Annotated in this window: 45 protein-coding genes, 1 tRNA gene and 2 pseudogenes (2 of these 48 only partly in view); 18 read left to right on the forward strand and 30 right to left on the reverse strand. The window is 69.0% G+C overall.

What is annotated here, in order from left to right; translation table 11 throughout:
- Together OWM54_RS33235 and OWM54_RS43290 are read right to left on the reverse strand one after the other, a co-directional pair.
- Positions 1–1,059 carry the 5' portion of a hypothetical protein gene (locus tag OWM54_RS33235; protein WP_267700072.1) on the reverse strand. Its footprint begins 738 nt before the window's first position, so only the first 1,059 of its 1,797 coding nucleotides appear in the window; the start codon lies at positions 1,057–1,059; its stop codon lies beyond the left edge, outside the window.
- Positions 1,060–1,222: 163 nt separating this feature from the next.
- A complete protein-coding gene (locus tag OWM54_RS43290; protein WP_305070633.1) occupies positions 1,223–2,464 on the reverse strand; it encodes an RHS repeat domain-containing protein in 1,242 nt (413 codons plus the stop codon).
- 223 nt (positions 2,465–2,687) lie between these two features.
- On the opposite strand from OWM54_RS43290, the gene OWM54_RS33250 reads away from it, so the two are divergent.
- Entirely contained in the window at positions 2,688–3,479 is a 792-nt protein-coding gene (locus tag OWM54_RS33250; RefSeq protein ID WP_267700073.1) for a hypothetical protein, read from the forward strand.
- An 897-nt stretch (positions 3,480–4,376) separates the two neighbouring features.
- Here OWM54_RS33250 and OWM54_RS43450 read toward each other — a convergent pair.
- The 3 genes and pseudogenes from OWM54_RS43450 to OWM54_RS33265 all read right to left on the reverse strand — a co-directional run.
- Positions 4,377–4,565: pseudogene (locus OWM54_RS43450) on the reverse strand (DUF6531 domain-containing protein); the annotation flags it as partial.
- A 170-nt stretch (positions 4,566–4,735) separates the two neighbouring features.
- A complete protein-coding gene (locus tag OWM54_RS33260; protein ID WP_267700075.1) occupies positions 4,736–6,193 on the reverse strand; it encodes an FG-GAP repeat domain-containing protein in 1,458 nt (485 codons plus the stop codon).
- Positions 6,194–6,425: 232 nt separating this feature from the next.
- Positions 6,426–8,549: an FG-GAP repeat domain-containing protein gene (locus OWM54_RS33265; protein WP_267700076.1), complete on the reverse strand. Its 2,124-nt coding sequence runs from the start codon at positions 8,547–8,549 to the stop codon at positions 6,426–6,428.
- A 507-nt stretch (positions 8,550–9,056) separates the two neighbouring features.
- On the opposite strand from OWM54_RS33265, the gene OWM54_RS33270 reads away from it, so the two are divergent.
- Positions 9,057–10,175, forward strand: a complete 1,119-nt coding sequence (locus OWM54_RS33270; protein WP_223745418.1) for a serine hydrolase domain-containing protein — start codon at positions 9,057–9,059, stop codon at positions 10,173–10,175.
- A gap of 4 nt (positions 10,176–10,179) precedes the next feature.
- On the opposite strand, the gene OWM54_RS33275 is transcribed toward OWM54_RS33270, so the two are convergent.
- The 4 genes from OWM54_RS33275 to OWM54_RS33290 form a co-directional block, all read right to left on the reverse strand.
- Entirely contained in the window at positions 10,180–10,839 is a 660-nt protein-coding gene (locus tag OWM54_RS33275; protein ID WP_267700077.1) for a pentapeptide repeat-containing protein, read from the reverse strand.
- Positions 10,840–11,223: 384 nt separating this feature from the next.
- Positions 11,224–15,096 carry a G8 domain-containing protein gene (locus OWM54_RS33280; RefSeq protein ID WP_267700078.1) on the reverse strand — a complete coding sequence of 1,291 codons (3,873 nt, stop codon included), beginning with the start codon at positions 15,094–15,096 and terminating at the stop codon, positions 11,224–11,226.
- Positions 15,097–15,200: 104 nt separating this feature from the next.
- The gene (locus OWM54_RS33285) at positions 15,201–16,712 is read right to left on the reverse strand and encodes an ankyrin repeat domain-containing protein (protein ID WP_267700079.1); all 1,512 of its coding nucleotides are present in this window, start codon (positions 16,710–16,712) and stop codon (positions 15,201–15,203) included.
- Entirely contained in the window at positions 16,709–17,323 is a 615-nt protein-coding gene (locus OWM54_RS33290) for a hypothetical protein (RefSeq protein ID WP_267700080.1), read from the reverse strand. Before OWM54_RS33290 ends, OWM54_RS33285 begins: the two co-directional genes overlap by 4 nt.
- Positions 17,324–17,462: 139 nt before the next feature.
- On the opposite strand from OWM54_RS33290, the gene OWM54_RS33295 reads away from it, so the two are divergent.
- The gene (locus tag OWM54_RS33295; protein ID WP_223745423.1) at positions 17,463–18,014 is read left to right on the forward strand and encodes a hypothetical protein; all 552 of its coding nucleotides are present in this window, start codon (positions 17,463–17,465) and stop codon (positions 18,012–18,014) included.
- Positions 18,015–18,232: 218 nt separating this feature from the next.
- Here OWM54_RS33295 and OWM54_RS33300 read toward each other — a convergent pair whose 3' ends face one another.
- Positions 18,233–18,682 (reverse strand): hypothetical protein, encoded by a 450-nt coding sequence (locus OWM54_RS33300; RefSeq protein WP_267700081.1) that lies wholly within the window; start codon positions 18,680–18,682, stop codon positions 18,233–18,235.
- Positions 18,683–18,702: 20 nt separating this feature from the next.
- Between OWM54_RS33300 and OWM54_RS33305 the strand changes: the two genes are divergently transcribed.
- On the forward strand, positions 18,703–19,425 hold the full coding sequence (locus tag OWM54_RS33305; protein WP_267701186.1) for a class I SAM-dependent methyltransferase: 723 nt from the start codon (positions 18,703–18,705) through the stop codon (positions 19,423–19,425).
- Positions 19,426–19,433: 8 nt separating this feature from the next.
- Here the strand turns inward: OWM54_RS33305 and OWM54_RS33310 are convergent, their stop codons facing one another.
- Positions 19,434–22,082, reverse strand: a complete 2,649-nt coding sequence (locus OWM54_RS33310; RefSeq protein ID WP_267700082.1) for a glycosyltransferase — start codon at positions 22,080–22,082, stop codon at positions 19,434–19,436.
- A 515-nt stretch (positions 22,083–22,597) separates the two neighbouring features.
- Entirely contained in the window at positions 22,598–22,708 is a 111-nt protein-coding gene (locus tag OWM54_RS33315; RefSeq protein ID WP_223781977.1) for an SDR family NAD(P)-dependent oxidoreductase, read from the reverse strand.
- Between the two features lie 309 nt (positions 22,709–23,017).
- On the opposite strand from OWM54_RS33315, the pseudogene OWM54_RS43295 reads away from it, so the two are divergent.
- From OWM54_RS43295 to OWM54_RS33325, 3 genes and pseudogenes are all read left to right on the forward strand, one after another.
- Positions 23,018–23,344 (forward strand): annotated as a pseudogene (locus tag OWM54_RS43295) (cupin domain-containing protein); the annotation flags it as partial.
- A gap of 74 nt (positions 23,345–23,418) precedes the next feature.
- Complete coding sequence (locus OWM54_RS43300; RefSeq protein ID WP_324289160.1) at positions 23,419–23,751, forward strand: AraC family transcriptional regulator; 333 nt, start codon at positions 23,419–23,421, stop codon at positions 23,749–23,751.
- 248 nt (positions 23,752–23,999) lie between these two features.
- Positions 24,000–25,202 (forward strand): M57 family metalloprotease, encoded by a 1,203-nt coding sequence (locus OWM54_RS33325; RefSeq protein WP_267700083.1) that lies wholly within the window; start codon positions 24,000–24,002, stop codon positions 25,200–25,202.
- 50 nt (positions 25,203–25,252) lie between these two features.
- On the opposite strand, the gene OWM54_RS33330 is transcribed toward OWM54_RS33325, so the two are convergent.
- Together OWM54_RS33330 and OWM54_RS33335 are read right to left on the reverse strand one after the other, a co-directional pair.
- Positions 25,253–25,549 (reverse strand): hypothetical protein, encoded by a 297-nt coding sequence (locus OWM54_RS33330; protein ID WP_267700084.1) that lies wholly within the window; start codon positions 25,547–25,549, stop codon positions 25,253–25,255.
- 49 nt (positions 25,550–25,598) lie between these two features.
- A complete protein-coding gene (locus OWM54_RS33335; protein WP_267700085.1) occupies positions 25,599–26,531 on the reverse strand; it encodes an AraC family transcriptional regulator in 933 nt (310 codons plus the stop codon).
- Positions 26,532–26,676: 145 nt separating this feature from the next.
- Here OWM54_RS33335 and OWM54_RS33340 point away from each other — a divergent pair, with 145 nt between their 5' ends.
- On the forward strand, positions 26,677–27,093 hold the full coding sequence (locus OWM54_RS33340; RefSeq protein WP_267700086.1) for a DUF4267 domain-containing protein: 417 nt from the start codon (positions 26,677–26,679) through the stop codon (positions 27,091–27,093).
- A 25-nt stretch (positions 27,094–27,118) separates the two neighbouring features.
- On the opposite strand, the gene OWM54_RS33345 is transcribed toward OWM54_RS33340, so the two are convergent.
- Positions 27,119–30,019, reverse strand: a complete 2,901-nt coding sequence (locus tag OWM54_RS33345) for a PQQ-dependent sugar dehydrogenase (protein WP_267700087.1) — start codon at positions 30,017–30,019, stop codon at positions 27,119–27,121.
- A 402-nt stretch (positions 30,020–30,421) separates the two neighbouring features.
- Here OWM54_RS33345 and OWM54_RS33350 point away from each other — a divergent pair, with 402 nt between their 5' ends.
- Entirely contained in the window at positions 30,422–31,201 is a 780-nt protein-coding gene (locus OWM54_RS33350; protein WP_267700088.1) for a DNA/RNA non-specific endonuclease, read from the forward strand.
- A gap of 27 nt (positions 31,202–31,228) precedes the next feature.
- Here the strand turns inward: OWM54_RS33350 and OWM54_RS33355 are convergent, their stop codons facing one another.
- Together OWM54_RS33355 and OWM54_RS33360 are read right to left on the reverse strand one after the other, a co-directional pair.
- Positions 31,229–31,819, reverse strand: coding sequence for a hypothetical protein (locus OWM54_RS33355; protein WP_267700089.1), 591 nt, complete (start codon positions 31,817–31,819; stop codon positions 31,229–31,231).
- 125 nt (positions 31,820–31,944) lie between these two features.
- Positions 31,945–33,636: an LVIVD repeat-containing protein gene (locus OWM54_RS33360; RefSeq protein WP_267700090.1), complete on the reverse strand. Its 1,692-nt coding sequence runs from the start codon at positions 33,634–33,636 to the stop codon at positions 31,945–31,947.
- Between the two features lie 444 nt (positions 33,637–34,080).
- Between OWM54_RS33360 and OWM54_RS33365 the strand changes: the two genes are divergently transcribed.
- Entirely contained in the window at positions 34,081–35,223 is a 1,143-nt protein-coding gene (locus OWM54_RS33365) for a hypothetical protein (RefSeq protein ID WP_267700091.1), read from the forward strand.
- An 86-nt stretch (positions 35,224–35,309) separates the two neighbouring features.
- The gene (locus tag OWM54_RS33370) at positions 35,310–35,936 is read left to right on the forward strand and encodes a DUF2306 domain-containing protein (protein WP_267700092.1); all 627 of its coding nucleotides are present in this window, start codon (positions 35,310–35,312) and stop codon (positions 35,934–35,936) included.
- Between the two features lie 22 nt (positions 35,937–35,958).
- On the opposite strand, the gene OWM54_RS33375 is transcribed toward OWM54_RS33370, so the two are convergent.
- Positions 35,959–37,230 carry a hypothetical protein gene (locus OWM54_RS33375; protein ID WP_267700094.1) on the reverse strand — a complete coding sequence of 424 codons (1,272 nt, stop codon included), beginning with the start codon at positions 37,228–37,230 and terminating at the stop codon, positions 35,959–35,961.
- Positions 37,231–37,493: 263 nt separating this feature from the next.
- Positions 37,494–37,853, reverse strand: a complete 360-nt coding sequence (locus OWM54_RS33380) for a hypothetical protein (protein ID WP_223781985.1) — start codon at positions 37,851–37,853, stop codon at positions 37,494–37,496.
- Between the two features lie 299 nt (positions 37,854–38,152).
- Between OWM54_RS33380 and OWM54_RS33385 the strand changes: the two genes are divergently transcribed.
- Positions 38,153–38,638: a carboxymuconolactone decarboxylase family protein gene (locus tag OWM54_RS33385; RefSeq protein WP_223781986.1), complete on the forward strand. Its 486-nt coding sequence runs from the start codon at positions 38,153–38,155 to the stop codon at positions 38,636–38,638.
- Here OWM54_RS33385 and sigJ read toward each other — a convergent pair.
- Positions 38,626–39,522 carry an RNA polymerase sigma factor SigJ gene (gene sigJ / locus OWM54_RS33390; protein ID WP_267700096.1) on the reverse strand — a complete coding sequence of 299 codons (897 nt, stop codon included), beginning with the start codon at positions 39,520–39,522 and terminating at the stop codon, positions 38,626–38,628. The genes OWM54_RS33385 and sigJ overlap by 13 nt on opposite strands.
- Before the next feature lie 109 nt (positions 39,523–39,631).
- On the reverse strand, positions 39,632–40,669 hold the full coding sequence (locus OWM54_RS33395) for a hypothetical protein (protein ID WP_267700098.1): 1,038 nt from the start codon (positions 40,667–40,669) through the stop codon (positions 39,632–39,634).
- A gap of 206 nt (positions 40,670–40,875) precedes the next feature.
- On the opposite strand from OWM54_RS33395, the gene OWM54_RS33400 reads away from it, so the two are divergent.
- Positions 40,876–41,082, forward strand: coding sequence for a hypothetical protein (locus tag OWM54_RS33400; RefSeq protein WP_267700099.1), 207 nt, complete (start codon positions 40,876–40,878; stop codon positions 41,080–41,082).
- 369 nt (positions 41,083–41,451) lie between these two features.
- Entirely contained in the window at positions 41,452–42,048 is a 597-nt protein-coding gene (locus tag OWM54_RS33405; protein WP_267700100.1) for an RCC1 domain-containing protein, read from the forward strand.
- Between the two features lie 95 nt (positions 42,049–42,143).
- Here OWM54_RS33405 and OWM54_RS33410 read toward each other — a convergent pair whose 3' ends face one another.
- Positions 42,144–44,243, reverse strand: a complete 2,100-nt coding sequence (locus OWM54_RS33410) for a M3 family metallopeptidase (protein ID WP_267700101.1) — start codon at positions 44,241–44,243, stop codon at positions 42,144–42,146.
- Positions 44,244–44,307: 64 nt separating this feature from the next.
- Here OWM54_RS33410 and OWM54_RS33415 point away from each other — a divergent pair, with 64 nt between their 5' ends.
- Complete coding sequence (locus OWM54_RS33415) at positions 44,308–44,796, forward strand: Lrp/AsnC family transcriptional regulator (protein ID WP_223781992.1); 489 nt, start codon at positions 44,308–44,310, stop codon at positions 44,794–44,796.
- A gap of 29 nt (positions 44,797–44,825) precedes the next feature.
- Here OWM54_RS33415 and OWM54_RS33420 read toward each other — a convergent pair.
- The 6 genes from OWM54_RS33420 to rpsU all read right to left on the reverse strand — a co-directional run bounded on the left by OWM54_RS33420 (position 44,826) and on the right by rpsU (position 50,555).
- Positions 44,826–44,898, reverse strand: a tRNA-Ile gene (locus tag OWM54_RS33420).
- 76 nt (positions 44,899–44,974) lie between these two features.
- The gene (locus OWM54_RS33425; protein WP_267700102.1) at positions 44,975–45,349 is read right to left on the reverse strand and encodes an MGMT family protein; all 375 of its coding nucleotides are present in this window, start codon (positions 45,347–45,349) and stop codon (positions 44,975–44,977) included.
- A gap of 91 nt (positions 45,350–45,440) precedes the next feature.
- Complete coding sequence (gene rpoD / locus OWM54_RS33430) at positions 45,441–47,567, reverse strand: RNA polymerase sigma factor RpoD (protein ID WP_141325686.1); 2,127 nt, start codon at positions 47,565–47,567, stop codon at positions 45,441–45,443.
- 92 nt (positions 47,568–47,659) lie between these two features.
- A complete protein-coding gene (dnaG, locus tag OWM54_RS33435) occupies positions 47,660–49,471 on the reverse strand; it encodes a DNA primase (protein WP_267700103.1) in 1,812 nt (603 codons plus the stop codon).
- Positions 49,472–49,804: 333 nt separating this feature from the next.
- Complete coding sequence (locus tag OWM54_RS33440) at positions 49,805–50,263, reverse strand: GatB/YqeY domain-containing protein (RefSeq protein ID WP_141332843.1); 459 nt, start codon at positions 50,261–50,263, stop codon at positions 49,805–49,807.
- A gap of 97 nt (positions 50,264–50,360) precedes the next feature.
- Positions 50,361–50,555, reverse strand: coding sequence for a 30S ribosomal protein S21 (gene rpsU, locus OWM54_RS33445; protein ID WP_002614080.1), 195 nt, complete (start codon positions 50,553–50,555; stop codon positions 50,361–50,363).
- Positions 50,556–50,707: 152 nt separating this feature from the next.
- Here rpsU and OWM54_RS33450 point away from each other — a divergent pair, with 152 nt between their 5' ends.
- Positions 50,708–52,276, forward strand: coding sequence for a HEAT repeat domain-containing protein (locus tag OWM54_RS33450; RefSeq protein WP_420715389.1), 1,569 nt, complete (start codon positions 50,708–50,710; stop codon positions 52,274–52,276).
- Positions 52,277–52,410: 134 nt separating this feature from the next.
- Here the strand turns inward: OWM54_RS33450 and OWM54_RS33455 are convergent, their stop codons facing one another.
- Both OWM54_RS33455 and OWM54_RS33460 read right to left on the reverse strand, forming a co-directional pair.
- Positions 52,411–53,322 (reverse strand): GGDEF domain-containing protein, encoded by a 912-nt coding sequence (locus OWM54_RS33455; protein WP_046715247.1) that lies wholly within the window; start codon positions 53,320–53,322, stop codon positions 52,411–52,413.
- 72 nt (positions 53,323–53,394) lie between these two features.
- Complete coding sequence (locus OWM54_RS33460; RefSeq protein WP_223745455.1) at positions 53,395–54,456, reverse strand: asparaginase; 1,062 nt, start codon at positions 54,454–54,456, stop codon at positions 53,395–53,397.
- Between the two features lie 53 nt (positions 54,457–54,509).
- Here OWM54_RS33460 and OWM54_RS33465 point away from each other — a divergent pair, with 53 nt between their 5' ends.
- On the forward strand, positions 54,510–55,517 hold the full coding sequence (locus tag OWM54_RS33465) for a DsbA family protein (RefSeq protein WP_267700105.1): 1,008 nt from the start codon (positions 54,510–54,512) through the stop codon (positions 55,515–55,517).
- Between the two features lie 8 nt (positions 55,518–55,525).
- A protein-coding gene (locus OWM54_RS33470) for a DUF4388 domain-containing protein (RefSeq protein ID WP_223745456.1) crosses the window boundary here: on the forward strand, positions 55,526–56,754 show its 5' portion. The gene runs 115 nt beyond the window's last position; the window shows 1,229 of its 1,344 coding nt (coding positions 1–1,229); it begins with the start codon at positions 55,526–55,528; its stop codon lies beyond the right edge, outside the window.

Genomic DNA, 56,754 nt, shown 5'->3' on the forward strand with positions numbered 1-56,754 from the left:
ACCGAGGAACCCGGCGAAGAGCGGAGACCAGCCCACCGGTTCCCAGAAGGCGCGGAGCGTGGCGGGCTCCTTGTCGCCCAGCTCCACGTCCCTGCGAGACGACGCGAAGTCCTTCAGCCGGGTGGCGAGCAGTTGGTGCAACCCGGTCGCCTCCTGACGGATGGTCAGGGCCTCCTCAGAGACGGCAGGGGCCTTCGCGGGGCGCTTGCTCCGAGGGGCCCGTGTGGAGGGCGCGGGTGCTTCAGGTGGGGGGCCCGCCCAGGGGTCCTTGTTCGGAGCAACCTTCTGCCGGACACGAGCCTTGTGGGCCTTGAGCCATTCCAGCATCTGGGGGCCGTGTTGCGCCTCCACGAGCACGCTGAGCGTGGGGGAGGGGGGATGCCGGGATATCCAGACATGCATCCCGTCGATGATGCCGAAGGCATGATGGCGCGGCGCTTCCCGCGGGGACGACTGGGAGGTGAAGGCTCGCAGTCCTGGCAGGGTGGGGTGCTCGGGCTCCAGCTCCTTGCCTCCGTCTGTCATGAAGGTGAAGCCGGAGCCGGGAGGGCCCAGGGTGGGGAGCTGCTCCGTGGGCACCGAGAGGGCGAAGTCGACGTAGTGGGCGAACGAGCGGAAGACGAAGTTCGTCAAGGCCTGGGGAGGCGGCGGCTTGCCGTGGAGGTGGCGTGGGTCGTGGCCCAATCCCCAGACGCCATCGCCCAGCTCCCAGAGGCCGGTGAAGAGCGGTGCGAAGGGGGCGGGTCCTTTCAACGGGGGACCGGGCAGCACCAGGGCCCTGCGCAGCGACATCACCCTCAGGATGGTGGCATGGACCACGGCATCCACATAGCTGGGGCACGACATCACCGGCGTGGGTGACTCCGGTCGCACTTCGAAGACAGGAGGGTCTTCGGCGTCGGAGGTCTCGTCCGCATAGGCGAGGGCCGAGGTGAAGGCATAGACGATGCGAAGCTTGCGGGGCAGCCTGCTCCAGGGCGGCCCCTCGTCGGCCTTCAATCCCCAACTGGCGCGGGTCCGGGCGTTGTCGAACCAGCGCTCGAACACGGGCCGGGCCACGGCGAGGCCTGCTTCCCGCTCCGGCCGTATGGACACGGGCACAGTGCCGCCGCCTCCGGTGGCGGTGCTCCAACCCGTGGCCTCCCAGAGGGCCTTCACGCGCGCGGGCGCGTCTGCTTCCAGGACGCAGGGCGCGCGGGTGCTTTGGTGGAGCGGACAGACCTCATCCAGCCATCGTGAGAAGGCTTCGGCGCTGGCTTTCGGAATGCCTGTTTCCGGTCGCCGGATTGATGACATAGCGCTGCCCCTGGCCGAGCAGGTCCGGCGCGCCGGAGCCGGAGGTCGCGGCGGGACTCCATTGGAAGGGACCACCGGTCGTGTAGAGACCAAGGACATCCATCCACTCGACGGGACTGGGGACGTAGGCGTAGTCGTTGAATCCTCCCAGCACCCCGATGGGGTCCGGGCTGATGTATCGGCCGAGGACGGGGTCGTAATAGCGCGCGAAGTTGTAATAGAGACCGGATTCGGCGTCGTAGCTCTGCCCCGGGAAGCCGGGGGCTCCATCGAAGGTCTCCTCCAGGGGCTCGCCCCAGCTTCCGCGGCGGGCGCTCCAGGCGAGGCTGCCGTCCTCGGTCACCCACTCGCTCGTGCTGCCCAAGGCATCGTGCAGGGCGTAGAACGTGGCGGTGTCATCCGCCCTCAACAACGGGGTCGCCTGCTCGGGATGGGTGAGGAAGGTCACCCGCTGCTGGCTCGGGGTGACTTCGTGGAGCAGCCGGGCGTCATCCCAGACATAGCGGTGGGTTCCTCGGGGCCCATGCTTCGCGACCCGCCGTCCCATGGCGTCGTAGTCGTAGCTCCAGCGTTCACCATCGGGTCGGACGACGCCGCGCAACTGCCCCAGCGCGTTCCACTCATAGGTCCAGGTCGCGGTGCCTTCCGCTGAGTCCTGGTCGACGTGCTTGCGCGCGAGCCGGCCCTGCGCGTCGTATTCGTAGCGGAGGTGTTCTCCGGGCCTGCTCAAGTGGAGCGTGCGGTTGCCCTGGGCGGTGAGCCGCTCCTCCACCTGGGCGCCCTGGGCGTGCAGCTCCGCCAGGTCCAGGGTGTCCGGCCCCAGGGAGCCCCGCACCAGCATCGACTCGGGGTCCTTCAGCCGCGCCGAGGGGAGTCGCGCGGTGTGGCGTCGATTGCCGCCCGCGTCGTACTCGAAGAGCTCCGCGAGGCCCTGCGTGGGGATGGCGGCCTGCAGGCGGCCCAGCAGGTCGTGCACGAAGCGGGCGGAGCCCCGCATCGAGTCCTCGACGAAGTCCAGGTGGCCGCTGGGGCCATAGTGGTACTTGCGGTGCACGCTGGCAGGGGCGCTGGGGCTCGCGGTGGTCCTCCCGGGGCGACGGGCTCCGCTGTTCGGGGCGACGTACCATTGCTCCAGGACACGCCCCCCCGGCGTCGTGGCGCTGCTCATAGGCGCCTCCTCCGGGCAGCTCCCGTCGGACCTCCCGCCCTCGCGCGTCGTGATGGAACCGCAGGGTGTTGTGGGCCTGTTGGACGGAGGTGCAGCGTCCGCCAGGGCTCCAGTCGAACCTCGCCTGGGCCCCCAGGTCGGACTCCAGCCGGATGCGTCGACCCGTGGCGTCGAAGGTGCTGCGGACCGTTTGCCCCGCCTGAATCTCAGCGGTCACCCGGCCATGGAGGTCCCGCTCGAAGTGAAGCTCGGCTTCGTCGGTCCGGATGCAGATGGGCAGGCAGTTGGCGTCGTACGTGTAGACGGTCTCCGCCCCGTCCGGCATCCGGCGCTTCACGAGGTTGTGCCAGCTGTCATAGCCATACTCGACGCGGCTGCCCGTGGTGTCCTCCACCGCGACGAGGTTGCCCGCGGCATCGAACTCATACTTCATGACGGTGCCGTCCCAGTGGCGGCGCTCGATGGGGCGGCCCAGCACGTCGTAGAACCACTGGAGCTGGTTTCCACGGGGGTCGGTGATGGAGAGAAGCCGACCCGGCTCCGTGTCCCATTCGAAGTGCAGCCGGGTCCCGTCCGCCTGGACCGCTTCGATGACCTGGCCGCAGGCGTTGTAGCGTCGTCGGGCGGTCCTGCCGGTGGCGTCTCGGCTGAGCGTCTGCCGTCCTCCCGCGTCGTACTCGAAGTGGACGACCTGGCCGTTCGGGTCCTCGAAGGACTCGACATTCCCGGCTCGGTCATAGGTGGTCCGCGAGGTGCCACCCGAAGGGTCCCTCAGGCGCGTGAGGCGCCCATACCCGTCATGCTCCGCGGACCAGGCGTGACCATCCGGGTCGAGGGTCTGCTGGAGATTGCCGTGGGAATCCCAGAGGTGCTGGGTCATCGCGCCGAGCGGGTTGATGATGCGCACCAGCTCGCACGAGGCGTTGTATTCGTAGTGCCATTCATGACCCAGCGGGTTGATGGAGTGCACCAGGCATCCCCACGCGTCATGGGCATAGCGCCAGGACTTGCCTGAGTGGTCCGTGAACTTCACCGGGCGGTGCCGGTCATCGTATTCGATACACAGCTCGCGCCCGTCCGGATAGGAGGCGGCGCAGGGATGCCCCGCTTCGTCATAACGCAGGGTGCTGCGGTTCCCATGGACGTCCGTGATGGCCACCAGTCGCCCGAGGTCATCGAAGGTATAGGCGGCGCGGGTGCCCAGCGGCGTGAGCAGGCTCGTCACCTGGCCGGCCTCGTTGTACTCGTAGCGGGTCCGCTCGCCGTGGCTGTCCGAGACGTCGGTGACTCTGCGGGCCGGGGCGTAACTCAGCAGCCGCTCCTCGAAGCGGTCCGTGCCGGAGGCCTGGATGCAGCGCCCCTCGGCGTCGTGGCGGAAGGTATAGACGGCGCCCGTGGCCTTGGCCTCCGAGAGCATCCGGTGGTGGGCGTCATAGCCGTAGTCCGCCACCACGCCGATGCGGTCGGTCACCTGGATGAGATTGCCGCGGGCGTCGTAGGTGTAGCGCGCGACGAGCTCCTTGGGCGGCCCCTCGAACCAGACCGCCACGAGGCGGCCCTGCGGGGTGGATTCGAGGCGGAGCGCGCGACCCGAGCGTGCATGGATGACCCGCTTGAGCGGGCCCGTGGAGCTGTACTCGAAGCGCAATCGGGCCTGGGGACTGAGCCCCAGGGACTCCAATCGGTAGCGCGTGGACTTGGGGCGGCGCCTGAAGTGCAAGACCCACTGGGGATGCGGGCCGCCGTAGTGCTGGAGCTCCAGGTCGTCTCGGGTGCCCCGCAGCTCCATCTGATGCGCAGGGCTGAGCAGCTTGCCACAGGTGTCGAAGCTGCCTTTCGAGTCCTCGAGCGGGTGTTCGACCCCCTGCGGGTCGAGATAGGCGAACCCCTCCAATGTCTGACGGAGCTCGTGTTGGAAGCCATGGCGCCACCCGGGTCCCAGCGGCGCCTCGGCGCTCTGGGTGATGAGCGCGGTGCTATAGAACCGCTCGAAGACGAGCGGAAGCGTGCCTGGGATGGCGAAGTCGAGCCAGGTGTTGAAGAGAACCCCTGACGCGACGTCCACAGGGTGTCCGACCGAGACGCGTCCACTGGCGCTCATGGGGCCTCGCGCAGGTTCGACTGCCTTTGCGGGTGACTATTCTTCCTTTCCCTTGTCGTTGTCCAGGCGGCCCCCTGCCTGGGACTGTCGAGATGAGTCTTTCGCCGGAGGGGCAACAAGCCGAAGCCGGGGCCCGCATGGGCCCCGGCTCCAGGTGTCCCGCGTCTGGTTCAGTAGTTGGCCCAGGGGTTGGAAATCACGTACATGCGCATGTCGCGGTGGGCGCAGAACGTGCGGCGCGCGACCAGGTGCTTGGGCTGCCCGGCGACGGCGCGGACCAGCAGGTAGCTGGCGTTGCTGCCGCCATTGTTCGCGAGCGGCCAGTCACCGATGAAGGGCGCGGCCGGGGTGAAGTTGTGGTTGGACCAGTTCCAGGAGAAGCCGCTGCCGGCCCAGTCCTCGGTGATGGCCCAGGAGGCCGTCGGCCCCCCCTGGATGAAGAACCACTCGTCCCGTCCATCCACGGAGTCGAGGTTGCCCGTCAGGAGCGCGTCCTGGGGGCCCTGCGGATAGCCCACGCCACCGATGTGGTTGGCGCCGTACGTGCTCCAGCCCCACGCGAATTCGCCGTTGACGTAGTGGAAGGTCGTCGCCCAGCTGGCGAGCCCCAGCAGCTCCTCCTTTCCGTCACCGTTGGTGTCGCCGCCGTTGCGCAGGTGGTGGCGGTAGCCGTACATGCCATGCGCCGTGTTGCCCTGGGTGCTCCAGAGCCAATCCCAGCCCGTGCCCGCCGCGTTGAGGCGGAAGAGGGTGATCCACCCGCTCGCGCTCACGCCGACAAGCTCATCCTTCTGGGCGGGAGCCGCCAGGTCGAAGTTGCCGGAGACGAGGTAACCGCCCCCGTTGGAGTGGGCGAAGAGCTGGTCGGACGTGCTGCCGTAGCTGCTCCAGCCCCAGTTCCAGGTGCCGTTGTCGAAGTGGAACAGCGTGACCCAGGAGGCGACTCCCAGGGCCTCGTCCTTGCCGTCCCCGTCGAAGTCACCGATGACCAGGTTGTTGCGATAGTCGTAGATGCCGCCGCCCGCGCTGGGGGAGCCGTTGTTGCTCCAGCCCCACTGCCAGTCGCCGTTGCGGTAGTGGAACATCGTCATCCATCCATTGGTGTCCACGCCGAGCAGGTCCTCGGTGCCGTCGCCATCGAAGTCACCGACATAGTGCTTCGCATAGGCGGCGACGCCGCCCTGGCTCGTCGCCGTCCAGACCTTGTTCCAGCCGGGGCTCTGGCCGTTGACGGCGACCGTGGTGGTGCTCTGGTCGATGAGCTGGCCCATGATGTTCTGGATGGAGAGCGTCACCGTGACGCTCTGGCCCGGCGCGAGTCCGGAGGGGATGATGCCGCTCAGGGACACGGTCGCCGAGCCGGAGATGGGCTGGAAGGCGCCCACGGCGATGCCATTCCAGGAGGCCTGGAGGTTCTGCACGGTGAAGGCGCCGGACTGTGACAGGGTCATCCGGTACATCCCCGTCGCGAGCCCGGACGAGGTGCCGCTGTAGTTCACGAAGTTCTGGCCGGAGTTCGCCAGCGTTCCCGCGCAGAACGTCACCACCGCGGCGTGGGAGACCGTGGGCAGCACGAGCGCGAGCACGAGCGTGCACAGCCTGAGCAGGGGAGGGGCGGACCTTTGCATGAAGAGCCTCGAGGGGAAGTCCCGCGCGGGGTTGCGCGGGGCTCGCGACACGAAGCACTCCATGTGCCATGGGACGTGGACTCGGATTGCGGAACGAGGGGCGCCCCGTGCTGTCACCTCCGGGGACACACGACCCTCGGCCGCTGTGGCGAGGCCCGCTACACGAAGGCGGATGACACACGCCGCCGCACGGCGGGGTGGACGTTCGAGTCCACCACGCCAGGCAGGAGGATTACTGCTGCCCGGCTCGGCCCATGGGCAGCTCGCCCGGACGCACGCCGGGTCGGCTCACCACGCTCGTGAGCCCGGTTCTCGAGGACGTGACGGTGTAGTCACCCCCCGCCGCGGGAGTGCTCGTGCGAGGCCGGTAGACCGCGAAGTCCGTCTTCCCATCGCCGTCGTAGTCGCCCGTGACGGGGACGTCACCGACCCCTCCGAGGAACTTCACATGGGATGTCCCCGTGGAACTGTGGATGACGGTGAAGTAGCCCCCTCCGTCATTCGCCGGCCAGCGTGGGGTGTAGACCGCCAGGTCGCTGAACCCGTCGCCGTCGTAGTCGCCCACGATGGGGAGGTCCCCCACCTGTCCCAGGACGTCCCAGTCCCATACATTGGCCTGGCTCCTGCGCACGGTGAACCAGCCTCCCCAGCCCCAACTGGTCTTGGCCTTGTACATGGCGAAGTCATCCCGGCCGTCATGGTCGAAGTCACCGACGACGGGCGTGTCGTCGGGCTCACCGATGAGGAACGTCTGGTTCGAGCCCCCTGTCTGGCTCGATCTCCAGACGAAATGGCCGTACATCAGCTGGGACGTTTCGGGGTCCGTCTGCGGGGTTGCGAGTCGTTCGTACACCGCGAAGTCCGTGATGCCATCCCCATCATAATCGGCGGCGACCGGGATGGCGCCGGGCTTTCCCAGATCGAACCAACTCCAGTGTTGGCCCTGGCTCATCCAGACCGTGAAGAACCCGTCCGTGGTGCCCACCCCCGGGGTGTAGACGGCGTAGTCCGTGATGCCATCCCCGTCGTAGTCACCCGTGAGGGAGACATCTCCAGGAATGCTCCCCGCGAAGCGCATGAGGCGTGGCAGCGAGCTGGCCTGGACTGTGAGCATTCCCACCTGGGGCGGGGCGGGGGACGGCCAGTGCCACGTGAAGTCAGACGTCCCGTCCCCGTCGAAGTCATCCTTGCGCTGCTTCTGAGGAAGGTCCGTATAGACATGGACCTCCCAGGGACCGAAGGTGTCCGTCCATCCGCCCAGGGTGGAGTTGAAGGGGATGGGACTGCGGTTCTCGAAAAGCGGACGGGCCGGCCTCGCGCTGGACCAGTTGACCGGGCGGATGTTGCCGGTGACGGTGGAGGGGGTGCGGTTGGTGACGATGAGGATGTTCCGCTGCCCGACCTTGCGCTGCATGCCCAACAGCCCGGAGGAGGAGAGCACCAGGTCCGGTCGGCTGTCGGAGATCAGTGCGGGCTCCAGGAAACGAAGCTGGGCGGCGACCTTCTTGATGTCCCACCAGAGTTGGGAGTCCTGCTCGATTGCGTCCGTGCCCCACCAGAAGATGCCGCGAGCCCCCTGGATGATGGAGGAGTAGGCCATATAACGGGTCTCCGTATAGTTAGGGCGCCGCCCCTTCATTCCTTCGGGCTCGGTCATCCAAGGGCAACACTCCGCGTACCCCTGGCCCTGGAGCACCATCAGGATGGGGCCCGTGGGGGTATAAGGCGCCGCGAAGTCGTCGTCATGGAGCGCTCGCATGGCCGCGGTGCTCTCCGCGGGATGGTTCAGGGGCGCCAGGGGAAATGGCAACGTTGTGTTGTCGGCGAGGAGGGTGATGGGATAGCGATCCTGCCCCCAGGCGTTCGCTGCGGCCCGCCATTGCCGGTACTGCGTGGGGGAAAAGCCTGGCACGTCATTCCAGGGAATGACGCCCGCGTCGGCGTTGTTGGCGGCGATCTCCGTGTAATACACAGGGTGGGCGGGGTCCCTGGCATTGACGAAGGCGCGAAAGCTCTCGGCCTCAACGAGAGTCGGAATCCGCGCACGATTCTCCGCGGTCTTAAGCCAGTCCACGCCTCCGTCAACCCGCTCGAACTGGCCTCCACCCTCCTTGTTCCACCCCATTTCATCCATGGAGTCGTAGCCAAGGAGCGCTGACTTGCTCTTCAGTTCCTGGATCTTGAGGTCCAGAGCGCTCCCGATGTGATGTTGGGCGACCTTCTCCCGCACCCAGTGCAATTCACCCTTCGGCGTCCCCCGGGCCTCCCAGTTCCACGCCTTGGCGAGCACGTGCATGCCGTGCTGCTCAAGCTTGTCCAGGTCCGTCGGCGTCAAGTCGTGGATTTCGTGAATCATGGTGTTGAATCCCACGCGCCCGAACTCTCCCTGTGCAAAATCTGACTTGTTGATGTTGGGAGGCTCTCCTGCGTCGGGGCCAGCGTCCGCGGCGGCCTTGCGTGGGTAGTCGAAGGCACCAATCACGAAGAAGCGTTTGCCTTCGTGGATCCAGAAAGGCCCTTCAGGAGGAGCTCCCGGCGGGTCATCTGGGTCGGTGGTGTCGCAGATGGGCCGAGGATCGACGGGGCCGCACATGGGATCCGCGGAGGAGAGCTGAGGGGCGACAATGCATATCGCGGCGACACAGCTCGCCAGCAGCAACCGGCGCGTGCGAGAGCGTTCGAGTGAGTTGGTGGGCATGATGAAGTTTTACGCCAGATGCTTCGCGGGCGGGACCGCACTTCAATGATTGGTCTTGCGCCCACGCCCGCTGTGACATTCTTTCCCTGGAGTGACACCGCCGGTACGGAACGGTGTTCCTTGGGCATGAACCTCCACTTCTGGAGTACGGCAGTCCCCCGCTCGATGCAGACGCTCCCTCTCCTCGCGATGCTCTCGCTGGCCGGCGCATTCACGGCGTGCAATGACGACGAGGAGCCCTCGACGCTGCACGCGGACCTCCAGGCCCTGATGGAGGACTCCGTCACCCATGGGCTGACTCCTGGCATTGCGTTGGCCGTCGCCTCCGACGAGGGGTCGACCTGGTCGGGCGCCGCCGGTGTCAGTGACGCCCCGGGCCAGCAGCCCATGTCCGCGCAGCACCGCTTTCGCGCGGGCAGCATCATGAAGACCTTCGTCGCCACCGCGGTGCTCCAGTCCGTCGAGCAGGGCAAGCTCACCCTGGAGGACACGCTGACGCAGCACCTGCCCGCGAGCGTGACGGCGCGCATCGCGAACGCCTCCTCCATCACCGTGGCCATGCTGCTCGCGCACCGCTCGGGCATCCCCGAGTGGGTCACCGAAGAGACGAACCTGGCCATCGTCATGGACCCGGAGCACGTCTGGTCGCTCGAGGAGATTCTCGGCATCTCCGGCGCGCAGTCCCCGGCGTTCCCTCCCGGCTCCCAATATGGCTACTCCAACACGAACTACGTGCTCCTCGGCGAAATCCTCTCCGCCGTGGAGGGCCGCGGCTGGCGCGAGGTCGTCCGCGAGCGGGTCATCGAGCGCGCGGGCCTTTCCCACACCCGTGCGCCCGAGCCCGCAGACCTGTCCTGCCCCGCGCCCTGCGCACGCGGCTACGTCCCCATGGATGAGGAGATGGCCGACCTCACCGTCGTCGACCCCTCCATGGCCGGGGCCTCGGGTGGCCACGCGCTGGAGACCACCGTCGCCGACCTGCTCACCTTCTGGAAGAAGCTGCGCGCGGGCGCCCTCTTCGAGCGCGAGCAGACGCTGGAGTCCATGCTCGCGTTCCAGTCCGCGCCCGAGCCCGAGTCACGTCTGGTGGGCTACGGGCTCGGCGTGATGCGGCTCGAGTCCCAGGGCGTCGTCGCCCTCGGCCACCTGGGCACCACCGCGGGCTACCAGAGCTTCATGCTCTACCTCCCCCAGACACGTCGCTACCTCACGGGGAGCATCAACGTGATGGGAGACCTGGCCGCGGTGCTCGAGCCCCTCCTGGAGCGCGCGGGCCGCCCCTGAGTCCCTACCGGGCCTTCCTCGGCGCGCGCTTGGGTGCCTCGTCGTGGAAGCCCGCCACCAACATGCCCAGGTTCCGCGCGAGCGCGACCGCCGTCTCCACCGGCACCCTCACGTCCTTGAGCTTGTTGTGCTGTGGGTCCAGGAACGTCCCCACCGTCTCCCGGAAGTCCACGCGCGTGAGCATGCAGCCCCGGAAGTTGCTGCCGCTCAGGTCGGTGCCGGTGAAGTCCGAGTCCGTCAGGTCCGAATCATAGAAGTTCGACTCCCGCGCGATGCAGCGCAGGAAGTCCGTCTTCCGCAGGCTCAGCCCGACGAACGAGCAATACGACAGGCCACACTCCACGAACCCCAGCTCGGGGTTCGATGCGAGGTTGCTCCAGTCGATGCCCATCAGCTTCGAGCCCTCGAAGCGCACGTCCCGGAGCGCGGTGGAGGGCAGCTGCGCCCGCGTGAGGTTGCTGCCGCGCACCGCGCAGTTCTCCAGCCGCGAGCCCTTCCACCGGCTCTCCTGGAGCTGACAGTTCTCGAACGTGCAGCGATAGAACTCCTTGTCGGTCAGCATCACGCCCTGCAGGTCGAGCCCCACGAAGGTCTCGTTCGCGAACGACTCCTCGCGCACGAGCCGCTCCACCACCTCCGTGTCCATCCCGCGCTCCGTCGTCATGTCCGCTGTCTCCTCGACCCGCCACCACACGCGAGCCTGGAGCGTGCCCCGCCCACACGCGGAGCACCTCCTCGACGAGCCGGGCGGGGCGCGCGTTCATCATGCACGCTCCCTCCAAGGGCGACGACGGGATTGATGACCCCTTCCCACCGCGCGCGAGGTGACGCGCGACATGGCCAGACACCCCTCGGAAAACAGCCGGGGAGGGCCTCCTGGTGGCCGCGCTGTCGGTCCTCGCGAGCGCGGGGTGGCCGGCGGTGCATCCCGGGACTTCCCCTCGCACGGCGACGCCCCACCGTGCGCGACAAGGCCCTTCCCGGGGCACCCCCACGTCCGATTTCGTGACGCGCAAGGCGAAGAAACCCGCGCGTCACCCGGTCCGGCTCAGTCCCGGGTGACGCCGAGCGCGGGCACGGCGCGAATCCAGTCGATGTCGAACGGGTTTCCCACGCTGCTCACCGGGTCCAGGCGCAGGTCGGTGATGGTGCCCGTCCAGTCGACATGTCCCGCCACCTCGAGGGTGAGCGTCTGGTACGCGCCATTGCCGGTGTAGACGGTGCTCGTCGCGCGCGTGCCGGAGAAGCCGGGCAGGGTGGCCGTGGCGAAGAAGAGCTCCAGCGTGGTGTTCTGCGTCGCGCGCATCCGCACCTGGACCTTCGCCACGCGGCTGGCGCGGAAGTGATAGGCGGTGTTCACCACCTGCGCGTCGCCGGTGCCCGAGCCCGTCCCGGTCAGCACGCCCCCCGTGACGGCGAGCCCGGAGACGTTCGCGGATGCGCTCCAGCCCTCGACGTCCCCCGCCGCGTTGAACTCGGCGCCCAGGTCTCCCGCGTCGAACGGGTGGCGACCCGCGACGATTTCGGCGGCGTCCGACATCTGATCCCCGTCCGTGTCGAGCGGCGGCACCGCGAAGTCCGTGCTCCAGTGGATGACGAAGTTCTGCGCCCTCCCGGTGGCCACCGCCTTGATGTACAGGTCCCCGCCCTGCTGCACGAAGTACGCGGAGTTGGCCGAGGCCCGCAGGTTGGCCAGCGAGGTGCGCGAGCCGAAGCCCGCTTGCGACGACGCGACACCCAGGCCCCCCAGCTTCCCGAAGTCCTTGAACCGGGCGACGTAGGTGTCGCCCACGCTGGCGTCCTCCATGTTCATCGCCACCGTCCTCACGGAGGGCAGGGACGCATAGGCATACGTGTACTCGAAGCCCTCGTTCACCAGGAACGGGAGCTGGTGCCACTCCCGATAGCCGTGGATGTAATAGACGTGCGCGGTGGGCGTCCCCACCTTCTCCCGGGTGACGGCGACGTCGGGCGTCTGCTCGAAGGACACGCCATAGGTGAGTCGCGACAGCACGAAGCGGTGGTCGCTGCGGTACGCGTTCTCCCAGTTCGCGGGACGGAACTCGTCGCCCACGCGCATGAAGGGATGGCTGGAGACGATGGTGGTGTTCGGCTTGCCGCTGATGCCGCCCGTGAGGTCGCGCAGCGCGATGGACCAGAAGCGCGGGTGCTCGTTGTCGTTGGCGTCGGTGTTCGCCTTGGGCGGCAGGTCGTAGTTGCCCAGGCTGATGCGCGGCGTCCCCGCCGGCGACACCGTGTTCCCGGTGAACAGGTGGTTGGGGTGCTTGATGGCGGCGCCGGTGTTGATGAGGAGGTTGGCGTTGGCCGCGTTCCAGCCGACGAAGTGCGAGTCCCGGACCTGGCCCGCGCCGTCGTACACCCGGTAGGCATGCTGCGCTCCGGTGTAGAGCGACTCACCGGAGTTCGCCACGAACAGGCTCTGGTCGATGATGCTGTAGCTGGCCATCATCGCCGCGGTGTGGTTGTCGACGAAGATGTTGTTGCGGAAGACCAGGTTGTCGGACGGGCCGCCCGCGCCGATGCCGGTGTAGATGGCCAGGTCATTCGCGTACCAGGTGCTGTCCTCGATGAGGTGGAGCGCCGGGTCATCCCAGCCGAGGTTGGGCTGGATGGCGTGGGTGGGGGACAGCCCGTCGAAGATGTCGAACCCGGAGCCGGTGCTGTGCGCGCTGTTGCCCTTGAACGAAATCATCGGCAGCCGCCAGGGCTCCAGGCTGCTGAAGCGCCCATCGGTCGCGGACTGCCCCATGGGCTTCTTGGGGAAGGCGAACCAGAACCCCGTGCCCTCCGTCCCCGCGGCGACGTTGTCCTCGAACGTGTTCTGCGGGTTGGTGATCCAATAGCTGGCGGGCGTGCGGTTCTGGAGCTGTACGAACTCGTTGTCGGAGGGCGTCAGCTGGTCGCCGGGCGCGGGGCGCCGGGTGAGCAGCGTCACGTTCTTCTTGATGACGTTGAAGCGCTCGCTGCCGTCCTCCAGGAACACGCCGTGCCCGACGTGGTCATGGAAGAAGTTGTTCTCCACCAGCGTGCTCTCCGTGCCGTGGATGGTGATGGCCCGGTTGTAGGACTGGTGGATGCTGGAGTTCTTGAAGTACTGGCCCGCCCCCGCTGCTCCGAGCATGTGCCAGTGGAACGGATAGCGGCCGAGCAGCTTCTTCTGGCCCATGTTGTACAGCTCGACGCCGCTGATGTACGCGGCCGCGTCGGTCATGACCATGACATGGCCCCCGTGGCGGGTGGCCGTGGAGGCGGCATCCCCCTGGACCTTGAGGTTGTGGGTGAGCAGGCCCACCTGCGCGCGCAGATCCGCCGTCCACGTGCGCGAGCCCTGGGTATAGGTCTTCACCACGCCGGTATGCGCGAAGGTGAGCGGGCTCGACAGCGCCACCCGGGTGTTCCCCTCCGACAGGCCGGTGATGGTCCGCTTCTCCGCCTCGTTCGGGTTCAGGTGGCTGGAGACCACGACCAGGGTGTCTCCCACGCGCCAGTCCACCGCTTGCTTGAGGAGGAGGGAGGTGCTCCCCGCGGCTGCGTTCGCGCCGAGCTGGGACCAGCTCACGCGCTCCTCGCCGTGGAGCCGGATGACGCCGGAGCTCATGGCGCCGAGGAACTTGTTGCCCATGCCCATGACGTCGGGGTCGGCCGGCGCGCCGACGAGCGTGAACACGCCCGCGTTCGGGAAGGGCGTCAGCTCCTGCCCCACCTCGAGCTTCGCGCCGCTGCCCATCACCATCACGTAGCGCGTGGTGACGTCGAAGCCCTGGTTCTGGACGCCGAGCAGCTCCCCTCCGACGGTGATGGACGTCGTGCTGACGGAGCCCCGGAGGCACACGGCGCTGCCGGCCCCCACGGTGGCGGTGTCGTTCGGTCCAGGCACCGCGCCGCCCCAGACCTGCGGGTCCCTCCAGTCGTGGACCAGCTCCATCCGCAGGTCATCCACCAGCGCCGTGTGGTCGCCGCCCGCCGTGTCCAGGCCCGCCAGGCTCACCACGGTGGCCCCCGCGGCGAGGTAGATGGGCATGGACACCTGCTCGACGTACTGCGTCGCCGTCAGGCGGAACGCGCCGACCTGGGTGCCGGCCACGCTGACGAGGAGGTTCTTCGCGGGAGGCATCGTGGGGCTGTTGGCGCGCGCCGCGGCCCTGACGCGCAGGCGGTAGTGGCCCGTGATGGGGATGTTGACCGACGTCGACGCGGAGGAGTCTCCCTGGAGGAAGAGCACCTGGCTCCCTTCGGGCGCGTTGGGATTGGAGACCGTGAAGGCGCTGCCGTTACGGGCCAGGCCCGCGCCCGGGTTGATGGACCACGGGCCTCCCGTGGGGGTGTAGGCGTAGCCGGGCGAGGCGGGCAGGGCGGGGGACTCGAAGCCGCTGATGACGATGTCCCGCACACGCGTCGCCGTGAGGTCGTCCACGAAGGCGGTGCTGTCGGTGCCCTGCGGATTGGTGCCGTGCACCGCCACCGTGTGCGCGCCCGAGCCCAGCAGCACCGGGCCCGTGGTGAAGCGCTGGTACGTGCTGCCCGCGGGCGTGACGCCCAGCACCGTGGCGCCGTTGACTCGCAGCTCCACCCGCTGCGTGCTCGGGATGTTGCCGCGCTGCGCGGCGGCGAAGCTGAAGACGTAGTAGCCGGCGGGGATGTTGACCGCCCGCGAGACTGAGGCCACGCCCTGCAGCAGCAGCACCTGGGCGCCCTGCGGCGCGCTGGGGTTGCCCGACGTGAAGGCGGTGCCGTTGCGCGTGAGGCCCGCGCCATCGACGAACGTCCAGCCCGAGCCCGCCGGGGCGTACTGGTAGCCCGGCGAGGCCGCGAGCGCCGGGATTTCGAACGTCCCATTGGGGAAGGTGAAGACGGTGGAGGACGCGGAGCTCAGCGTCGCGGCGAACGCCTGCGCGGACATGCAGGTTACTGCCAGGATAAACAGTGATGTAAAGCTATTCAGTTTTGTCGGCATGGGCTGGTCTATGTCGCCCATTGCCAGGGAGCGTCAATCGCACACCGGTCTCACGTTCCCCAGAGCCAGGGGTTGTAGCGTTCCCACTCGATGAGAGGCGTTGTGGTCCGAACGGCCCTACCCAGGTCCTCCAGGTTTCGCAGGGGGCTGCCCTCCGGGTGACGGGGCTTCGGCTGCTTGCGCTCTGGCACCAGTCCTGCCGCGAAGAGCTCGGCGCCCAGGGCCGGGGACTGCCGCGCGCGCTCGTGGAAGTGCCCCGGGTCCAGGAGCTCCTGTGCGTGGATGAGGACGCCTGCGGCGCGGAGGGCCTGGACGACGCGGAGGGTGTCCTCCTCGGTGCAGGGGGCGCGAGGCCGCAGCGCGTCTTCGTAGAGCCCCGTGCCGCCGCGCGGAGGCCGGTTCCACCGGGCCCCGCGCTGGAGGAGCAGGGAGACGATGTCCGGCAGGCAGATGCCCGCCGCGTGCTGCAAGGGAGGCCGGGTGCTGTCGCTCTTGTCGATGTCCGCTCCCGCTTCCACCAGGCGCCGCACGAGCGTGGTGTCCACGGGCTCATTGCCTTGCATCGAGGTCAGCAAGGGCGTGGCCGCGCTGGCCCCCGCGAGATTGACGTCCGCGCCAGCCGCGAGCAGGGCCTCCGTGAGGTCCCCATCGCGGGCCTGCACGGCCTTGATGAGGGCGGTGTCCGACCAGGGCAGCGTGTCGTTGGGATTGGCGCCCGTCTTCAGCAGGTGCTTCACCACCGAGCGCATCCGCTTCTCGACGAGCTGGGAGAGCGGAGGCGGCGCGGCGCCCTTCTTCACCAGGGCGAGCAGGGCCTTCTCGTCGTCCTCTCGCAGGGCCACCTCCACGGCGGGCAGGGGCGTGATGGTGACGCGTGAGCCGGGGCGCATCGACACGTCGGTGCCGGCGGGCACGGCCATGTTGAGGTTGAGGCCTCCCCGGGGAGAGAGCCCGGACGCCTCGATGGCGCGGACCATGGGCACGCTCTTCTGGTCCATGGCGAGGCTCAGCGCGTCCGCGAGCACGCGCTGCTGGATGCGCCCCTTCGCGCGCTGGCCCAGCTGTTCGACCTTCCGCACCTGCTCCTTGGTCACGGCCGCCAGGAAGTCCGCTTCCACGAGGCACGCCTCGTCACCGCGCGAGCCCGCCTTCACCAGCAGCTTCTCCGCGCGAGCCGCACCCGTGGAGCGCGCGAAGCACCGCGCGGACCAGCCGAAGGGAGGCCAGGCGCTGTTGTCGTGTCGGGGGACTCGCAGCAGCGGGTCCGCGCCCGCCTTCAGCAGCATCCGGACGAGGGCGACGTCGTCCTTCTCCCCCGACACCATCAGCGGGGTCATGTGGGGGTAGCCATTCGTGACATGGCCCGTGATGTTGACCGCCGACTTGTTGTCGAGCAGGTCCTTCATCCGCGCCGCATCCCCGTCGAGCGCCGCCTGCATCACCGGCGTGTCCTCGATGAAGCGGGCCTGGGACAGGTACTTGGGACGCGCGTCGGCGAAGCCGCCGAGCAGGAGCACGACGAGCGTCACGGGCGTGAACCGCTGGACATGGACGAGGCTCATCGGGCGCAGTCCTCCGGGCAGTTGCAGACCTGTTCGAACTTCCCGCACACGCCATCGCCGCAGCGCACGCAGACCGACTCCAGGGTGGTTCCCTCGATGGGGGCGCACCTGGGGCCGACGTGGTGCTCCAGGGCGCCACAGCGCGGCACGAGGCCGGGGCAGCACGCCACGCTGGCGCCCAGGACGCCCTCCTCCGCGCACTCCGCCTTGTTCGGATACATCGGCTGGGTCCTGCAGAACCTCACGCCGTCGCAATACGCCGCGAGCTCGCAGTCCTTGGGGAAGTCGTCGCAGCGCTCCACGGACAGGCCTTCGCACCAGACGTCCTCGGTGGGCCGGCGCAGCTCGTCTCCTGGTGGCATCCGCTGGGGGATTCGAGGGTCGCGATAGGGGCCGGTGAGCGGCTTCGTGACGGGGGGCGGGTCCTTCGGCGCCTCGGCCTTCGGCACGGCCACCTCGGGGATGGGGGGGCCGTCCGGGGGCCTGTCCTGTTGCAGCACGACGAAGGCCGCCGAGCCACCCACGAGCAGACAGGCGATGACGAAGGGCAGGTTCTTCGCGACGCCCCGCCTCCGGGAGTCGGGCGGCGGCTGGGGTGCGGCTGGGGCCATCCTGCCATTCAACCCAAAGACAGAGGCTCTTGGATAGTCACGGGTGACTCATGTCTCCCGAGGGGTGTCATCCCCAGTGTCACGGTTTGCGTATAACCTCGTGCCCATTGCAGCCCGAGGGGGCGAGGAGTCGTGCGACGTGAACGGTCCGGACAGTGGGATGGCCTTGGGCGTGATGCTGGGCATGTTGTTCCTGGTGGTCGTGGGGGGCGCTGTCGGGATGGGGGTCGCCCTGCTCATCAAGAAGCTCTTCAACCTGTCGATGGCCGCGTCGGTCGGAATCGGGCTGGTGCTGGTGGTGGTGGGCGGCGTGGGGCTGTTCGCGGTGGTGTTCGATGACCTGACCGCGTCCTGGTGGGCCGCGCGCACCGCGAAGCCCGTGCACTTCATCGTCCCCAAGGGCTTCAGCGGCCCGCTGTATGTGTTCTTCGACGCGAACGGGCCCGCCGTCAACGAGGTGAAGGGCCGGCTCGAGGTGCCGCTCAGCGGCGCCAGGTCCCTGCGGGTGAAGGCGGGGGCGGGGCTGGAGAACCACTACGCCGACTTCGAGGCCCGTGACACCGACGGCAAGACGGTCCCCGTGTTCCTCGATTCGGGGGGTGTCCAGTACGGCCTCGAGTACCGCGGTTTCTGGTTGGGGGACCAGAGGGGGCGGACCTTCGGCGAGGCCCCCACCGAGATGCCGAAGTAGCGGGCGCCTTTTCGGGCGAAGCAAATCACGTGGGTGCGTTCAGGGAGTCACCCTGCACCCTCCTGGCTCCGTTCATCGTCGTCTGTCCGGTCTGTTCTCGCTCCCCGCGCTGCTGTGTCTGCTGCTGGGGCTGAGCCGTCGTCGCCGGGACGGGCCGGCGCGCGGTTGAAGTCGGCCGTGTGTCCTGGTGTTCGAGGCTGGCCGGAGCCTGGGGCGTCTCAGCGCAGCTCCTGGGCGAACTGTTCGCGATAGCGGCCCTGGAGTGTCTTCAGCGCCTCCTGCATGCCGGCGGCGCGGTACTGCTCCGCGAGCAGTCGCCACGCCTCGGTGTGCAGGGGCTCCAGCGTGACCACGCGCTCCAGGTGGGTCCGCGCCTCCGCGCGGGCGCCGGACATGGAGGCCATCCAGCCCAGGATGAAGTGCGCCTGCACCGCCTCGTCATACGCGGCGACCGCCTTCCGGCACGATGTCTTCGCGGGCCCCAGCCTGCCTGCGCGCAGGTTCATCTCGCAGTCGAGCACGTGCCGCACGGCCGCGCGTGGAAACTCCCGCTTCAGCCAGGCAAGGCGCGTCAGTGCTTTCACCGCGGGCCCCTTGTCCAGGGCCGCCTCCACGTCCTTCGCCGCGCGGATGAGCTCACCCTCCCGCTCCACGGCGACGCCGCTCACGGAAGGGTCCACCGGAGAACATCGACGTCTGTCGTCGGAGGTTCGAGGGCCGCGACTCGAAGATCTCCTATGTCGTCAATGACGGCACGAGCCTCGCTGGAGTGCCCACCGGGTCGGTGACGCTGGTCTACAGCTTCGACGCCATGGTCCACTTCGACAGTGACGTGGTGCGGGCCTACCTGCGCGAGTTCGCCCGCGTCCTGGCGCCGGATGCGCATGCGTTCATCCATCACTCGAACTACACCGCGAACCCCACCGGGCGGTGGATGGACAACCCGAGCATCCGCAACTTCATGAGCAAGGACCTCTTCGCGCACTACGCGCACAAGGAGGGGTTGCGGGTCCTCTCGCAGCAGGTGCTGACCTGGGATGGCATTGCGGAGCTGGATTGCCTGACGCTGCTGCGCAAGCCGAACCCGCTCGGGGACGTCAGGGGGACGTACACGAAGCGGGACGGGATGCTCTTCGTGCTCGCGGGGGCCCACGAGTCGGCGACCGTCACCCTGGAGCGCCCGGGGACGGTGAGCGTGAATGCACACGCCCACGAATGGTGTGGGCGGCTGGTGGTGCGACAGGGAGCGCGAGTCCTCGCGACGTTCGAGGTGCACGACCCCCAGCCGCGGTCGAAGCTGTGTGTCTTCGAGGCCGAGGCCGGCGAGGTCGTGTTCCACGCCGAGGACCGGGGCGGCGGCCGGGGCGAGGCCTGGGTGCGCGGCCTGGATGTCCGGTGGCGCAAGCCCTGAGCGTGGGCTCAGTGGCCCGCCGGCACGCTCCTGCTTCCGAGCGGGAGCCTCGCGCGGCGCTGCTGCTGCCCCTGGCTGGACAGCACGGCCATGATGACCGTGGCCAGATGGGGCAATGACAGCACCAGGAGCTGGAGCTCCCAGAACCACAGGCCCCGGCTGGTCAGCCCGTGGACCGCGTAGACGCCGGCCGCCGCCCCCAACAGCAGGACGAGCAGCACCAGCTCCTCCTGCGCCTCGGAGAGGGCCATCCACAGCCCATGGCGGTCCGCGTTCTTCGGCGTGCGGATGAACGGCAGGGTGCTCGTGAAGAACCCATACACCACGGCCTTGGCGATGGTGTGCGAGAGCGCCATCCCGGCCAGCGCCGCGGCCAGCGCGTCCCGGAAGTCGACGCCGACCGCGCGCCGGTAGAGGAAGAAGGTCTTGCCGACCTTGAACAGGAACAGCGCCAGCGGCGGAATCGTGAAGATGAGCATGGGCGGCGCCACCCGGTGCGGCACCACCACCATCACCACCGACCAGACGAGCGCGCCGAGCGTGTAGAAGAGGTTCAGCCCGTCCGCGAGCCACGGCAGCCAGCCGGCGAGGAAGTGATAGCGCTGGCCCGCCGTCAGCTCGCTGCTGCCGCCCCACAGCAGCATGACGGCGTGCCGCTTGATGATCTGCACGGCGCCATACGCCCAGCGGAAGCGCTGCTTCTTGTAGTCGACCAGCGTGTCGGGCATCAGTCCCCTGCCGTAGCTGTGATGCGCATAGGCGGCCGAGTAGCCCTTCTCGAACACGCGCAGGCCCAGCTCCGCGTCCTCGCAGATGCACCACTCGGCCCAGCCCAGCTCCTCCAGCACCGAGCGGCGCGTCATCGTCATCGTGCCGTGCTGGATGATGGCGTCGCGGTCATTCCGGGTGACCATCCCGATGTGGAAGAAGCCCCGGTACTCGCTGTAGCACAGCCGCTTGAAGGCGCTCTCGTCGTGGTCCCGGTAGTCCTGGGGTGACTGCACCACGGCGATTCGCGGGTCGGCGAAGTGGGGCACCATGTGCTTGAGCCAGTCGCGCTCGACGCGGTAGTCCGAGTCGATGACGGCGATGACCTCGGCGTCCGGGGCCGTGTGCCGAATCAGGTGGTTCAACGCGCCGCCCTTGAACCCGGCCAGCGGGGCGACATGGGAGAACCGGAAGCGCCTGCCGAGCCGCGCGCAGTGCGCCTCGATGGGCCTCCACACCGCCGGGTCCTTCGTGTTGTTGTCGATGACCAGGACCTCGTAGTCGGGGTAGTCCATGGCGGCGAGCGCGTCGAGCGTCTGGCGGACCATCTCCGGCGGCTCGTTGTAGCAGGGCACGTGCACCGACACCTTCGGCCGGTAGGCCCGGTCCGCCCTCACGGGGATGAACTCCCTGCGGCGCTTGGGGACCCAGACGGTCTCCGCCAGCTCGTGGGCCTCGGTGAGCAGGACGAGGAGGACGCCGAACGTGCTCAGGAGCAGCAGCAGGCTGACGGCCTGGCCGACCCCGTGGAGGTAGCGCTGGCTGTAGTCATGGCCCATCCAGACCAGCGCCGTGCTGAAGCAGTAGGCCGTGACGGTCAGGAAGGTGCGGCCGCGTTGTCGCAGGGCCGAGCCGTCGATGAGCAGCAGCACCAGGGTGACGAGCGCGAGGATGGCCGAGGCGAGCGCCAGGGAGCGCCACTTCGGGACGGCCACCACGGGGCCCACGAAGTTGAACTTCTGCTGACGGAAGGCATCGAACACGCCCCAGTAGGGGCCGGCGGCTCCTTCGATGCTGTCCTTCCAGGGTTGGTCATAGGCCTCGATGACGAAGTAGTCGTAGCCGTGTCGATTGAGCAGGTCGACCATGGTGCGCAGGAAGACGGCCTGGTCGACGCCGGAGGGGACCGCGCTGCCGCGCACGCCGCCGTTGCTCGGCCAGCCGACCTCCCCCAGCAGCAGGGGCTTGTCCGGGAACATCTCCCGCAGCAGGCTCACGCGCTCGAGCACGTAGCCCGGGGCGGCCTGCATCGACACGTCCTCCCAGTAGGGCAGGACGTGGCTCGAGATGAGGTCGACATGCTCGGCCAGCTGCGGAATCCCCCGCCAGACATGCCACTGCTCGCTGGTCGTCACGGGGACGGTGACGGCCGCGCGCACCCGGTCGAGGTAGGCGACGAGCTCGTCGAAGGTGACGTCCAGGCGATAGATGGATTCGTTGCCCACCACCACGCGCACGATGTTCGGGTGGGCGCGGGTCAGCGAAATGGCCTTCTCAAGCTCCCGCTCGTTGCGCTCCAAATCGTCGGAGATCCAGACGCCCAGCGTCACCCGCAGGCCGAGCTCCTCGGCCAGCCTCGGGACCTCCGCCTGGGAGCCCTGGACGGTGTAGATGCGGATGTGGTCGGTCCACTGGCTCAGCTGCACCAGGTCCGCGCGCAGCTCGGCCTCGGTGGGGTACCGGCCCTTCCTCGGGTTCTCGCCGAGCCGGTAGGGCGAGTACGTGAAGCCGGAGATGCGCTCCGGCCAGTCCGGCGCGGATACGGGGCGGTTGTTCAACGCCCAGAATCCTGTGAACAGCGCGGCGACGGCCACGAAGATGAGCACGTGGATGCCGAAGCCGCGCCATGACCTGGGGCGGGTCCCACTGAGCCATTCCGAGAGCCTCAAAGCGTCTCCTCTCTCCGTGAGTCCCCTGGCGCCCGCGGCGGAGCCGTGAGGCCCCTGTCGCATGGCCAGACAGGTGGGGTTCGAGTCCTGGAGGACTCATTGAGAGAGTTTGTGTCCTGCCTGCAACTCCAACCAGTTGACCTTGGTGCAATCCGTCCCGGTCCTCCTGGGGCGATGCGGGGGAGGTGGCGGGCCAGGTGTCTCGGCCGCCGGATGTCTGTTTCATGAAACACGGGCGGGGACCGGCCCGCAGCCCGGTTACGCCGAGCGGGCCAGGGCCAGGGCCACCGCGTCGGGGCCTGCGGGGAAACGGAGCGCCCCTGAAGTGTCGTTCACGGCGCGCCAGCCGGCCTCCGCCACGTCGGACTCGCGCGTCACGGCGGTCGGCTGCCCGAGCCGGCGTTGTTGACGAGCACGTCGATGGGGCCGGCCGTCTCCAGCGCCGCGGCGATGCTCCCGGGCTTCGTCACGTCGAGCGGCACCACCCGCAGCCGCTCCGAGGCCGGGAGGAGGTCCTACCGCGGTGTCCGCATGGTGGCGACCACGTTCCAGCCCAGGCCGAGGAAGTGGCGCGCGGTCTCGAGCCCGTAGCCGGAGGAGCACCCCGTGATGAGCACCGTCTTCATGAGCGAGCCTCCTGATGGCATCCACCCGTGACTTCGTACATTGCCGTCATGTCGACTCCCTGCCGCGGTTCGCGGCGTCGATGAACCCAAGGTACGCGCGGCCTCCCGGACGCTCCACCACACGGCGTCCGGATTTCTTTTGCTAGAGTCCAGTCCATGAGCGCCCCGCTGTCGGAAGTCATCGCGCTGCTCCAGCCCAGGGCCGTCTTCTCGAAGGGCATCAGCGGCGCCGGCGCCTGGGGCGTCCGCTAATCGGACTTCGGCCAGCCGAGCTTCCGCGCCGTGCTGGAAGGAAGCTGTCGGCTCGCCGTGGACGGACAGGCGCCCATCGCGCTTCAGGAGGGCGACTTCGTCCTGCTGCCGGCGACGCCGGGCTTCACCATCTCCGGGGTCGAGCCGGTGATGGCCGAGCGTGTGGACCCCAAGGTCGCCGTGTCTCCCCGGGGCGAGGTGCGCCATGGCAGACGGGGAGGGCGCCCGGACGTGCGTCTGCTCGGTGGTTGCTTCGTCTTCGATTCACCGGACGGGGCCCTGATGGTGTCACTGCTCCCGGCCGTGGTGCACGTGCGCGGCGTGGAGCGGCTCTCCATGCTGGTGCGGCTCGTCGGGGATGAGACAGGCGAGCAGCGCTCGGGGCGAGAGCTCGTGCTGACGCGGCTGGTGGAGCTGCTGCTCATCGAAGCGCTGCGCGCGACGACACGCCTCCGGGGTTGCTCCGCGGACTGGCGGACGCGCGGCTCGCGCCCGCGATACGGCAGATGCACCGTCACCTGTCACGCCCTTGGACCGTGGCGCAGCTCGCGAAGAGCGCGGCGCTCTCCCGCTCGGCGTTCTTCGACCGCTTCTCGCACACCGTGGGGCTGGCGCCCATGGAGTACCTGCTCGGTTGGCGGATGGCCGTCGCGCGGGGGCTGCTGCGTGGCCGGGAGCTGAGCATCCACGAGGTGGCCGAGCGCGTGGGCTACAGCTCGGCGAGCACCTTCACCACGGCCTTCAGTCGCCATGTGGGCCAGTCTCCGGGGCGCTACGCGCGCGCGAGCTGACGTGGGGGCGTCCGCTCTCGGACCGCGATACCGATACATTGTGAAGTCGAGGAAGCTGGCTGCGTGGCGTCGTGACGCCGTGAGCGCCAGTCGACACGTGGACACCCGGCTCACGCGATTTCGTCGCGGCGGGCGTGCGGATAGGGATAGGGCGATGGCGGCCTGCTCGCGAGAAGGCTCGAGCAGCCGCATGTTTCAGTCGCCCAGCCTTCACGAAGAGTTGCCCCGTGTCTCCAACCCCCAAGTCCTTGAAGTCTCTCGTTTTCGCAATCGCCGCGAGCAGTGTCCTGTCGTGGGGCTGTGGCGAGCAGCCCGCACCCACGCAGGAGATTGTCGACAACCTGATTCAGGCGGGCTTCCCCGCCAATGACATCCAGGTCGTCGGTGAGACGGTCTTTGTCGGCAGGGACGCGGAGGTCACCCTGGAGGCCTCGCGCGAGCTGTCGACGGCCTCCGACTCCTCCGAGGAGCAGTACCGCACGACGAACCTCGTCGACGCGGCCGTGACGAGGATTTGCGTCAACGGCCCCGCCTTCACCGGGGTGTTCAGCACGGCGCTGGACCTGTCCATCCAGAACTACAACGAGCGCTCCCCGCGCTTCACGATGGCGCGCGCGCCGAGCACCGGCTGCAGCTTCACCATCCAGGCCAACCTCGACCCGAACATGAACGGAGGCGTCGCGGGGTTCCCGGCCAATGGCCTGCCATTCGGTTCCATCACCATCGGTGGACGGCTCAGCCAGTACGGTGTCGACGTCATCGAGCACGTCATCACGCACGAGCTCGGGCACACCCTCGGCTTCCGCCACACGGACTTCTACAACCGGACCATCAGCTGCGGGACGGGAGGCAACGAGGGCGATGGCGGAGTCGGCGCCATCCACATCCCGGGCACGCCGACCACCGCGTCGGTGGGGGGCTCCATCATGAACTCGTGCTTCCGCTCGGCGGAGACGGGCGAGTTCACGGGCAGCGACGTCACGGCGCTGCTTGCGCTGTATCCGCAGGCCGCGGGCACGCGGCTGTCCTTCCGCACCGCCACGGGGCACTTCCTGGTCGCGGAGAATGGGGGCGGCACGTTCGTGGGCGCCGACCGGACGGCCATCGGTGACTGGGAGCGCTTCGGCTACGTTGACCTGAACGGCGGCGAGCTGCTCAACAACGACCTCATCAACCTGCGCGCGGCCAACGGCCAGTTCGTGGTGGCGGAGAACGGTGGTGGCGGCGTGGTCAACGCGAACCGCGCGGCGGCCCAGGGGTGGGAGACCTTCCGCTTCATCAACCTGGAGGGCAGGAGCCGCTTCCAGGCCGGGGACCGCGTGGCCCTCCAGGCCTCCAATGGCCAGTACGTGGTGGCGGAGAACGGCGGCGGCGGTAATGCCTCGGGTGCGGTCAACGCCAACCGCTCCGCCATCGGCGCGTGGGAGACGTTCGTCCTCTTCATCCAGTGACGACCGAGGGCTCCCGCGCGGCCCCGCGGGAGGCCTCACTCCTTCTCGACTTACAGCTCGCCGCTCATGCCGATGGCTCCGGGCTGGAGGGACCAGCCCGAGTGCTCGGGCATGAGGAAGAGCGTGCGTTTGCCCTCGGGCGTGCGCGCCGCGCCAATCAGGAGGTCGCGGCGTGTGCGCTGCGCCCCGGCGAGCGGGAGCACGTCGTGCTTCACGCTCCAGGTCCCCGTGTCCGACTCGGTGCCGAAGGTCATCGCCCCCGCGGGCCCCGAGCCCCCCACGTCCTTGAACTGGAAGGAGTGGTCGGGTTTGAAGACGTAGTCCGAGCGGGACGTCACCGCTCGCATCGTGGTGCCACCGGCGAAGGTGTTGACCCATCGGCGCCGAACTCGCGCGTCATCCCTGGGCGGTCCGCCGGTACTCGCCAGGAGGCACGCCCATGTGTCGGCGGAACGCGCGGTTGAAGGCGAACTCCGATTCATAGCCGACCCGGCTGGCGATGGCCGCGAGCCCCTCATGGCCCTGTCGCAGCTGGCGCGACGCCTCCTGCATCCGCAGCTGGGTGAGGTACTCCAGGGGCGCCATTCCCACCGCGTGGGTGAAGCGACGCGCCAGCGTGGCCCGTGACGTGCCGGCGCGCTTCGCGAGCTCGTCCACCGTCCAGCTCCGTCCAGGTTCCGCGTGCATCCAGCCCAGCGTGCTCGCGAGCGTCCTGTCCCCGAGCGCGCCCAGCCAGCCCGCGCCGCCGGGAGGCTGTGTCTCGGCCCAGGCGCGCAGCACCTGGACCAGCAGGATGTCGAGCAGCCGGGACACCACGAGCGACGAGCCGCGCTCGCCCCGCGAGGCCTCGCTGTCGAGCAGGGCCACGGTGGGCAGCAGCGCCCGTGCCTCCTCGGACGCGCCCCGCAGATGCACCCGCTCGGGGAGCAGGCGGAGCACGGGGTGCGCGCCCGGGTCGTCGAACGCGAAGGAGCCGCAGAGCAGGCGGGACTCCACGCCGGAGCCTCCCAGCACATAGGCGGAGGCGTCCTCGCTCCGGGTCTCAAGCCAGGTCTCCAGCGCCATCTTCGGACTGCGCGGCGAGTCCGCGAGCGCGTGTCCGTCTCCGCGCGGCAGCAGCACGACATCTCCGGGGCCCAGGGGGAGCGTCTCGCCTCCCTGGACGAGGACGGAGGTGCCCGCGACGACCAGGTGCAGGGTGGCCGTCCGCGTGGGCGCCATGCGCAGCCCCCAGGGGGCCCGCGCGACGGTGCGGCAGTAGAGCCGTCCCCTCAGCCGCGTGTGTTCCAGGATCTGCCCGAGCAGGTCGGAGCCAGGGGTGGGGTCCATGCCTCCAGTATAGCCGTGGGCTGCCCGAGGCGCTCAGGTGATGAGCGTTCCAGACAAAGAATCGAGACGGCCGGAGATGGCGACCTCGAGCCCCGGGCGGCAGATTGTCCGCATGAACACACGGCTCGAAGCACGAGGAGATGCCATGGATACGACGTCAGCGCCTTTGTCCTGGAGGCTCGGTTCCCCCACGGCCCTGTTCACGCTGCTCCTGGGGGGCTTCATGCTCTACCTCAGCGTGGGCGGCCTGCTGAACCCGGTGGAGGCCGCTCGTGGCTTCGGGTTGCCCCTGACGGGCACGGAGGCGATTGCGTGGATGAGCGTCAAGGCCGGGCGGGACTTCGGCATCGCGCTGGCGCTCTTCGGCCTGGTGGCCGCGCGTCAGCGCAAGGCGGCGGGCATCTTCGTGGTCGCCTCCATCGTGATGCCCGTCACGGATGCCTTGACGGTGATGGGGCAGGGCGTGTCGTTCGCCTACGCGTTCGCCGTCCACGGCTCCGCCGCCATCTACGGCATCTGCCTGGGCTGGGCGCTGCTGCGCCCCGGGAAGGCTCGCGGTTGAGCGGGCCTCCCCGGGACGTGGGCCTTCAGCCTCCCGTCACCGGGCAGGTCGCGGGCTCGACGTAGAAGCCCTCCCACGAGCCGCCGTCGGTGGGGTTGCAGATGCCACCGTTGCCGCCGTTGCCGCTCTGGATGGGCGCGGCGAGCGTGTTCTCCTTCCAGTTGCGCGCGGTGCCCGTCGAGGACTCGAAGCCGTAGCGATTGCGGCCACCGAAGGTGCCGCACGCGTGGCGGGTGAACGCCTCCGCGGTGCCGAGCGTGGCGTTCACCGTGAGCTGGTCCGCCACCACCGCCACGTAGGCGCCGCTCGCCCCCTTGAGCTTGTACTTCGTGCCGCTGGTGACGAGCTCGAAGACCTCGCCCCCGGCCTGCGTCGTGCTGATGGCGGCCACCTTGCCCGCCCCATCCACGGTGAGCCACTTGTCGCTGCGCTCGCTCTGGATGCGCACGCAGCCCGCGCTGCCGCTCTCGAGGGTGCACGTCGCGCTGCAGCCATCACCCGACTGGGTGTTGCCGTCGTCGCACTGCTCGCCGCTCTCGAGGACGCCGTTGCCGCACACCGGGCTCGTGGTGCCACCCGAGCAGGCCACCGGCTCCAGATAGAACCCCTCCCACGTGCCGCCATCCGCCGGGTTGCAGGCGCCGCCGTTGCCACCGTCGCCGCTCTGGATGGGCCCATCCGGCGTCGTCTCCTTCCAGTGGGGCGCCGTCCCCACCGAGGCCTGGAAGCCGACGCGCGTGCGCCCGCCATAGCCACAGGGGTGCTGCGTGAACGACTCCCCGCTGGTGAAGTTGCCGCTCATCGACAGCTGGTTGTCCACCACCGTCATGAACGTGTCACCCGTCCCCTTGAGCTTGAACCGTGAGCCCACCGGGACCAGCTGGAAGATCTGCCCGCCCGTCTGCGCCGTGCTGCTGGCCACGACCTTCCCAGCGCCGTCCACCGCGAGCCACTTGTCGCTGCGCTCGCTCTGGATGCGGTAGCAGCTGCCGCTCGCGGTCTCCGTGAACGTGGCCGTGAAGCTGACCGCGCTGGCCGGCGTGGTGAAGGCGTGGGACTGCGCGCCGCCGTCCGACCACGACGAGAACGCCCAGAGCTTCCCGTTCGCGAACTGCGGGGACTCGACGCCCACCGAGCGGAGCACGCCGACCACGCCCGTCGTGGCGTGGGGTGAGGGGACGGGACGGCCGTCCATCAACACCTGCAGCCCGCCAGGCACGCTGCTCACCGTGATGGGGACGGTGACGGGGTGCACGTCGCGATACGTCGTGTGGGTGAGGCCAATCGAATCCCGCGCCGTGAGCCACACCCGGTACCAGACGTTCGCCGAGCTCTCGCCGATGTTCGGGATGGGCCAGTCGCCGCTCGCGATGCCGGTGGTGTCGGGCATGGCGGGATGCGTGTGGGTGTCGTGGTGGAACACGATGCTCCACGTCATGGCGCTCGGCGGCAGCGCGCCATCCTCCTCGTCGCTGGCCGAGCCGGAGAACACCAGGTTCGTGGCGGCGGTGTAGGTCGTCCCCACGGCCGGCGTGACAATCGTGGCCACCGGCGGCTTGTTGGACGTCACCGTCAGCACGGCCTCCGTGCTGGTGGCCGTCCCAATCCCGTTGGTGATGACCACGCGGAAGCGCGCGTTGTTGTCGGTGAGCTGCGCGGCGCTCAGCGTATAGGTCGCCGACGTGGCGCCTAAGATGGCCACGCCGTTGCGCTGCCACTGGTAGGTGAGGGGCTGCTCGCCGCTCGCCGACACCGTGAAGCTCGCCGGGGTGCCCACGGAGACCAGGAGGTTCGCCGGCTGCTGCGCGATGGTCGGCGGCAGCGCGGCCGTGTACGCGATGCGGCCCACCTGCCCCGTGCCCCGCGCCAGATAGTAGAGCGCGCCGTCGGGACCCACATCGAGGTCCACCGGGCCCGAGACGCCCGTCGCGAACAGGGAGACGGCGCCGGTGGTCGGGTGGATGCGCGAAATCCAGTCGTTGGTGTAGTCCGCGAAGAAGTACTGCCCCAGGTATGCACCGGGGAACGCGGAGACGCGCGGGTTGTAGAAGGCTCCCCCGGCGATGCAGTTGCCGGCGGCCGTGCCGGGGCCATGCGGGTACGCGTAGAACGGCTGCGTGAGCCCCGGGCGGTTCGTGAAATAGCCCTCCGTCATCGGCCAGCCGTAGTTGGCCCCGGCCTGGCCGCGGTTGATCTCCTCCCAGCCGCCTTCACCCACGTCGTTGATGAACAAAAGCCCCGTGCCGGGCTGGAAGTCGAAGGTGAACGGATTGCGCAGCCCCATGGCCCAGGTCGCCTTCGCGAGCCCGGTGGCCGTCGCGTGGAACGGGTTGTCCGCGGGGATGGTGCCGTCCGGGTTGAAGCGCAGCATCTTCCCCAGCGGCGTGTTCAGGCTCTGCGAGTTGGAGGAGACCGCGTTCTCGCCCACGGAGACGTAGAGCTTGTCGTCAGGCCCGAAGCGCACCGCGCCGCCGTTGTGGTTGGCGGCGTCGAGCGTCGGGAGGTCGGCGAGCACCAGCTCGCTGCCGGGCACCACCACGTTGCCGTTGGCGGTGAAGCGGCTGACCCGGTTGTGGATGCTGCCGTCCACCGACGTGTAATAGACATACAGATAGTTGTTGCTCTCGAAGTTGGGGTCGAACGCGACGCCCATCAGGCCCCGCTCGTTGCCGGTGTCCACGGCGAGCGTCATGAACGGCGTCGCCAGCAGCTGGCCGTTCTGGACCACGCGCAGCGCTCCGCTCTTCTCCGAGATGAACAGGCGCCCGTCGGGCGCGAAGGTCATCGTGGTCGGACCCCTCAGGCCGGTGACGAAGACCGAGTCGGCGAAGTTGGCATCCTGGATGACGGCGCCCGCCCTCGAGCCCGCGAGCTCCGAGGGCTCCGTCGGCGGCGTCGAACAACCCGTGATGAGCAGAAGCGCCACGCCCACGAGCGTGAGCGGCCTGGGCCACCCTGGGCCTGTGCACTTGCTTGCCTGTGTTTGCATTGTTGTCTCTCCCGGTCGAACAGGTTCACGCCGCTGGGGGCCGCGTGGAGGGGGAATGATTCTTTCTCGTTTTACATTGAAAGCATGTTCGCAAGGGCGATGACGTGACATGCACGTGAGCGGTGCGTGGGCCCGCACACCTCGGCCTACCGCGCTGTCGCGTGCTGTTGGAGCCTTGAACCTGCGGCGGAAGCCGTGAGCGTCGGGTGCCAACGAGCGCTGGAGGAGGGGCGGCGCGGTTCTTCTCAGTTTTTTGGAAGTTCACGCATTTCGGTTCTATGTCTCCTGGTCAACACGCTGCCCGATGTCACGCAGGTCGGCCCAGAGGGAGCCAAGAGGATGCGCATCCTGAGCAAGCTTTCCGTTGCGGTGGTGTCTGTCTTGTGGCTCGGCGGCTGTGGAGACCCCGGCCTGGAGCTGGGCGGGGATGACGTCGTCGGCCAGCTGGAGCAGGACTTCGGTGGGCCTGGTGGCCTGATGGCCTTCTTCGACAGCCACACCGAGGAGCAGATACGTGGGGCGCTGGCGCCGTACGGCGTCGGCTACGTGCGCCACGGGGACGTCACCGGGGCGGCCATCCGGGACTGTCCGAAGTACTTCCCGTCGAGTGACCGGAACCTCTGGCACGACTTCGATGGCGAGTATTACTTCCTGGACACCGCGGGCCGTCCGAGCCGGGCGTACAAGAACCTGCCGGCCATCGTCGCGGCGCCGCGCATCGACGCCTGTCAGACGAGCGTGGGGCAGTGGGGCGATGCGGAGAACCCCAGCAATGACTACGACGGGGGGCACCTCATCGGCTCGCAGCTGGGGGGCTGGGGTGGCCGGGCGAACCTGGTGCCGCAGGATGCCAACTTCAATCGCGGCAACTGGCTGCAGCTCGAGAACAGGATGGCCAAGTGCGGGAGCCTGCCGAGCGGCCGGCTGCGCTACACCATCGGCGCGAGCTATCCGAACACCACGGCGCTGATTCCCAACACCCTGACGATGGAGATCAGGAACCAGACGTCGGGCGCGAGCGTGGCGCTGTCCTTCTCCAACACGGATGGAGGGGGCTCGGGAGGCACGGCCTCGCGGACCCGGGGCGTGGACTGGCTGACCGGCCAGGGCTGCAACTGAGACAGGTCCGACAGCTCGCGCCCCGGCTCAGTCCGCGCCGTAGTTCCTGCGGAACGCATCCGCGAGCCACTGGGCGACGAGCGCCCGGTGGGGCGCGAGCTCCAGCTCCAGGGACTTCTCGCGCGCCTGCTCGTGCACCCGCGCCATCACTCCGTCGCAGTCCCGCTCCTCCACCAGTCGGCCTCCCTCGAAGAGGAGCTCCTGGGCGCGCTTGCGCCCCCAGGCGGGGTGGAGCCCTTCGTGGAAGGGCGCGCGTCGGTTGAAGCCGTCCACCAGCAACAGGCCCCCGGTGAAGGCCACGGGCGCGCGCAGGCGCGTGTAGACGACCCGCTCGTGCGGCTCGCTGGAATAGGTGGCGAGCTGCCCGGACAGCGCCGGGCCGTGGCCCTCCCGGACGGACTGTTCCTCCTGGGCGGACAAGCCGATGCGCAGCTCCTCCAGCAGCAGCCGCTTGTCCGCGACGCGGTAGCGGCAGAGGAAGCCCCGCTGACAGGCCGTCGACATGGCCCAGGGGCTCAGCCCGTGGGCGGAGGGCTCGAACAGGTCCGTGCCCTGGATGCCCGCGAGCTCGAAGACGTGCTTGCGGTACTCGACGGTGTCGTGGAGCTGCGCGGTCATGGCGGTACCTTCGCTGACGGAGTCGGGCCGCAGCGTACCCCACCCGTCCGTCGCGGCCGCCGATGTCTGGGATATCGGCGCGCCTCGCCTCTGGCCCCCGGGCTCACCCCGGGGGCCAGCAAGGCTCACAGCTCGTTGAAGATCATCAGCCCGCGCGAGGACTCGGCGGTGTAGACGTAGCCGTCGCCCGGCAGGCGCACGCCGAAGAGCCCCTCGAAGATGCTGTCGGCCCGGCGCGGGTCCGCCTCCCGGAAGACGTGGTGGTGCGCCACCTCGCGCATCTGGGTGGGATTGGAGACGTCCACCACGCGCAGGCCCTCGTGGTACCAGGCGATGTACAGCAGGTTGCCGCGCAGGATGAGGTTGTGCATGGAGGTCACCCGCCGCAGCTTGTAGGTGCCGATCTTCGCGATGTTCGCGGGGTCGCTGACGTCGAGCGCGCGCACGTGGGAGGCGTTGAACTCGCCGCCCTCGAAGGCGATGGTCTTCCCGCCGAAGGTGCCCACCGCGTTGTGGTGCGAGAAGCCGTCCGGACGGGTGAAGCGGCCCAGCTCGCGGATGTCCTCCAGGTTGGAGAGGTCGTGGATGGCGTAGCCGTCGAAGGAGTCGCTCAGGTAGAGCCGCCCCTCGTAGACGAAGGCGTCATGGGGCCCTCCCGGGATGACGGCGCGCAGCACCGGGTCGAAGGGGTCCGTCAGCTCGTAGATGAAGGTCCCGGAGACGGGGTCCATGGCATAGAGGAAGTTGCCCTCGACCAGCACCGTGTGCGCGCCTCCCGCGCCACCCGTGGCCACGCTGCGCACGAAGAGCGGCTCGGCGGGCCGGGAGATGTCGTAGACGATGAAGCCCGAGGCGCTGCTCGCGACGTACAGCGCGTCGCCCTTGGCCCACACGCTGTTCCAGAAGTTGTCGCCGGGCAGGCTGATGGCGGCGGTCTGCACGGGGCTTCGCGGGTTGCTCACGTCGAACACGGCGAGTCCCCCCTGCTCCTCCCGGAAGGAGATGGAGACGACGTAGGCGTGGCCCTTGGCGACGTGGACGTCCACGGCGTGGCCCGTGGGGACCGCGCGCTCGGACAACAGCTCGAGCCCGCCCGAGGACTCGGGCTCGGCGTCCTGCAGCGCCACGCGGTGGGCCTCGAAGGTGCCGCCGAAGGAGAACCTGCCGCGGGAGCAATACGCGAAGCAGCCGGTGAGGATGTTGGGCGCCTTCGTCTCGCAGCCCGTCAGGTTGATGACGGTCTGGGTCCGGGCCTGCTGGCCCTGCAGGACGAAGCGGTCCCCCTCCATGTCGAGCTTGAGCAGGGGATTGTCAAACAGGGTGCTCGTGCCGCCATCCTCCTTCAGGTGGAACCCGGTCCCGGCCGGGACGATGCGGGTGCCGCCGTCCGCCAGCAGTCGCTCACCCCGCAGCTCGGCCTGGTAGATGCCCGCCTGGGGGAGCGCGCCCAGCGTCGTCAGGTCACATGGCGACAAGTCGAAGAGGTCGGCGCGGTCCAGCTCGTTGCAGATGGTGGCGGGGACGGTCCTCGGGTCGTACTTGCAGGTGGCCAGTAGGCCCTTGTCTTCGATGTCGCCCGTCTCCTCGAGCGGGACGTAGGTGCCATCCCAGACATAGGGGCCCGCGTCGCCGCCCGCGTCCGGCCCGGCGTCGGGGTCCTCGGAGGGACCCGCGTCGTGTCCCGAGTCGGAGCCCGAATCGAGGCCCGCGTCCTGGCCCGCGTCGGGCGGGGAGGGTGTGTCCTCGTCGCAACCCGCCAGCGATGCGAGACACAACGTCGAGAGAAGGAGCCCTAGGGTGCGATAGGTGCGTGTCACGGAAGGACCTCGGGATGGGGAGAACCGAGGAGTGTGCCCGTCCACGGGGTGGCTCAGGGCGCCGTTGTCCCAGGGCTCGGGAGTGTTTGCGCCACGAAGGGGACTCCGGCCGCAGGGCGCGCCAAGCCCGGGTTCGAGGCCACCCTGGCCGGCGACTTGCACAGCGGGCATTTCCCGCGCGGACCCGCGAAGGTGCGTATCGGCTACGGGTTCAGCCGGCCCGTGATTCTCGCGAGTCCTTGGATGAGGCGGCGCCCGAAGTGGAGTGAATCAAGGCGTGTCGCACGTCCCGTGTCGACACGATGTGTCTGGGATTGGTGGTCTGATACACCCCGGCCAAGGTCGTGAACATCCTTTGATGACTCGAGGCGCGCTCCTTGGGATGCGCTCCGGCGGGGCCTTGAGGCAGGATGCCGGCGTGGTCGTCCTGTCCGAGGTCTCCCGATGAAGCGTCTTCCCGTGGGTCTCCTGCTGTTCCCCGTCCTGGCCGTGCTGCTCACCGGGAGGGCCTGGGCGGAGGGGGTGGAGGTGCGCTCGCTCACGGTCATCCCCAAGCCGGGGGCGGAGAGTGTCTTCCCGGTGGGGGACCTCCAGATGGCGTTCGTCACGCACGAGAAGCCGGAGGTGGCCGCCAACATCAACGACGCTTTGTTCATCGGTCGGTTCAAGGCGTTGACGCCCACGAAGGTGGAGGCGCGGCTGCCGGCCGACGGGCTGGACCTGTCGGGGCTCTCCGAGCAGGGCTTCACTGTGACGCGGAACGATGGGCGCCTGCTCACGATACACTTCGACATCGAGGGCTGCGGGGCCTACTGCGAGACGTACAGCGTGGCCTATGGCTTCGATGTGCGGACGGGGCGTCAGTTGACTCCGCGGGAGTTGTTCACTCCCGCGGGCGTGCGCGCGCTGGTCCTGCGCATGAACAAGGAGAAGCTGCGGCTCTACCGGGAGCAGATTGCGAAGCATGAGCGGGAGCTGAAGGCGTCGAACAAGAAGGCGCCCGCGAGCGGCACGGTGGAGGACCTGGAGGAGCGCCTCGCGTTCAATCGCGAGTGCCTGGAGGGCGTCGAGGCGAACGCGGAGGAGGAGCGCACCCGGAGCACGTTCCATGAGCGCTGGGAGTTCACCGGGACGGAAGCGCGGATGACCGCGGAGCGTTGCAGCAACCACGCCTCACGTGCGCTCGACGACGTCGACAGCGTCAGCCTGGCGCTGCCGTATGCCTCGCTGCGTCCCCATCTGACGGCCTACGGCAAGCGGGCGCTGTTGGGAGAGGGGCAGGGGGTGTCCGGCGACGTCTTCGGCCAGGTGCTGCGGGGGCGGATCGGCAAGCTGCCCATCGTCATGATGTTGGAGCGGCACAGGGACGACTCGGTCTCCGGCGTGTACTTCTACGAGAAGCACCGCAAGCCCATCGAGCTGGACGGCCGGGTGGAGGGCGGGAAGCTGGAGCTGCAGGAGCGGGATGCGGAGGGCAACCCGGTGGCGAGCCTGCGGTTGGAGGTGGGGAAGAACCTGCTGCGAGGTGAGTGGGCGGGCAAGCAGCCGCTGCGGATGGAGCTGCGTGCGCCCCCTGCTCAGGAGTGAAATGCAATCGAGCGGGGCGCGGTCCGTAACCGGGGGCGATGGATTCTCGCGCGGCGCCGCTCCACGTCGAACCCTGGGTCTCCACGATGACACGCAAGGCACGCTGGTTCCTCTTCGGCTTCCTCTGCGTGGCGGTGGGGCTGTACCCCGTCAGCTACTTCCTCGCGGGTTCGAGCTTCGGGATTCGCGGCTCGAAGGACGAGGCGTTGCTGATGGACGTCGTGTGGAACGCGGCCTTCTACATCCACATCGGGATGGGCGGGCTCGCGCTGGCGGTCGGCTGGATGCAGTTCGTCGCGAGGCTGCGGCTCAGGTCTCCGAGGACACACCGGGTCCTCGGGAAGGTCTACGTCGGGGCTGTCTTCCTGAGCGGGCTTGCGGGCGTGTACATCGGCTTCTTCGCCACGGGAGGCATTGTCGCCGCGGCGGGCTTCGTCAGCCTGGGCGTCATCTGGCTGGCGACGACGGCCGTTGCCTGGTGGCTCATCAGGAACCGGCGGGTCGAGGAGCACCGGCTCATGATGACCTACAGCTTCGCGGCCTGCTTCGCGGCGGTCACGCTGAGGTTGTGGATGCCCGTGCTGGTCCACGCGCTGGGCGATTTCGTCACGGCCTACCGAATCGTCGCGTGGCTCTGCTGGGTCCCCAACCTCGGCGTGGCCTACCTCATGTCACGCAGGCAGCCCGCGACGCGCGAACTCGTGGCTTCGTGACGCGTGGCTCGACCCGGGCGCGCTACTCCCGCAGCACGGTCAGCCCCTGGTCGGTCAGCGCATAGCGCATGGCCGGTGCCACGGTGGGGTCGTAGACGAGCTGGAGCACCTGTCGCCCGTTCACGGTCTCCACGCGCGTGAGCGTCGCCCCATCCTCCTCGATGCGCCACAGGCCCTGGTCCTGCGTGCCCACGTAGACGGCGCCCCCATCCGTGGCCGCGAGCGCCGTCACGTTGGAGGAGGGCAGGGTGGTGATGCGCGTGTAGTTCGCGCTGGAGCGGTCCGTCTGCTCCATGCGCCACAGGCCGAAGTCACGGCTGCCCACCCAGGTCGTCCCTGCCTTCGTGCGAGCGATGGCACGCCAGTGGTCGAAGGCCTCCAGGCTGTTGAGCTGCGCGTTGTGCCCCTTGTAGCTCCAGGGCACCGGCCCCTCCCAGGTGAGCTCCCGGTCGAAGTCCGCGAGCACGCCGTTCGGCTGCAGGATGCCCACCAGCCAGTCATTGGCCACCAGCACCTCACCGCCAGGTCCGATACCGAGCCCCCAGTTGAACCCCGCCTGGAGCGACTGCGACACGCTGCCGTCCGCGCGCGGCGTCTCGAGATACCAGGCCGCGTGCCGGTGGCTGTTGTACGTGAGGTCTCGAATCAACGTCACGCCGTGGTTGGTGCCGATGTAGACATCACCCCGGTCCCTGCCGCGCATCACCCGCTGGCAGGCGAGCACCGAGCGGTCCTCGTCGTAGTGGAAGTCGTTGGTGTTGCGGATGCCAAGCTGCTGCTGGCCACCCGACACACCCGCGCTGCGCCACAGGTGCTCCTCCAGCACCACCGTGCCGTCGGACTCCACGCGCACCGCGTCCAGGTCGCCCTTCTGGTACTCCGCGAAGCGCGCCTCGGTGTAGTGCGGCTCCCCAGGAGCGGGGATGTAGGCGTGGGGCTTGTCCGGTATCTCCGGCTGTAATTCGTACGTGTGGTAGCCCACGTAGGCACGCCCCGCCTCACCCCCGCAGATGACGGTGGAGCCGAGCGCCTTTTTATCCCGCCCGAAGCCTCCCTCCGCCTGTCCCACTCCGCGCGTCCATGTGGGCGCCGTGTCGCCGGGACGCAGCACGCCAATCTCGTCGCCCTTCAGCAGCCAGATGTTGTGGCCCTCGTCGACGCCGATGCTCCGCACCCCCGCGCCGATGCCGAACGCCGTCGCGTAGTCCTTCACCGCGTCCGCCGGCCAGGGACCGGGGCCGTCGGGTGAGTCGAGGTCCGCTGATTCACCGCATGCGCCGAGGAACACCGCCATGCCCACTGCCGTTGCCCATCGCCATCCGCCGTGCATCCATCCTCCCGGACTTTCGCCGCCGTCGCCGGATACGCAGCAATGCGCATGCCCGAGGGGGATGGGAAAACTTCTTCCCAGGGTGGCCACTCCAGGTGCGTGCGCGGGCGGATGGCCCGCTGGCGCGAGCCACCCCCGAGGGGACGCGACATCCCATCGCGACCCCATGCTTCCGCTGGGTAGTCAATGCGCGATGGCGGGTGAGACCGTGACCATGGCGGAGGTGGTCAGATCTCGTGCCACTCCATGCGCCAGAGCCCGCCTCGCGAGGCGCACACGTTGAGGGAGAAGGCGGTGCACTCGCCACACGCGAGATACCGGCGGTGCCGCGAGCCATCACAGCAATAGGCAGCGCAGATGGGCTTCCAACTGCACGCCTCGCCACCCTGGTAGGGGCAGGTCGCCTGTGCGTTCTCGTAAAGCGCGCTCTCCAGGTCCGGGTCCTCCTGGGAGAGCTCCTCCTGGGACATCTCCTCTTGGGAGACCCACTCGGAGGAGTCCACGTCCTCGGGGAGGGGGCCTCCACATGCGGCCATCAACACCAGTCCTGCCCACAGGGCAAGACGACGCAGTCCCATGACAGACATGGCTCTTCCTTTCAGGTGAGGGTGTGCTGCTTGCGCCCGCCACTGATGCAGGCATATCAAGAAGAGAATGGATTCAATGAGTTGACAAGAGTGAGGTGTGGGAGTGGTTGCCTGAGGCAATCAATCTGGGTGGCGTGTCGAGGCTGGGGTTGGTTGGTGTAAGTGGTTGCCGCAGGCAATCATTTGGGGCGGGGCAGGGGGCGTGGGCGCCTTGGGGGAAGGAAGCGTCGGTTCGGCGGGCTGTCACGGGCGAATGGGGTCGCGCGTCTCTTGGGGCGAACCCATCAGGAGACCATCCGATGCAGACACCTCGAAACGACACGTCACACCCGCGTCCCCGTTTGGACATCGCCCGGCTTGCCCCCGCGCCCTACCGCGCCTTCCTCGCCGTGGATGCGGCGCTCCGCGAGGGCCCGTTGGCTCCGAGCATCCGTGAGTTGGTGAAGATTCGCGCCTCACAGCACAACGGCTGCGTCCTGTGCGTGGACATGCATGTGCGTGAAGCGCGCCACCTGGGGGAATCCGACGAGCGCCTCCACCAGGTCGTCGTCTGGCGCGAGTCCTTGCTCTTCACCGACGCGGAGCGGGCCGCGCTCGCCTACACCGAGGCTGCGACCCGATTGGGTCCCGAGGGTGTACCGGACGCGGTGTGGGACGCGGCGCGGGCGGCGTTCGATGAAGCCTCACTCGCGGCGCTGGTCGCACAGGTGGCGCTCATCAACGCGCTCAACCGCATCGCCGTGCCCTTGCGCACACCACCCGGGGCCGTGACTCATGCGAGGTGAATGGCGTCGCGCTCCAGCCGCTGGAGCTTGTCGGGGTTGAGCACCCGGTAGATGGCGCGGATGTACTCGCCATCCACGTCGAGCATCGTGGCGTGGAAGAGCAGCCCGTCGCGGAAGGTGAGCGCGGCGGGCTGCCCGTTGAGCGACACGATGCGGTGCTCCATCGTGCCGCTCAGCTTCTGCCGCAGCCCGAGCAACATCCGGATGATGCGGTCGGCGCCGTCGATGCGCTTGCGCGCCGCGTACGCCTTGCCGCCTCCATCACTGGTGAACGTCACGCCTGGAGCGAGCATCGAGACCAGCGCCGCCTGGTCTCCCGTGCCGAGCGCGGAGAGGAAGCGCTGCAGGAGCTGCTCCTTCACCCCGGGTGGGGACGGGAAGCGCGGACGGCCCTCCCGCACCCGCTCGCGTGCCCGGTGGACCAGCTGCCGCACCGCCGGCTCGTTGCGCCCCAGCACCCGCGCCAGCGTCTCATACTCCTCGCCGAAGACCTCGCGCAGCAGGAAGGCCACGCGCTCCTCGGGTTTCAGCGACTCGAGCAACACCAGCAGCGCGACCGACAGGTCCGAGGCGCGCTCCGCGGTCTGTTCCGGAGTGGTCACCTCGGTCAGCACGGGTTCTGGAAGCCAGGGGCCGTCGTAGGCGGCGCGCTCGGTGGCGGCGCGGCGCAGCCGGTCGATCGCGAGCCGGCTCACCACCGTGACCAGCCACGCCTCCGCGCTCTGGATGTCTGGCGAGCCCTCCTGGTGCCAGCGCAGGAAGGCGTCCTGCACCACGTCCTCCGCGGGGGCCAGCTCACCGAGCATCCGGTAGGCGAGCCCCAGCAGCCGCGGGCGGTGGCGCTGCAGGTCTTCGACGGTCGGCGGGGGAGGGGGCGTGGTCATGGTCATCCTGGAGCGTAGGACGTACGAGCCTCCTACCCCGTGACAGGCCGCGCCGCACCGTGTGGGGCCCGCCTCGCGCAGGAGCCGCGAGGCGGGCCGAGGTGGGCCGCTACTCCTGGGGGGAGTAGTACTTCACCGGGCCGGCGAGCCACACGGTGGTGCCCTCCGTGCGCTCCAGCAGCTCCTCCGCCAGCTTGTTCCAGTCCTCGTAGGGGCCCACGGCCTCCAGGCTGGCGGGCATGAAGCCGAGGAACTTCTGGGGACCCACGGCGAGGACGGTGGCGGTCGGCACGCGATACGGCCCCTCGTCGGGGATGCCGAACAGGCCCCACGCCTTCCAGGTGCGGCTCAGCGCGTCGTAGCGCAGGGGCGCGCAGCTCGTCTCGGCGATGGTCTTGGCGTCCTCCTCGCTCTCCCCCGAGCAGACCTGGAGGCTGTCACCGAGCTTCACGCTCTCGAGCGGACAGGAGACCTGGAGGGAGTGCTTGCAGTGGCCGATGGGGCGGGGCGCGCCGTGCTCGTTCCAGTAGGCCTGGACGAAGGCCGCCGAGCCGTGCGGGTCTTCCCACGAGATGGACTCGCCCATGCCATCGAGGAACACCCAGGGGACGCGCGTGGCTTCCGCGACCGCGTCGGCCAGCTGCTCCTTCTTCGTGCCGAAGAGGGGCTCCGTGCGGAAGGGGATGAACGCCACGAAGCCCTCCGCTCCCAGGGCCGCGACGGTGCCCGCGCCGTCAATCGAGATGCCGCCCTTCGTCGAGCTCCCCGGGCGCCCCAGGACGCCGCCGTTGATACCGCCATCGGCGCCCGGAGAGTCCTTGGCGGCCTTCGCGCAGAGATTGATGCAGGTGTTCAAGGCGTCCCGATTGGCCCACTCCTGGCTCTCGTTGGAGCAGCCCTTCGCGGTGTCGAAGTTGGCGACGGTAGGGGGTGGGCAGTGACAGGGGGAGTAGACCGCGGTGTACTTGCAGCTCCGTTCCACCCACTCCGGTGGGCCGATGTGGCCTTGATATCCGACGCCGATGAGACCGCCGGGCGTGCGCGCCTGGGCGGGAGTGCTCCAGGTGACGACGCTCAGGGTCGCGAGGAACCCGAGCAATGAAAGCCTCGACGTGCAACGAATCAGGCCCGACTGCGAGGGGGACATGTGTGACCTCCGTCAATGAGTTGCACATGCAGCCTGACTGTCTCAGGAGGTATTCACAATGGGTGTTGATTGACTTCTCGGTGAGTAGCGTCGCGTGTCACAGGCTGAGTAGCGTTCCGGGTCACAACGGCTGCGGCGGGGACGTCGGCCCGATGACCGGCCGCTGGAATACCCCCCCGTTCGGCACCGCCGTGGAGCGGTCGAAGATGGCCTACCTGGACGGCGCGGCCATCGGGTGGGCGGACGAAACGCAGTCCGCGGCGTTCCCGGTGGTTGACGGTGTCGCGAAGCTCACGCGGAAAAACTTCACGTCGAATGGCACCCTCGCCATCGGAGACCAGACCGAGGACCCGAACGTGGATGGCGCGATGGGCATCAAGTCGGTCGACCTGCTCTGTCCCCCAGGTCCCTGAGGCGCCGCCTCTCCGCCACGCGGAATGGCCCCCATCCATGACAACGTGAGCAGGCCTCTTGGGTCTCATGGCCTTGATGCTGTTGTTCGTGGGTGGGGGCGAACCTGTGACACCTGGTGGTGGCGATGCGGCGGCCATCGCCTTTCGCCCGGGGCCGCCCATGACGACTCCAGATGCGCCTCACACAGGTTGATGAAGGCGCGGTCGATGGGCTTTCGCGGAGTGCGCGCGCGACATTTCCGCGGCCTGCGTTCTCCAGTGGTGACAGGGCCCACGAGGCTCCGCTCGGGCCGCATCCATTTCCAAGAATCCGTGGGTGCCCTGGGCGATTCAGTTCAACGTGTCGTGAAACAAAGACAGGGTTGGCGGATGCGAGACGGTGCGAACAGGTGGGCCGGCCGGCTGTCGGTGGCCTGGCTTGGATTGATTCTGGCGGTGGCGTGTGGGCAGGCCCCTGCCGAGGCAGGAGCCCAGGAGCCTTTGAACGTCGCGCGGCAGGGCTTGCAGGTCCATGCCCGTCTCTCAGCCGGGGACAACCACACCTTGGCGGTGCATGCGAGCGGCGGTGTCTGGGCCTGGGGTGACAACTCCAATGGCCAGTTGGGAGACGGCACCACGGTGGACCGCCACACGCCGGTGCGCGTGCCGGGGCTGAGCGGCGTGGTGTCGGTGTCGGCGGGCTACGCGCACTCGTTGGCGGTGCTCTCGGATGGCACCGTCTGGGCGTGGGGCAGCGGCTACGACGGCCAGCTGGGGAATGGGTCCATGAACGACAGCCGCAGCCCGGTGAAGGTGTCGGGGTTGACGGGCGTGGTGTCGGTGTCGGCGAGCCGCCTGCACTCGCTGGCGCTGCGCTCCGATGAGCCGGTGTGGGCCTGGGGCAGTGGTGATGGCGGCCGACTGGGAGATGGCTTCACCGTCCGGCGCGTCACGCCGGTGCAGGTGGTGGGGCTGAACGGCGGGTAGTCCGGCCCCTGCGTTTCACGTGGATGGCGGCGGGCCTTCCTGGAAGAGGGCCCGCCGCGATTGTTTCCGGGCACTTGGACGCGAGGCGCCGGGTGTCAGCGGATGCCGCGCTCGCGCAGGAGGGCCTCGCTGGTAGCGTCCCGGCCGCGGAACGCGCGGTAGCTCTCGAACGGGTCCACGGTATTTCCCACTGAGAACACGTGCTGCCGCAGCCGCGCCGCCACCTTGGGGTCGTGCAGCCGCCGCGCCTGTCTGAAGGCCGCGAACGCGTCGGCGGCCAGCACGTCCGCCCAGAGGTACATGTAGTAGCCAGCGGCGTACGAGTCGCCCTCGAAGACATGGGTGAAGTGCGGCATCCGGAAGCGCATGCCGACCTCCGCAGGGGCCCCGAGCTGCTGGAGCGTGTCGCGCTCGAACGCGTCCGGGTCCAGGGGCTGTTCCTTCGCCAGGTGCAACTTCATCTCGACCAGCGCGGAGGTGAGGTAGTCGACCAGGTAGAAGCCCTGGTTGAACGTCGCGGCCTTCTGGATTTTCGCCAGCAGCGCCGGCGGCATCGGCTTGCCCGTCTTGTGGTGCATCGCGAAGCGTCCCAGCACCTCGGGCGTCGCCACCCAGCGCTCCAGCAGCTTGCCCGAGAACTCCCCGTAGTCGCGCACCACGCGTCCGCCGCTCAGCGAGGGATGGGACACGTTGGAGTTCAGCACGTGCAACGCGTGGCCGAACTCGTGGAAGAGCGTCAGCGCGTCGCGCCAGCCGACCAGGGCCGCCTCGCCGGGCCCTGGCTTCACGAAGGGCAGGTTGTTCGTCACGATGGGGGTGGCTTCCCCCCGGAACCGCTCCTGGACACGGTACGGGTCCGTCTGGCCGCCGTTGTACTTGCCCTGGCGCGCATAGGGGTCGAAGTACAGGAGCCCCACGTGACGCCCGCTGGCGCGCTCCTTCACCTCGAAGACGCGCACGTCGGGGTGGTAGACGGGCACGCGGGCCGCGGGCGCGAAGGTGTAGTCGAACAGCTCGCCGGCCACCCAGAACATGCCCTCCCTCAGCTTCTCCAACTGGAGGTAGGGCTTCACCTCGGTGTCGTCGAAGTCGTACTTCGCCTTGCGCACCTTCTCCGCGAAGTAGCGGTAGTCCCACGGCGCGAGGTCCCCCGTGAGCCCGGAGCGCCGCGCGAGCGCTCGCATCGCGGTGACGTCCGCGCGCACCTGCGCGACGGAGGGGGCCCAGGTGTCCATCAGCAGCTTCATGGCGCGCTCGGGGGTGGCCATCATGGTCCCCTCGAGCTGCCGGTGCGCGTAGGTCGGGAATCCCAGCAGCCGGGCCTGCTCGGCGCGCAGGGTGAGGATTTCGCGGACGATGGCGTTGTTGTCGTGCGCGTCGCCGTGGTCACCCCGGCTGTCGTAGTTGCGCCACACCTTCTCCCGCAGCGCCCTGTCGTCCAGGTACGTGAGGAAGTCCGCCACGGCCGAGCGGGTATTGGACACCACCCACCGGCCCTTCAGGCCGCGTGCCTCGGCTTCGGTGGCCCCGGCCTTGCGCAGGGCCTCCGGCAGTCCCGCGAGGTCCGCCTCGTCGTCGATGACCACCGCGTTCGCCTCGTCGGCGAGCACGTTCTGCCGGAAGGAGGTGTAGAGGGCGGCGAAGCGCTGGTTGAGCTCGGCGATGCGCTTGCGGCCCGGGGCGTCGAGCTTCGCGCCGGAGCGGGCGAAGTCCCGGTAGTAGTACTGGACGAGGCGCCGCTGCTCGGGCGTCAGCCGCGCCATCTCGGGCGAGTCGTGGACGGCCTGGACGCGCCGGAAGAGGGCGAGGTCTTGCGACTGCTCGTCCCAGAAGGCCGCCAGTCTGGGCGCCAGGGTACGCTCGACCTGCTGGAAGTCGGGCGTGTTCATCACCTTGGACCAGGCGCTGTAGACCTCGTAGACGCGGGTGAACGTCCGCCCAGCGTCCTCCAGCGCGGCGATGGTGTTCTCGAAGGTCGGCGCCTCCTTCGTGCGGAGGATGGCGGCGAGCTCGCGCCGGTTCTCCTCCATCGCGACCTCGAACGCCGGCTCGAACTGCTCGACCTTCACCCGGTCGAAGGGGGGCACTCCGCCATGGGGGCCCGTCCAGGGCTCCAGCAACGGGTTGGCGGGAGTGGCGGCGGAGGCCAGGCCCGCCACGAGGAAGACGAGCACGCCGATTCTGTTCTTGGGCATGAAGACAGAATATGAGTGCGGATTGTCGTCCCTCCATCGAATGGAATTCGTCCGGGAGACCCCGATGCCCCAGCTCGACCGAATCGATCGCGCGATTCTGACCGCCCTCCAGAACAATGCTCGGCTGTCCAACAAGGAGCTGGCGGCGCAGGTGGGGCTCGCGCCCTCGTCGTGCCTCACGCGGGTGCGGAAGCTGGAGGAGGAAGGCGTCATCAAGGGGTATCAGGCGGACCTGGACGCCAACGCGCTGGGGCTCGGCCTGCAGGCGCTCATCGCCGTCCAGCTCCGCCTCCATGTCGGCGAGGCCTTCGGCAACATCGGAGACCACCTGCGCTCGCTGCCGGAGACGGTGGCCGTCTACTGCCTCGGCGGCACCACGGACTTCCTCGTCCACGTGGTGTGCCGGGACACCGACCACCTGAGACGGTTGACCATCCTGTCCTTCACGAGCCGGCCGGAGGTGAGCCGCATCGAGACGTCGCTGGTGTTCTCATACACGCGCCTGGGGCTGCCAGTGGACCACGCGCATGGCGACGGCATTCCACCGCGCTGACGTCTCTGCCGCGCGGAAGGTGAGGGGAGTGGGCCCTCCTGGATTCGAACCAGGGACCAATCGGTTATGAGCCGACAGCTCTAACCGCTGAGCTAAGGGCCCTCATGCGTGTGCAACCCGCGTGGGCCTGGGCATAACTCCGCGCACACAGGTCTGGCAAGCACCACCCGGCCCCGTGTCAGCGTCTGGCCTTGGGCGTCGCGTCGTCGTCCCGTTTGACGCGGAACGTCTGCCCTCGCTGCTCCACCACGACGCCCTCGGCGCGCAGGCGCTTCGCCTGCTCCTGGGCCACCATGGGCGCGAGTACCCCTCCCGCGCGCGTCACCCGCCACCAGGGCACTTCCTTCCCCGTGGGCAGCATCGCCATCTCCCGCCCCACGCCGCGCGCCGCGCCCGGCCGCCCCGCATAGAGCGCCACCTGGGAGTAGGTGCGGACCTCTCCGCGCGGAATCGAGCGCACCGTGCGCCACACCGCCTCCGTGAAGGGCGCACGCTTCGGCGCTGTCTGCGCCTGCTTCACCCGCGTCTTCGTCCTCGGTCTCAAGAGCGCCATGCCACGCGGGACTCTAGAAACACGAAGGCCCCCGGTCCACGAATGGGAGCGGGGGCCTTCTTGCTTCAGGCCCGGGGGCCTTCAGTCCGCGTCAGCTCTCCACGAAGGAGCGCAGGCGCTTGGAGCGGCTCGGGTGGCGCAGCTTGCGCAGCGCCTTGGCTTCAATCTGACGGATGCGCTCGCGCGTCACCTCGAAGTCCTGACCGACCTCCTCCAGCGTGTGGTCGCTCTTCTCGCCGATGCCGAAGCGCATGCGCAGCACCTTCTCCTCGCGCGGCGTCAGCGTGGCGAGCACCTTGCGGGTCTGCTCCGCCAGGTTCATGTTGATGACCGCGTCCGCGGGCGACACGAGGCTCTTGTCCTCGATGAAGTCGCCCAGGTGGCTGTCCTCCTCCTCGCCAATCGGCGTCTCCAGGGAGATGGGCTCCTTCGCAATCTTGAGGACCTTGCGGACCTTGTCGAGCGGCAGCTCCATCTTCTCCGCGATCTCCTCCGGCGTCGGCTCGCGGCCAATCTCCTGCACCAGGTAGCGGCTGGTGCGGATGAGCTTGTTGATGGTCTCGATCATGTGCACCGGGATGCGGATGGTGCGGGCCTGGTCCGCGATGGCGCGGGTGATGGCCTGACGAATCCACCAGGTGGCGTAGGTCGAGAACTTGTAGCCGCGCTTGTACTCGAACTTGTCCACGGCCTTCATCAGGCCGATGTTGCCCTCCTGGATGAGGTCCAGGAACTGCAGGCCGCGGTTCGTGTACTTCTTCGCGATGGAGACGACGAGGCGCAGGTTGGCCTCCACCAGCTCGCTCTTGGCGCGCTCGGCGCGCTTCTCGCCCAGGCGGATGGCGTCGTAGTTGCGGCGCAGCGCATCCACGGGGAGGTTGGCCTCCTCCTCGACCTTCTTGATCTTCCGCACCGCGGTGCGCACGTCGCGGTCCAGCACCTCGAGCTGCTCGGGCGTGAGGTTGAGCTGCTTCTGCAGCTTCTTGCCGATGTTGGGGTTCTCCCGCGACTCCTTCAGCTGCGGGCGAAGCTCCTTCATGGAGATGCCGTAGCGGCGCTCCAGGTCGCGCAGCTCGTCCTCGGCCTTCTCGACGCGCTCGATGAGCGACTTGAGATTCAGGACGATGCGGTCGACCTGCTTCTTGTTCAGCCGCATCTCCTCCAGGACCTCCATCATCTTGGTCCGGAGGTCCTTCATCTCCTGCTTGAGCTCCTTCTTGCGCACCTCGGTCAGCTTCTTCTTCGAGGCGAGCTCCTCCTCGAGGACGTCGCAGTCCTTGGCGAACTTGCGGAAGCGCTCGATCTGCTTGCAGATCTGCTCGATCTTGTTGAGCTCGCTCTGCGCCAGCTGCGCCGGGGCGTCACCCTCGCCGACCTCCTCGGGAGCCTCCTCGGCACCCTCGGACTGGGCCTCCTCGGGCGCGTCCTTGATGACGTCGCGCACGCGCAGCTTGGCCGTCTTCAGCTTGTTGCCGATGTCGAGGATCTCCTCGACGGCGACCTTGCAGGCGAGCAGGGCGCGCAGGACCTCCTTCTCGCCCTCCTCGATGCGCTTGGCGATCTCCACCTCGCCCTCGCGCGTGAGCAGGCTGACGCTGCCCATCTTGCGCAGGTACAGGCGCACCGGGTCGTTCGACTTGCCGCCCGGCTCGTCGTCCTCGTCCTTCTCGTCCTCGTCGACGTCTTCCTTCTCCTCCTCGACGGTGACGGTGGGCTTGATCTCGTTGTTCTGCGCGGCCTTCTGCGCGTCGACGATCTCGATGTCGTTGTCGCCGAACATGCTCATCACGTCGTCGATCTGATCGGACGACACGATGTCGGCGGGCAGCGCGTCATTCACCTCGTCGTAGGTGAGGAAGCCCTTCTCGCGGCCCTGGGCGAGCAGGTCCTTGACCTCCTTGCGCTCGGCGACGGGGTCCTCCTCGACGTCGTCCTCGACGGCGTCCGGGTCCACCTCGACGGCGGCGGCGGCCTCCTCGGCGGCCTCCTCGGGGTCCACGTCCTCCGAGACGGCGGCGACACCCTTCTTCTTCTTCTTCTCGACGACGGCCTCGGCGGGGGCCTCCTTCGCCTCGAGGACTTCCTTCTCCTCCTCGCCCGCCTTCACCCCAGCGCCCTTCGCCGCGGGACTGTCCGGAGCCTTCTTCTTGCGGATCACCGGATCCACCTTCTTCTTGGTGGGCTTCACGGACGCCTTCGAGGGCTTCTGCGTCGGCATTCGGGTACTTCTCCTTAAGAAATTCAGGGGCTTGAGGCCTGGGGCGAGCCGGCCGATCTACCGCAAAGTCAGGGTTTCTTACAAACGCGAACTCAAACCGGTTGCATGGGCGCCTTTGTTCCCGCGGAGGCCGGCTTGAGCTCCTCCAGGACACGCTTCTTGAGCGCCAGCAGTTCCACCCGCTCCGCCTGGAGCTGGCGCGTCTCCTCCGTGAGGTCGAACGCGCCCAGCGTCTGCTCCGTCGCACGGGTTATATAAGCAAGACGCTCGTTGATGCGCCGCACCATGATCTCCTGGCAGATGGTGGAGAACGCCTGCTCCAGCTCCTGTCCTTCCGAGGGGAGCTGGCGCCAGGAGGTCTCGATGGCCCGCTTCACGCCCTCGGAGGCCTCATAGAGGGCGTCGTTGGAGCCCCGCCCGGAGGTGGCGTGCATGAGCGTCATTCGAAGGCCGGTGTGCGACAGCTCGTCACACACGCGGAAGAGGTCGCGGCCGAGCAGCCGGGGCTCCCTCAGCACGGCCGCCACGTAGAGCGCCTCCATGGGCGGCGGCGGCTTCTCGGGGAGCGGGCGGGCAGGCGCGGCGTCCTGGGCACCCGGGTGGGAGGAGGCGGGCTTGGGCGTGGGGACCTTGCTGCGCAGGGCGGCCTCCACGTCCGGGGCGCGCCAGCCGAAGTGCTCGGCCAGGGCGGCGAAGAGCGAGGAGCGCACCAGCCCCACCGGCACCTGCGCCGCCACGGGCTTGAGTCGCTCCAGAGCCGCCATCTTCTCCTCGAACGTCGCCGCCTTTCCCTGGGGGAGCAGGGTGGCGAACAGGTACGTGGTGAGGGATTGCGCCCCGTCGATGAGCGACTCCACACCGTCCTGCCCCACACGACGCGCGAAGGTGTCTGGATCATCCCCTTGCGGAAGCAGCGCCACACGAGCGGTCGCTCCCGCGGCGAGCAGGGGGCCCGCGAGCCGCTCCACGGCCGCGAGCCCTGCGGAGTCTCCGTCGAGCAGCAGCACCAGCTCCCGCGCCTCGGCCCGCTTGAGCAGCTGCATGTGGCCGGCGGTGAGGTTGGTGGAGCACAGCGCCACGGCGTGGCGTACCCCCACCTGGTGCAGGCCGATGCAGTCGAAGTAGCCCTCGACGAGGATGGCGGCCTTGCGCTTGCGCAGCTCGTCGCGCGCCAGGTCCATGCCGAACAGCGTCTCGCTCTTGTTGTAGAGCCGCGACTCGCGCGAGTTGAGGTACTTGGGGCCCTCGTCGGCGCCCACCAGCCGGCCACCGAAGGCGATGGGCCTGCCCTCCGGCGCGCGGATGGGCACCATCAGCCGGCTGCGGAAGAAGTCGAAGCAGCCATCCCCCGTGTTGCGCTTGAGCACGAGCCCGGCCTTCATGGCCCACTCCAGCATGCCCGACTTCTGGCAGCGCTCCGCGAGCAGGCTCCACGCGTGGGGCGCCCAGCCCAGCCCGAAGGCCTGCGCGGTTTCATCCGACACCCCGCGGCTGGCGATGTAGGCCCGCGCGGCGCGGCCTTCCTCCTGGTGCCACAAGAGCGAGCGGAAGTGCTCGGCGGCCAGGTCCGTGGCCTCCTTGATCTGCTGCCGCTCCCGCATCCCGGGGTCCTGCTGCGCCTCCAGGTCGATGCCCAGCTCGCGCGCCAGGTCCCGCACGGCGTCCAGGAACGTCTTGCCCAGGTAGCGCTGGACGAAGGAGACCGCGTCGCCGCTGGCCCGGCAGCCATGGCAGAAATAGAAGCGCTTCTCCGGCACCACGTAGAACGAAGGCGTCTTCTCCTGGTGGAAGGGACAGCGCCCCTTCCACTCCCGGCCCGCCTTCTTCAGCTCCACGTGCCGGGAGATGAGGCCCACCAGGTCCACCCGCTCGAGGATTTCCTGGATCTTGTGCTCCGGGATCATGTCGCCCACCCCTGGGCCCGCGTCAGGGCGGGCGCACCGCCGGCATCCTGCCAGCCGGGCCTGACGTCGCCCGTCCGGCCGCCAACCCGGTGGCTCTCCCCGCCCACGAGGGCGGAGGACCGGAGGCGCGAGGCGTCGTGAGGGTGTGGGGACACGTTGGGGCTCCTACGGCCCGCTGGGTACCTCCCCTGGACAGGGGCGGTACGCCATGGGCTGGCCCAGGCACTTAATGACGGGGGGCCGGGGGAGCAAGTTTCCGCTCACCCCGGGCCCTCCACCCCAGGGGGCCACCGCCTGCGCCGGGAGGCCTCCAGAGGGGTGGGACAGGGGACTTCAGGCGAGCTTCGCGAGCTCCGCCTTGACGGCCTCGGAGATGGCGCGACCCTCGGCCTTGCCCTGGAGCTTGGGGGAGAGGTTCTTCATCACCGCGCCCATGTCCTTGGCGCTCTTGGCGCCCACCTCGGCGATGGCTGCCTGGACGGCGGCGACCAGCTCGTCGGGGGTGAGCTGCTGGGGCAGGTAGCTCTGGAGGACGGCGATCTCGGCCTCCTCCTTCTCCGCCAGCTCCGGCCGGCCCGCGGCCTTGAACTGGTCCGCGGAGTCGCGGCCCTTCTTGATGAGGCCTGTGATGACGCTCATCACGCCCGCGTCGTCGAGGGCGGAGGCACCGGGCTCCACTTCCTTGTACTTCACGGCGCTCTTGATCGCCCGAATGACGGTGGTGCGCAGCTCGTTCTTGGACCGCATCGCGTCCTTGAGGTCCGCGTCGATCCGCTCCTTGAGGGTGGCCATATTCGCAACTCCGCTGGCTGGGATTCGGGGGATTTCAGACGACGGGAGCCAGGGCACCTGACTGGGGGGCGCCCCGGCTCACACGCCGGCCTCGCAACTAGAACGACTTGCGGGCCTTCTTCACCGCGCGCTTCTTGGCGGCGAGGGCCTTCTTCTTCCGCTTCACGGAAGGCTTCTCGTAGTGCTCGCGCTTGCGGATCTCGGAAAGGATTCCGGCCTTTTCAGTGGCCTTCTTGAAGCGCTTGAGGGCGCTCTCAATGGACTCTCCCTCCTTCACTCGGATACCGGGCATGCGTTCACCTCCTTCCGCCATGCGTCAATGTGTGCGTACTTCGAAGGGGGAGCGGTATGTCCCAGTGGCCGGTAAAACGCAAGGACGCTGGCGGGAAAAGCCGCGCGCGGTTGGACTAGAGTGTCGCCTGCGTGAGCCCTGCCCTCCTCCTGATGGTGCTGCTGGCGACCGGTCAGCGTGGTGGCACCGGGACGACCGACTGCTGGAACTCCTGCCAGCGCCATGTGGCGGACCGCGCCCTGCGTGCCCGGGTGTGCGGCTCGTGCCTGTCCGGCGGGCGGGTGGACTCCTGGGTGGCGCCTTTGGGCAACATCCGGCCCATCCCACGTGAGGCGCTGGCCTCCTCCCGCAAGGATGGCGACTGGCGCGTGCGCTGGGCCTCCGTGCGCGCCGACGCGAAGGCGCGGCAACTGACGGAGAAGCGCGTGCTGGCCGAGTGGGTGGCGGGGTCTCCCGCGTCCTCGGACCTGGCGGCCTGCCTCACCGCGGCGCGCGCGGCGGCGGAGGCGGGGCAGTCCACGGCCACCTTCCTGCGGGACGCGGGGGCCCGGGGGCCGGAGGCGGCGGCGCGGGTGTGGGCGCGGCGGGAGGCCATCCGGCAGGCGCTGGAGGTGGAGCTGTACTCGGAGGACCCTCGCGAGCGGGGCACCGCGCTCGCCCACCTGGGGGCCTTCCTGGGGCGGAGGCCCGCCCGGGTGCTGCTCGACGCGACGGCGTCGCGGCCCGAGGAGACGGATGGGATTGGCGCCTCGGCGCTCAAGGCGGTGGCGCTGCGCCTGGACTCCTCGGTGGGGCGGCTGCTCCTGGAGGAGGCGCGGCCCGCGGACGAGGTGCTGGTGAACCGGCTGTTCGCCGTGTACTCGCGCGAGCTGGAGTCGCTCCAGCCGGAGCTCACGGCGCCCGAGCCCCAGCGGCGGGACGCGGCGGTGCTGTCCCTGGGCGTCTATGGGCCGCTGGCGCGCAAGGAGCTGGAGCGCGCGCTCACGGACGTGGACCGCAAGGTGCGGGGTTCGGCGGCGCGGCGGATGGCCCAGTCGGAGGGCACGTCCTTGCGCGTGGCCGCCGAGCGCCGGCTCGAGGGCAAGGACCTGGAGGTGGCCCGGCCGTGGCTGGAGGCCATGGAGCGGGAGAAGGGCTGCGGGAGCTTCTTCCTGGAGGCTGCCCGGGACTCGCGCATGCCCGCGCCGCTCAGGGGCCAGGCGCTGACGTCGCTCTCCGACTGCCGCGAGGGTGAGAGCCTGCGGCTGGACGCGCTGACGCCTTTCCTGAAGGACTCGCAGCCGGTGGTGCGGGCGGGCGCGGTGCGGGTGCTCGGCGCGCTGTCGGTGCGAAAGCCCGAGGTGATGGACGCCACCGAGCGCGCGCTGGATGACGGCTCGCCGGAGGTGGTCGCCGCCGCGCTGGACGTGGTGGCGGGGCAGCGCCAGTCGACGCGGGGGGACATGGCCGCGGAGCTGCTCGGCTCGGAGCACCCGGTGGTGCGCGCCGCGGCGGCCCGGGCGCTGGAGGCCATCGGCCGCGCGGCCCATGTGAAGGTGCTGGCCACGTGCCTGCGCGAGGACCCGGTGTCGGATGTGCGCGTGGCGGCGGCGCTCGCGCTGGGGAGGCTGGGCGGGCCCCATGCCGCGGCGGCGCTCTCCGACGCGGCGGCGCGCGACGCGGACACCCACGTCAAGCACGTGTCCCGCGCGGGCCTGCGCAAGCTGGGCTTCGGGAACTGACGTCAGAAGCGCGGCCAGACGTCCGGGCGAGAGCGGGAACCCCGCGCCTGATGGCGATGGCAAGCCAGGCTTCGGGCACCGACGTCAGCGGTGCCTGGGCGCGAGGGGGCGTCCCCGCGCCCGACGGTGACGACTCACGGGCCGCTGATGGCCTTGGCGTCGGCGCGGTTCCGGCCCGCGCGCTTGGCGCGGTAGAGGTACTTGTCCGCGGCGGCGATGAGGTCCTCGGGCTGGGAGAAGTCCGAGTCCAGGAGCGTCGCCACGCCCAGGCTGATGGTCACCTTGATGGGCGTGCCGCCAAAGACGAAGTCGGCCTTGTCCACCGCGTGGCGGCAGCGCTCGGCGCACGCCAGGGCCTGGTCCTCGGCGGACTCGCGCAGCATCAGCGCGAACTCCTCGCCGCCGTAGCGCGCGAGCAGATCCTCGGTGCGCACCGTGTCGGTCACCCGCTGGGCGATGCGCGTCAGGACGTAGTCCCCGGCCGGGTGGCCGTACGCATCGTTGATCTTCTTGAAGTGGTCCACGTCGAAGAGCACCAGCGACAGCGGCACCCGGTGGCGCAGGCAGTAGCTGAACTCCTTGCGCACCGTCTCCAGGAAGTACTTCTTGTTGTAGACGCGGGTGAGGCCGTCGCGGGTGGCGGACTCGTAGATGCTGCGCTGGTACTGCTCCTCCAGCTCGTCCTGGATGGAGAACTTGAGGACGGTGTTGGAGCCGATCTGGATCTTGTCGCCGTCGTACAGCGGGGCGGCGTTGACCTTCAGGCCGTTGAGGTAGGTGCCGTTGGTGCTCGCCAGGTCCATCAGCTGGAAGCGCCCGTCGCCGAGCGCCACCACCTTGGCGTGCTTGCGGGAGATGCCGTCGTCCTCCACCTGGAACTGCGCCTCTGAGCTGCGCCCCAGCACCACCTCGGAGCGGTCCAGCTTGAACATCCGGCCGATGCCCGCCGCGGACTTGGCGCTGATGACAATCAAATAAGCGCTCTGCCGCTGGGCGTTGCCCAGCAGGTCCGAAATGGAATGGACGGAAGTTTTCTCCTCGGACATCGCAACACCCATCTTATGGGCCGTTTTTTCATGGCGGCAAGCATGCTGCCGGCTTCCACGCGGCCCAATCGCTCATCCCGCGTGGATCCGCCGCGTCGTCCGGGGCCGGCTGGGCACCTCCGGCTCGACTGTCCTCCGTCCGACGCTCAGCTCCCCCGCCACCGGCGTCTGGATGAACCGCGCCAGCGCCTCCGGGGAGCGGGGGTGGTAGGCGAGCGCCTGCATCAGCTTCACCAGCGCCGCGGAGGGGGTCATGTCCGCGCCACCGATGGCCCCCTGCGCCAGGGACGCCGCCCCGGACTCGTACAGGCTCAGGTCCACGCCGTTGCGGTGGGCCTGGCTCACCACCACCACCGGCACGCCCCGCTCCTTCGCCTGGACGAACAGCGGCATGAGCGAGCGTCCGAGCTCGGGCGCGATGGGGAAGTTGCCCGCCCCGTACGCCTCCAGCACCAGCCCCCGGACGTGCGGCAACAGCTGCAGGGGCAGGGCCGGGTCCAGCCCGGGATAGACCTTGAGCATGAAGACGCGCGGGTCCAGCTTCTCGTAGAGCTTGAAGGGGCCCCGGGCGCGCAGCCCCGGCTCGAAGGTCGCGTCCACGCCCAGCGTCCCCAGCACCGGGCAGTTGGGGCTCTCGAAGGCGTCGTACTCGGACACCTTCACCTTGCGCGTGCGGTTGCCCCGGTACAGGTGCGAGTCGAAGCAGATGGTGACCTCACGCGGCCCCTTCACCGCGGAGAGCACCGCGTCGATGAGGTTGAGCCGCGCATCCGAGCGCACCTCGCCCAGCGGCCGCTGCGAGCCCGTCAGCACGATGGGGCAGGGGGGATTGCGCAGCATGAAGGACAGCGCGCTGGCGGTGTAGGCCAGCGTGTCCGTGCCATGGGTCACCACGGCCCCGTCGAAGTCCTGGAGCTGGTGGTGCAGGTGGGTGGCCATGCGTTGCCACAGCTCGGGCTGCATCTCGGAGCTGTCCAGGTTGCTGAAGAGCTGCAGCTCGATGTCGGCGAGCTGGAACAGCTCCGGGACGCGGGCCTTGAGCGTCTTGAAGAAGGCGGCGGGGCGCAGGGCGGAGGGCCGACCTCCGGCCATCCCCAACGTGCCTCCGGTGTGCAGCAGCAGGACTCTGGGCATGGGCAAGGGGCCCTCCTTGGCAAGGCTTGCGTTGCTTTACAAGCCCCTCGCGCGTGGCTAAGACCCGCCGCGTGCTCCTCTCCTGCTGGAAGCCTGTCGTTCCCCTGCTGGTCGCCGTGGCGCTGACCGGCTCGGGTTGCAAGAACCCGGAGGGCTCCGCGCCCGCCTCCACCCAGGCGCCCGCCGCTCCGGCGGCCCAGGCCAAACCGCCCGCGCCTCCCCCGGAGCCCGCGGCCCCGCCGGCGGACCCCTCCCAGGCGCTCTTGGGCATCCCCGGCATGGACTTCTCCTCGCTGTCGGCGGCCTCCAAGCGGGAGCTGGCCACGGTCCTCAGCGATGAGTTCTGCTACTGCGGCTGCCCCCACACGCTGGGGGCCTGCCTGAAGTCGCACACCGGCTGCCGCCACGCCAAGCGCATGGCGCGGGTGGCCGCGCGCATGGTGTCCGAGGGCAGCCCGGCCACGGAGGTCATCGTCCAGCTGTCCCAGTACTACGGCGCCTTCCGCGAGCAGCGCGCGAAGTTCAAGGTGGACGAGCGCATGTGCATGGGCTCCGCGTCCGCTCCGGTGACGGTGGTGGAGTTCTCCGACTTCGAGTGCCCGTACTGCGCCAAGGCGCGGCCGGTGCTGGAGGCCTTCGCGAAGAAGAACGCCTCCCAGGTGCGCTTCTGCTACCTGCCCTTCCCGCTGTCCAACCACGTCAACGCCGTGCCGGCGGCCCAGGCGGCGCTGTGGGCGCGCGACCAGGGCAAGTTCTGGCAGATGCACGACGCGCTCTTCGAGAACCAGGACAACCTCAAGCCGGAGGCCCTGGTGGCGCTGGCGAAGAAGCTGGGGCTGGAGGAGGACCGGCTGGCGGCGGTGCTCAAGTCGGACTCGTACAAGCAGGAGCTGGAGGGCTTCCGCAACCAGGGCCGCGCGGCCGGGCTGTCGGGCACGCCGACGGTGTACTTCAACGGCCGGGCGCTGGATTTGAGCTTCATCCAGGAGGAGCTGCTCACCCACAGCATGGAGGATGAGCTGGAGTGGGTGACGAACAAGAACGCCTGGGCGGCTGACTGACGCGGCAGATGACGCAACGGTTCCGCATCGACGCGGGGCAGCTCGTCCCCGAGGATCGCCAGAGCCCCTCTCCGTTGGCGGGGCGCTCGGGGACGTACGCGCTGATGCCCACGGCGCCGGACCTGCTCATCTTCTCCCGGGGGCCCAGCGAGGGCGGCAGCATCCCCGCGCCCCGGGTGGTGCTCTCCGGCGACGCGGGCGGCTTCCCGCTGTCGGACCTGATGGCCTTCCTCAGCCAGTCGCGCTGGAGCGGCATCATCCGGGTGCACTCGCCCGGCGGCGAGCGCTCGGTGACGTTCCGCGACGGCGAGGTGCGGGGCGCGTCCTCGGATGACCCGGCGGACCGGCTGGGCGAGGTGCTGGTGCGCCTGGGCTACGTGGAGCGTCCCCAGGTGGAGGCCGCGCTGAAGGGCCAGCCTCCGTCCAAGGTGGGCCGCGCGCTGGTGGAGAAGGGTCTGTTGCAGGCGCATGACCTCTTCAAGTGCGTCACGCACCAGGTCAGTGAGATCTTCCACGCCATCGTGCTGTGCCGGGAGGGGAGCTTCTTCCTCATCGACCAGCCGGTGGACGAGAAGGCCAATCACTCCATCCAGCTCTCCACCCAGAGCCTGCTGATGGACAGCATCCGGAAGATCGACGAGATGGCGCACTTCCGGAAGCGCATCCCCCACGGCCGGCTGTACGTGGCCAAGAAGCGCGGCTCCGACGGCAAGCTGGAGGAGGACGAGGACCGGGTGCTGGGGCTGGTCGACGGGCGCCGCACCATCCTGGAGCTGGGGCACGCGGCGCGGCTGTCGGAGTTCGACATCACCAAGGTCGTCTTCCGCCTGCTCGAGGGCGGCTTCGCGTCGGTGACGGACAAGCCGCTGCTGGTGCCCGTGGCCGTCGCGACGGGGAGCGCTCCGACGCCGGGGCAGTCGGTGGGGCAGGGTGGCACCGCGCAGGGCAAGCCCGCGGCGAGCGCTGCGCCCGCGGTGGACCCGCGTCCGGCGGCGCGCGTGTTCAACTTCATCTTCCGGGAGATTCGCGACGAGGTGGCCAAGCAGGGCATGGACCGCGAGTTCATCGCCGCCGCCAACGCCGCGCTGTCCGGGCAGGCGCTGTCGTCCTCGCCGGTGTTGGAGGGGCTGTCCTTCCAGGCGGACGGCAGCCTGGCCGAGGCGAAGCTGATGGAGTCCTTCGAGCGGCACCACGCGCAGCTGGGCTCCGAGCCGCTGGCCTCCTTCAAGCAGGCGCT

Origin of the sequence: Myxococcus sp. MISCRS1 (genome assembly GCF_026626605.1) — a bacterium.
GTDB lineage: Bacteria > Myxococcota > Myxococcia > Myxococcales > Myxococcaceae > Myxococcus > Myxococcus fulvus.

Bases quoted from the DNA above. Each gene is read 5' to 3' on its own strand.
- OWM54_RS43290 (WP_305070633.1), bottom strand. From the start codon at position 2,464: ATGAGCAGCGCCACGACGCCGGGGGGGCGTGTCCTGGAGCAATGGTAC.
- OWM54_RS33250 (WP_267700073.1), top strand. From the start codon at position 2,688: ATGGAGGTCCCGCTCGAAGTGAAGCTCGGCTTCGTCGGTCCGGATGCA.
- OWM54_RS33260 (WP_267700075.1), bottom strand. From the start codon at position 6,193: ATGCAAAGGTCCGCCCCTCCCCTGCTCAGGCTGTGCACGCTCGTGCTC.
- OWM54_RS33265 (WP_267700076.1), bottom strand. From the start codon at position 8,549: ATGATTCACGAAATCCACGACTTGACGCCGACGGACCTGGACAAGCTT.
- OWM54_RS33270 (WP_223745418.1), top strand. From the start codon at position 9,057: ATGCAGACGCTCCCTCTCCTCGCGATGCTCTCGCTGGCCGGCGCATTC.
- OWM54_RS33275 (WP_267700077.1), bottom strand. From the start codon at position 10,839: ATGACGACGGAGCGCGGGATGGACACGGAGGTGGTGGAGCGGCTCGTG.
- OWM54_RS33280 (WP_267700078.1), bottom strand. From the start codon at position 15,096: ATGTCCGCGCAGGCGTTCGCCGCGACGCTGAGCTCCGCGTCCTCCACC.
- OWM54_RS33285 (WP_267700079.1), bottom strand. From the start codon at position 16,712: ATGAGCCTCGTCCATGTCCAGCGGTTCACGCCCGTGACGCTCGTCGTG.
- OWM54_RS33290 (WP_267700080.1), bottom strand. From the start codon at position 17,323: ATGGCCCCAGCCGCACCCCAGCCGCCGCCCGACTCCCGGAGGCGGGGC.
- OWM54_RS33315 (WP_223781977.1), bottom strand. From the start codon at position 22,708: ATGAAGACGGTGCTCATCACGGGGTGCTCCTCCGGCTACGGGCTCGAG.
- OWM54_RS33330 (WP_267700084.1), bottom strand. From the start codon at position 25,549: ATGCGAGCGGTGACGTCCCGCTCGGACTACGTCTTCAAACCCGACCAC.
- OWM54_RS33335 (WP_267700085.1), bottom strand. From the start codon at position 26,531: ATGGACCCCACCCCTGGCTCCGACCTGCTCGGGCAGATCCTGGAACAC.
- OWM54_RS33340 (WP_267700086.1), top strand. From the start codon at position 26,677: ATGGATACGACGTCAGCGCCTTTGTCCTGGAGGCTCGGTTCCCCCACG.
- OWM54_RS33350 (WP_267700088.1), top strand. From the start codon at position 30,422: ATGCGCATCCTGAGCAAGCTTTCCGTTGCGGTGGTGTCTGTCTTGTGG.
- OWM54_RS33355 (WP_267700089.1), bottom strand. From the start codon at position 31,819: ATGACCGCGCAGCTCCACGACACCGTCGAGTACCGCAAGCACGTCTTC.
- OWM54_RS33365 (WP_267700091.1), top strand. From the start codon at position 34,081: ATGAAGCGTCTTCCCGTGGGTCTCCTGCTGTTCCCCGTCCTGGCCGTG.
- OWM54_RS33370 (WP_267700092.1), top strand. From the start codon at position 35,310: ATGACACGCAAGGCACGCTGGTTCCTCTTCGGCTTCCTCTGCGTGGCG.
- OWM54_RS33375 (WP_267700094.1), bottom strand. From the start codon at position 37,230: ATGGCGGTGTTCCTCGGCGCATGCGGTGAATCAGCGGACCTCGACTCA.
- OWM54_RS33380 (WP_223781985.1), bottom strand. From the start codon at position 37,853: ATGTCTGTCATGGGACTGCGTCGTCTTGCCCTGTGGGCAGGACTGGTG.
- OWM54_RS33385 (WP_223781986.1), top strand. From the start codon at position 38,153: ATGCAGACACCTCGAAACGACACGTCACACCCGCGTCCCCGTTTGGAC.
- sigJ (WP_267700096.1), bottom strand. From the start codon at position 39,522: ATGACCACGCCCCCTCCCCCGCCGACCGTCGAAGACCTGCAGCGCCAC.
- OWM54_RS33395 (WP_267700098.1), bottom strand. From the start codon at position 40,669: ATGTCCCCCTCGCAGTCGGGCCTGATTCGTTGCACGTCGAGGCTTTCA.
- OWM54_RS33400 (WP_267700099.1), top strand. From the start codon at position 40,876: ATGGCCTACCTGGACGGCGCGGCCATCGGGTGGGCGGACGAAACGCAG.
- OWM54_RS33405 (WP_267700100.1), top strand. From the start codon at position 41,452: ATGCGAGACGGTGCGAACAGGTGGGCCGGCCGGCTGTCGGTGGCCTGG.
- OWM54_RS33410 (WP_267700101.1), bottom strand. From the start codon at position 44,243: ATGCCCAAGAACAGAATCGGCGTGCTCGTCTTCCTCGTGGCGGGCCTG.
- OWM54_RS33415 (WP_223781992.1), top strand. From the start codon at position 44,308: ATGCCCCAGCTCGACCGAATCGATCGCGCGATTCTGACCGCCCTCCAG.
- OWM54_RS33425 (WP_267700102.1), bottom strand. From the start codon at position 45,349: ATGGCGCTCTTGAGACCGAGGACGAAGACGCGGGTGAAGCAGGCGCAG.
- rpoD (WP_141325686.1), bottom strand. From the start codon at position 47,567: ATGCCGACGCAGAAGCCCTCGAAGGCGTCCGTGAAGCCCACCAAGAAG.
- dnaG (WP_267700103.1), bottom strand. From the start codon at position 49,471: ATGATCCCGGAGCACAAGATCCAGGAAATCCTCGAGCGGGTGGACCTG.
- OWM54_RS33440 (WP_141332843.1), bottom strand. From the start codon at position 50,263: ATGGCCACCCTCAAGGAGCGGATCGACGCGGACCTCAAGGACGCGATG.
- rpsU (WP_002614080.1), bottom strand. From the start codon at position 50,555: ATGCCCGGTATCCGAGTGAAGGAGGGAGAGTCCATTGAGAGCGCCCTC.
- OWM54_RS33450 (WP_420715389.1), top strand. From the start codon at position 50,708: ATGGTGCTGCTGGCGACCGGTCAGCGTGGTGGCACCGGGACGACCGAC.
- OWM54_RS33455 (WP_046715247.1), bottom strand. From the start codon at position 53,322: ATGTCCGAGGAGAAAACTTCCGTCCATTCCATTTCGGACCTGCTGGGC.
- OWM54_RS33460 (WP_223745455.1), bottom strand. From the start codon at position 54,456: ATGCCCAGAGTCCTGCTGCTGCACACCGGAGGCACGTTGGGGATGGCC.